We start from the raw sequence: 57,671 nt of genomic DNA on the forward strand, positions 1-57,671 counted from the left end.
GCCGAGCAGGCCCACGCCACCACGGCGACCACCAGCAGCACACCGATCAGCGCGGTCATCCGGCGCCGCCAGTAGATGTCGGCTCCGATGTCGTCACGGAACGTGTCGGGGTCCATGCTCATAGTATGGGCAGCTCAGGCGGGCCGAGGGAGCCGACCCGCCGCTCCCGCGGCGTTTCGGCGGCCGGTTGGCCCAGGGCCTCCCGGAGAAAGGCGGACGAAGGAGAAGAAGGCGGATCGCGGACGCCGGGGCGGCACTATCGTCGGAGGGTGCCCGAGTCGAACCGCCTGCTCGAACCCGTTCTCGACTGGTACGCCGGCAACGCCCGCGACCTTCCCTGGCGGGCGCCCGGCGCCTCACCGTGGTCGATCCTGGTCAGCGAGATCATGCTTCAGCAGACCCCGGTCGTGCGGGTGCTGCCGGTGTGGAACGAGTGGATGGAGCGCTGGCCCACCCCCGCCGACCTCGCCCGCGAGTCGCCCGGCGAGGCCGTACGCCACTGGGGCCGGCTCGGTTACCCGCGCCGGGCGCTGAACCTGCACGCGTGCGCCCGCGCGATCACCGACCGGCACGGCGGCGAGGTCCCCTCCGACCACGACACCCTGCTGGCGCTGCCCGGCGTCGGCGAGTACACGGCCGCCGCGGTCGCCAGCTTCGCCTTCCGGGGACGGCACCCGGTCCTCGACACCAACGTGCGGCGGGTCCTGGCGCGGGCCGTCGGCGGCGAGGAGTACCCGCCGAAGGCCACCACCCCCGCCGAGCGCAGGCTCGCCGCCTCGTTGCTCCCCGACGCCGGCCGCGCCCCCGTCTGGGCGGTCGCCGTGATGGAGCTGGGCGCCCTGGTCTGCACCGCCCGCGCGCCCCGCTGCGCCGACTGCCCGATCGGCGACCTGTGCGCGTGGCGGCTGGCGGGCAAGCCCGCCTACGACGGCCCGGCCCGCAAGGGCCAGGCGTACGCGGGCACGGACCGTCAGTGCCGCGGCCGTCTCCTGGCGGTGCTGCGCCGGTCCCACGGCGCCGTTCCCAAGGACGCCCTCGACGCGGTCTGGCAGGACGCCCCGCAGCGCGAGCGCGCCCTGGACGGCCTGATCGCGGACGGGCTGGCCGAGGTCCTCGGCGACGGCACCTACCGCCTGCCCGGCTGAGGGCGGCGGGACGGCCAGGAGCCGCCCCCTGAGGGCACGGGACGGCCGGGAGCACCTCGCGGGCACGGAACGCCTCGGGCGGCCCGCTCCGGCAAGCGGCGCCAGGGTCGTTCCCCGGTCTGGCGCCGGGTGCGCCGCCCCGCCCCTCTCACCGGGGCGCGTCCCTGTCAGGCGGCCAGGCGCAGGCCCAGGGCGGTGAGGTTGCCGCGGGCCCAGTCGAGCTCCTCGGCGATCATGTTGACCAGCGCGCCCGGCCCCCTGGCGCGCAGCGGCACGGCCAGGTCGTGGGTCTCCACCTCGATGTGCGCGGTGCCGTTCACCGCGCCGGAGAGCATCGCGGTGAGGGTGTCCTCCAGGATCGGGCGGGTGCTGGGCAGCTCCTGGCAGGCGGCGGTCAGATGGTTGTGCACGTGACCGAGCTTGACCACGGGGGCCCCGGCGGCCGCCAGGCCGCGCAGGGCGGCTCCGGGCTCCTCGGCGCCTCCCGACAGGTGGCAGGCGTCCAGGCAGACGCCCAGGTGCTCGGAGTCGATGCCGCCGACCCGGTCCAGGGCCTGCTCGGTGGTCTCAAGCACGCAGCCGGGCCACGGCTCGAAACCCACCCTGACCGTCTTGCCGGTGACGCTGTAGAGCCCGCGCAGCTCCCGGGCCAGCCGCTCCAGGCGGCGCGAGGCGATGGCGTTCAGGTCGGCCGGCCAGTCCCGGCGCCAGCCGATGGGGATGGTGGAGATGCTTCCGAAGCGGACGTCGTCCGGGAGCAGGAAGGCCAGGATCCTGGCCAGCGCCATCGTGTAGCGGTAGCGCTCGGGCTTGGCCCAGTCGGGGCCGGGCGACTCCTGGTTCCTGCCGCCGGTGCCGTTGAGGCTGACGACCTCCAGGCCGCGCTCCTCCAGGGAGCGGCGCAGGCGCACCAGCTCGATCCTGTCGGCGCTGAGATGGTCGGCGACGCTCGGGGAGAGCCACAGGCCCACGCCCAGACGCTCCACGCCCAGGCGCTTGCGCACCGGCACCGCGTACCGGGTCAGGTGCGCGATCAGGTTCTCCAGGTCCTCGGCGGGGTGAACGCCCGCGTTGTAGGCCAGGTGAACGAGCGTCCCGTCCTCGTGCCGTAAACGCATGCGATGCCTCCAAGGCGTGCTTCTCGTAAGGTCCCCGATCACCCCGCGCCGGCCGTTCGCGGCGCTGTGAGCCGGAGGCTCTCTCCCAGCCGGGAGCCCGGCCCGGCTCCATGCAGCATCCCGCGCGGGCGGCGACCTCCGCGTCACTCCCGGAGCTGATGTGCCGCTACCTCACGAGGCTGACCTCGCCGGTGGTCCACGGGGGCCGGCGTGGTCCGAGGATCACGCGGTGAGACCCCGCCGAGCTCACTCTACAGAGTGTAGTACTACCTGTCGTGGCGGACACACCTTCTTTGGTAACAAATAGGCAGGCCCCGCCGTGAGTCTCCTCACGGCGGGGCCTGCCGGTGGCCCCTGGGGGCCTGTCGTGCCTAGTTCTGGATGGGCTCCGCGATGGCGGCGGCCGAGTCGGGGACCCGGTCGACCGGCGCGTTCTCACCGACGAAGGTGAACTTCGCGTTCTCGCCCTCGCCCTCGACCGCGATCTTCACGATCTGGCCGGGACGGAGCTCGCCGTACAGAATCTTCTCGGACAGCGTGTCCTCCAGCTCGCGCTGGATCGTGCGCCGGAGCGGGCGGGCGCCCATCACCGGGTCGTAGCCACGGTCGGCCAGGAGCTGCTTGGCCTCCTGGGTGAGCTCCATCCCCATGTCGCGGTCCTTCAGGCGCAGGCCCACCTGGGCCAGCATCAGGTCCACGATGCGGATGATCTCCTTCGGCGTGAGCTGGTGGAAGACCACGATGTCGTCGACACGGTTGAGGAACTCGGGCCGGAAGTGCTGCTTGAGCTCCTCCTGGACCTTGGACTTCATCCGGTCGTAGTTGGACTCGGCGTCGTTGTTCTTGGCGAAGCCGACCCCCTGGCCCTTGGAGATGTCCCGGGTGCCGAGGTTCGTGGTCATGATGATCACGGTGTTCTTGAAGTCGACCACCCGGCCCTGGGCGTCGGTCAGGCGACCGTCCTCCAGGATCTGCAGCAGCGAGTTGAAGATGTCGGGGTGGGCCTTCTCGATCTCGTCGAACAGGACGACCGAGAACGGCTTGCGCCGCACCTTCTCCGTGAGCTGACCGCCCTCCTCGTATCCGACGTAGCCCGGAGGCGAGCCGAACAGGCGGGAGACGGTGTGCTTCTCCATGAACTCCGACATGTCCAGCATGATCAGCGCGTCCTCGTCCCCGAACAGGAACTCGGCCAGCGCCTTGGACAGCTCGGTCTTACCGACACCGGACGGGCCGGCGAAGATGAACGAACCACCCGGGCGGCGCGGGTCCTTCAGGCCGGCGCGGGTACGGCGGATCGAGCGGGACAGACCCTTGATGGCGTCGTCCTGACCGATGATCCGCTTGTGCAGCTCGTCCTCCATGCGGAGCAGCCGCTGGGACTCCTCCTCGGTGAGCTTGAAGACCGGGATGCCGGTGGCGGTGGCGAGGACCTCGGCGATGAGCTCCTCGGTGACCTCGGCCACGACGTCCATGTCGCCGGCCTTCCACTCCTTCTCGCGGCGTTCGCGCTTGAGCTGGAGCTGCTTCTCCTGGTCACGCAGGGCCGCGGCCTTCTCGAAGTCCTGCGCGTCGATCGCGGACTCCTTGTCGCGCCGCACGCCCGCGATCTTCTCGTCGTACTCGCGCAGGTCCGGCGGCGCGGTCATGCGGCGGATGCGCATGCGCGAGCCGGCCTCGTCGATGAGGTCGATCGCCTTGTCCGGCAGGAACCGGTCGCTGATGTAGCGGTCGGCGAGCTGCGCGGCGGCCACCAGGGCGCCGTCGGTGATGGAGACGCGGTGGTGGGCCTCGTAGCGGTCGCGCAGGCCCTTGAGGATCTCGATCGTGTGGCTGAGGCTGGGCTCGGCCACCTGGATCGGCTGGAAACGACGCTCCAGCGCCGCGTCCTTCTCCAGGTGCTTGCGGTACTCGTCGAGCGTGGTGGCACCGATGGTCTGCAGCTCACCACGGGCCAGCATCGGCTTCAGGATGCTGGCGGCGTCGATCGCGCCCTCGGCGGCGCCCGCTCCGACGAGCGTGTGCAGCTCGTCGATGAACAGGATGATGTCGCCGCGGGTGCGGATCTCCTTGAGGACCTTCTTCAGCCGCTCCTCGAAGTCACCGCGGTAGCGCGAACCCGCCACCAGGGCGCCCAGGTCGAGGGTGTAGAGCTGCTTGTCCTTGAGCGTCTCGGGCACCTCGCCCTTGACGATCTTCTGGGACAGGCCCTCGACGACGGCGGTCTTGCCGACGCCGGGCTCGCCCACCAGGACCGGGTTGTTCTTGGTCCTGCGGGACAGGACCTGCATGACCCGCTCGATCTCCTTCTCCCGGCCGATGACCGGGTCGAGCTTGCCCTCCCGGGCGGCCTGGGTCAGGTTGCGGCCGAACTGGTCCAGCACGAGGGAGGTCGACGGGGCGGCCTCGGTCGGGCCTCCCGCGGCGGCCGGCTCCTTGCCCTGGTAGCCGTGGAGCAACTGGATGACCTGCTGCCGGACCCGGTTGAGGTCGGCCCCCAGCTTCACCAGCACCTGGGCGGCGACGCCCTCGCCCTCACGGATGAGGCCGAGCAGGATGTGCTCGGTGCCGATGTAGTTGTGTCCCAGCTGCAGGGCCTCGCGGAGCGACAGCTCAAGGACCTTCTTGGCACGCGGGGTGAACGGAATGTGCCCCGACGGCGCAGACTGACCCTGGCCGATGATCTCCTCGACCTGCTGACGCACACCCTCAAGACTGATGCCGAGGCTCTCCAGAGCCTTGGCGGCAACGCCTTCACCTTCATGGATCAAGCCAAGAAGAATGTGCTCCGTACCGATGTAGTTGTGGTTGAGCATCCGGGCCTCTTCTTGGGCCAGGACGACAACCCGCCGTGCGCGGTCGGTGAACCTCTCGAACATCTCGTCGCTCCTCACAGAGCGGTCAGGCAGGTCCGGGATATCCGGGCCCTGTCATCCCGCATGGTAGCCCCGACCCGGCGACCGCTCTATGCAGAAGACGTTCCCCGAGAGCAGGGCGTTCACCCTCCATCCAACTACTTACGGGGGGTGGGATGTTCCCGCTACGCCGCAAGCGAACGACGTTTCTCGGCCCGCGAAACGCATCATGCGGTCATGGCCGCCACCGGACCCCACCGTGACCGCCATAACCGCATGATTCACTCGATCGTACGGACCGATCTAGTGAGCCCGCTCGTAGTCTTCGACGATCTTGGACGCGATCCGTCCGCGCTCGCTGACGTTCATCCCGTGAGCCTTCGCCCACGCGCGGATGTCGGCGCTCTTCTCGCGGGTGAGTGCCCGCGCTCCACCCGCGCGACGGCGGCGGGTGGCCAGGGCACCGGAACGGCGGGCGCTCTGCACGAAAGGCGAGAGGGAGTCACGGAGCTTCTTGGCGTTAACGTCACTCAGGTCAATCTCGTAGCTGGTGCCGTCAATCGAGAAGGTGACGGTCTCGTCGGCCTCCCCCCCATCGAGGTCGTCGATGAGAATCTCCTGGATCTGCTTGGCCATCTACACAATCCTTTCGCGGAGTATTGTTTCATTCGCAAGCTAAACATATACCCGCGACCGAAGAGCGGCAATTCCAGAAGTTCGGCGATTCTCACAGGGAACCGAGACTCCCGGCCGGTGTCCGGCGGGGATCAGCTCTTCTGCGTGTCGGCGGGATCGGCCTGTTTTGCCGTGCGCCGGCCGGCGGCCTCACTCCGGACCAACTTGACGACTCCGTAGATGAAGGCTCCGCCGACGACCGCCGGGGGTATCAACGCGGACAATACAGCTTCCATTCGTCCTCGCTCCGCACCGTGGATGGCTTTCTAGGACCAGGGAAATGTGGCGGCTCCCGGGCGCGGGCGCGCGTCCAGCGGCCCGGAACCGCTCACGGATGACCATAGCGCCACCGACCGGCGGCATGCGTCGGAGGGGCACCACGCCCGTCACTCTCCAGCCTAATGCTTCTCTCCAGCCGCCTTACCGGTTGCGACCGTAAAGCCGGGAAGAAAAACAGGCGGGACGAACAGATGATCGTCCTCGCCTCGGGAATACCCGGCTCCACGGGCTTCCCGGTCGCCGAGCCGTCGCCCTCCTTACGACGTAACCCCTGCTCAGAGGGGGCGCGCGACAAGAACGCCGTCCCGCGGGGAAGGCGGGACCGTGGCGGGCCGGTTCATCACGGGAATGCCCGGTGCCGATGGAACGACGGGCCCCACAGCCCATCGCCTCATCACCCCTGCCCGGACCGGCGCGGCGCAGTCGCGTAACAAGACGGATCTTCAACGCTTTCTTGCCAAGAGTACGACCCACCACGGTAGGTGACACATAGTCGTAGACCGTATAACCACCAAAGGCGCGCCCCCCTCACACAAGCCCGGCACGGTCCCGTCCGTCCGGCCGGGACCTCCAAGAAGGTCTTCACCGGTCGCCCCGAACGCGCCGTGGAAGGCGAAGGGAGGAAAACCCGGGAGCGTCACGCGGGATGTCCGGGGCGAGTGGGATCGGCCATTCGGTGAGTGGTGGGCGGACCACCGACGGCGGACGATCCACCATTGAGGGGGCATAGCGGCATCGAGGACACCGCCGAGTGTCAAGGGCGAATATTTTCACCGGGCAGGGGCCAAGGGCGGGTCATAAGTCGCCCCGCGCTCCCGGGGGCAAATGGTTTTGCGGCGCCGTGGCGGTCCGGCCGGCCGGACCGTTACCGCGGGCCCCGGCGCCTCGTTTTCCGGCCGGCGCGTGAAGCCGCGCCCATGAAGAAGCCGCGTGCGCGAAGGCGTCGGCGTAAGGCGCGTGCGCGAGGGTCCGTGCGTGAAGGCACGGGGGATGAGGACAGGGACGTGAAAAGGCGCGGAAGGCGCGCGAAGGGCGCCGGGGAACGCGTATGTGAAGGTCCGCGGACGAGGGCCGGCGCGTGGGGCCGTGCGTGGGGCCGTGCGTGGGGCCGTGCGTGGGGCCGTGCGTGGGGCCGTGCGCGCGGAGGGTCGAGCGTGAGGGACGGCGCGCGGGAACGGGTCGGGGAGGGACCGGGAACGGGTCGGGGAGGGGGCGAAGAGCCGCGCGGGCTCCGTGCCGGAGGGTCCGGGTACGAAAAACGGGACCGGCGGCCGAGCCGCCGGTCCCGTCGTCCGGGGAATTACTTGATCTTCACGACGACCGTGTCGGCCACCTTGTCGTGCAGCGCCTGGTGCAGGGGCTGGTCCCACAGCTGCCACAGGACGTTCACGAGGGTGAAGAGTCCGACGATCAGGTCCAGGAAGGTCGGCCCCCAGGTCAGGAACTGCGGGCCGATGAACACAGCGGTACGCTTGAGCGCGGCCTCGGTGCCGAGCCCGCCGGGCGGCAGGACGGAGCCGACGGGGACGACCTTGATGCCCATGACCATCTTGCCGACGGTCTGCCCGCCCCGCTTGAGCATGAAGAACTCGTAGGCGAAGTAGAGCCCCGCGCTGATCAGCGTGCTGATCACGGTGATGGCGGAGGTGGCCCCGGAGTCGATACCACCGGTGCCACCGGTGCCGACGATGATCGCGCCGAGCACGAGGCCCAGGATGAGGCCGATGACCAGGCCCACCACGAGCATGATGGCTATGTCGACGATGCGCGCCACCAGGCGCTGCCACCACTCGGCGAGCGGCGCGGGAGCGCCGGGCACGCCGCTGTACGGCTGCCCGTAGCCCTGCTGGCCGTAGCCCTGCTGCCCGTAGGCCGGCTGCTGGCCGTAGCCCTGCTGCCCGTAGTCCGGCTGCTGGCCGTAGCCCTGCTGGCCGTACGTCGGCTGCTGCCCGTAGGAGGGCTGGCCGTAGTCCGGCTGCTGGCCGTAGGAGGGCTGGGAGGCCTGCTGCCCGTAGGGCTGCTGGCCGTAGCCCTGCTGCCCGTAGTCCGGCTGCTGGCCGTAGCCACCGGCCCCGCCCTGCTGACCGTAGGAGGGCTGCTGACCGTAGCCGCCCGTGCCGCCCTGCTGGCCGTAACCGCCCGTGCCGCCTGTGCCGCCCTGCTGACCGTAGCCGGGCTGCTCGTGCGAGGACTGGCCGTAACCGCCCGTCCCGCCCTGCTGGCCGTAGCCGCCCGTGCCGCCCGTGCCGCCCTGCTGACCGTAGCCGGGCTGGCCGTAGGAGGGCTGCTCGTGCGAGGACTGACCGTAGCCGCCCTGCTGACCGTAGCCGCCCGCTCCGCCCTGCTGGCCGTAGCCCTGCTGCCCGTAGTCGGGCTGCTGGCCGTAACCCTGCTGGCCGTAGCCCTGGGCCTGTCCGGGACCGGTGTTCGGCTGTGAGGCCTCCGACCGATATCCCACGACCGTTACGTCGGGGTCGAGCCCGCCAGCGCCTCGACCCGCGTTGTGCTGTCCGTATTCCGGCTGCCCCGACGGTGTGCGATCGCGGTCGGGATCATCCTGTGGATACGGCGGCTGTCCGGTGCTCACCGCGTCACCTCACTTAGAATGCGCATGTGGCAGATGTCAGACGCACATGCTTGCTGCAGCACAAGGTATCGACATAGGAAAGAACAGTCACCTTTCCCCCTTGTCAGGTCCCAAGTCACTCGCGTCGGGCTCACGTGTCAGATGCAGCAGCATCCGGGTGTTGCCCAGGGTGTTGGGCTTGACGTGCTCCAGATCCAGGAACTCCGCGACGCCCTCGTCGTAGGAGGCGAGGAGCTCGGCGTAGACCTCCGGGGCGACGGGCGTGCCCTGGATCTCCCTGAAACCGTGCCGGGCGAAGAACTCGACCTCGAACGTCAGGCAGAAGACCCGGCGCAGGCCGAGCTCGACGGCGGTGCGCAGCAGCGCGGAGACGATCCGGTGCCCGATTCCCGCCCCCCTGCGGGCCGGATCGACCGCGACGGTGCGGATCTCGGCCAGATCCTCCCAGAGGACGTGCAGCGCCCCGCAGCCGACCACCTCCCCCTGCTCGTCGGTGGCGACCCAGAACTCCTGGACGTCCTCGTACAGCGTGACCGTGGCCTTCTCCAGCAGGCGCGGCCCCGCGCCGCCGTAGGTGTCGACCAGGCGCCGGACGGCGCGGACGTCCGGGGTGCGGGCTCGCCGGACGGTGATCCCGGCGGCCTCCGCGACCGCGACGGCGACCGGGCCGTCCCGCTCCACGCCCTCCCCGGAGCCGTGCCCCGGCCTGGCCTCGCGCCCGTTCCCGGCCCCGTTCCCGGGTCCCGCCTCGCGTTCGGCACCCGGCCCCGCCTCGCGTCCGGCACCGGCGGGGGCGTGCGTGACCGGCGTCGGAGACTGTTCCGCAACCTGCTCCATGACCGATCAGCGTACGTGCTCGCCGACCTTCGATTACGGCTCACCCCTAACTCCCGCACCACCCCTCCCATGTGACCCTTGGTAGCGGCATTACCACGCTGAGCACGGGAGGCCTCGGTGTGTCGCATTTCATCTTCGGTACGGTTCCGGAGCTGGGCCGACCGTCACGGGACCCGCGAAGCAGCAGGCAAAGGCCGCGCAAAGGCAACAATGATCATTATGAGATGTGATCCGTCCGTGACATTTCAGTTGCGAAACCTCTACTGAATTCAGGGTTCTGGTTGAGCAGGAACCACGCTTCGACTAATCTCCGTGCTCGATGTCAGAGACGTGAAAAAGCCTGACCCGCCGAATCTTCCGCAGGGAGAACCGGGGACCCACCGTGTCCTTGGGGGTGAATCCGAGTGCCACCGGCGCACCCGGTAGGGCTGCCTCCGGCCCGAACCCGTCAGCTAACCCGGTAGGCGGCCGAGGAGAGGAGTCCATTGGTGAAGCGCACGCGCGACCGCGGAGACGGGGCAGGCGGCGACGCCCGCCGTCCACGACGCGCACCGCGAGGGCTCCGCCGCCGCATGGCGGTCATCGGCCTGGCGTTCGCCACCCTCACCCTGGGCACCCCGCTGCTCCCGGCCACGGCCGACCCGGAGCCCAGCCTCAAGCAACTGGCCGAGCAGGCCGAGAAACTGCACAACGAGATCGAGACGCTCGCCGAGCAGTACAACGGCGAGCGGGTCAAGCTCAAGCAGGCCCAGCGGGCCGCGGACAGCGCCGAGAAGACCCTCGCCACCAGCGAGTCCGAGCTGGAGTCGCGGCGGGCCAAGGCCGCGCTGCTGGCACAGAGCAGCTACATGTCGGGCGGCCTGCACTCCGGTCTCGTCCTCACCCAGACCTCGGACCCCGACGCCTTCCTCGACCAGGCCACCACCACCTACGCCCTGCAGCAGCGCCAGAGCGAGGAGGTCGCCCAGGTGGGCCGGGCGATCGAGGCCGCCGAGCGGGCCCAGGCCGGCGCCAAGGCCAGGACCTCCGAGGTCAAGAAGCTGCTGTCGCAGATCGACGCCAAGCGCACCAAGATCGAGCGCCTGGTCTCGCGGGTGGAGAGCGACCTGTTCAAGGAGGTGCGCTCGCAGGCCGTCGGCAACCGGGGCGCCCGGGTGAAGGTCGACGCCCCCATCGTGGGCAGCGGCAAGGGGGCGGAGGCCGCCCGCTGGGCGCTGACCCAGCAGCTCAAGCCGTACGTGTGGGGCGCCGAGGGGCCCAACTCCTTCGACTGCTCCGGACTGGTCATGTGGGCCTACCAGAAGGTCGGGATCAGCCTGCCCCACTACACCGGCGACCAGTGGACGGCGGGCACGCGCGTCTCCAGAAGCCAGTTGCGCCCGGGCGACCTGGTCTTCTTCTACTCCGACCTGCACCATGTCGGGATCTACATCGGCGCGGGCCTGATGGTCCACGCGCCCCGGACCGGTGACGTCATCCACATCACCACGATCGACAACCGGCCCTTCGTGGGAGGCGTGCGCGTCGCCGGGTGACCGGGTGACCGGGTTGTCGGTGACCGGGTTGTCGGCGACCGGGTTGTCGGCGACCGGCGAGCCGGGTGGCCGCCGGAGCGGACGGGGGCGGGACGGCCGGGGGCCGAGGCGGCCGGGACGGGCGGCCAGATCAGGCGGCCAGATCAGGCGGCTAGATCAGGCGGCTAGATCAGGCGGCGGCGAGCCGCCCAGGCCACGGCCTCGATCGCGGTGGCGACTCCGATGCGGTCACAGATGCCCCTGAGCCTGCGCCTGACGGTCCGGCCGCTGATGTCGAGCCTGCGGCCCACCCGATCCACGGTGACGCCCTTGGCGAGCTCTGCCAGCAGCACGAGGTCGTCCTCACTGAGACCGATATCCCCCGTGCCCAGGGGGCTGTCGCCATGGCGTGAATCCACTTCGGGATATGCCATCAAGAGTCACTCCCCCCACTCTGGAAACCGGGCCTAAGGCGTCAGGAATGATTACCACCCGCCAGGAACGGTAAACGCCTTGTTCAAAGGTCGTCAAGTTCAACCCTTCACGGCGCATCCACACTATTGACATAGCAGGCTATACGTGAAGTACTCAGGATATGTCAGCGCCTTTGCGCTTAAGTCACACCCAGAGGTGGGCGCGGACCCCCGACCGTCCCCTGCCTGCGACGACGGGCCTGCCCACAGAACAAGATTTCGTCGGCACGACCGGTCCCGCCGCACCCCGGAGGCCGGATCCGCGAGGGGCGTGCCCTCCCGCATTTTCCGGGATACCCGCCCTCGCGCCCGCGGCGGGGTGGCGATCACAAGCCCCGTCCCCTTGACTACGTCGCGCAAAAAACCATGAAATGGTAGGACTGTGGCCGCCTTTGCGAAATTTGCGAGGTGTCATGCGCGATCACTCCTGCATCGGGATATTGGCCCTACTAGAAAGGGTTTCTGCACTCTGCAGAAACTCGCCCACATTGCACGGAGGATCGTGAGCACCGCCGTTTCCGACCTGCTGGGATTCGACCCCTTCGCCCCGGGGTTCACCCGGGCGCCGTACGAGCACTATCGCCGGTTGCGGAAGCACGGGCCGCTGACGCGTACGGCGTCCGGCATGTGGCTGGCCACCGGGTACGCCGCCTGTGCCACGCTGCTCCGCGACCCGCGGTTCGGTCACGGCGCGGGTCCTCACGGGCGCGGCCGGGTCGCGCGCTCGTTCCTGACCATGGACCCGCCGGACCACACCCGGCTGCGCTCCCTGGTGAGCGGGGCCTTCACGGCACGGATGATCGAGCGGCTGCGGCCCCGTATCGAGGCCGTCGCCGGCGAGCTGGCCGGTTCGGTGGCGGCGTCGGTGGCGCCGGATGGACGTGCGGACACAGACGCGGACGGGGGCGGGGACGGGGGCGGGGACGGGCGCGGGGACACAGGCGGGAGGGGGAGCGGGGAGAGCGATCTGATCTCCGCCCTGGCCTACCCGCTGCCGGTCCTGGTCATCAGCGAGATGCTGGGCGTGCCGCCCGAGGACCGGGTGCGCTTCCAGGGGTGGAGCGAGGCCCTGGCGCGCGGGCTGGACCCGGACTTCGTGCTCCCGGAGCGGGTGGTGGCCGAGCGGGAGGCGGCCAGGGCGGAGTTCCACGCCTACTTCGCGGAGCTCGCCGCCGGACGGCGCGCCGAGCCCGGCCCCGACCTGCTGAGCGACCTCGTCCGCACCGGCGCGCTCACCCTCGACGAGCTGCTGGCCACCTGCGTGCTGCTGCTGGTGGCCGGGCACGAGACCACGGTCAACCTGATCGGCAACGGCGCCCTGGCCCTGCTCCGGCACGGCGCCCTGGACCGCTTCCGCGCCGGCGACGGGCCGCGGATGGTCGAGGAACTGCTCCGCTACGACCCGCCCGTGCAGCTCACGTTCAGGGTGGCGCTCGCCGACACGGACCTGTGCGGGACGCCGATCCGTGCGGGCGAGGCCGTGCTGGCGCTGCTCGGCGCGGCCAACCGCGATCCGGAGGTGTTCGCCGAGCCCGACCGGCTCGACCTGGGGCGCCGCCCCGGACGCCACCTGGCCTTCGGACTGGGCGCGCACTTCTGCCTGGGCGCGCCCCTGGCCCGCCTGGAGGGCACGATCGCGCTCTCCGCGCTCGCGGCGGCGGCACCGGGCCTGGTCCTGGCCGACCCGGCGCCGCCGTACAAGGAGAACCTCGTCCTGCGCGGCCTGGCCGCGCTCCCCGTCAGGCTCGGCCGGACGGCTTGACCAGCGGGAACAGGATGGTCTCGCGGATGTTCTTGCCGGTGAAGGCCATGATGAGGCGGTCGATGCCCAGCCCCATGCCGCCGGTGGGCGGCATCGCATATTCCAGGGCGGTGAGGAAGTCCTCGTCAAGCTGCATGGCCTCGTGGTCGCCGCCCGCCGCGAGCAGGGACTGCTCGGTGAGGCGGCGGCGCTGCTCGACCGGGTCGACCAGCTCCGAATAGGCGGTGCCCAGCTCGGTGCCGAACCCGATCAGGTCCCACTTCTCGGTCAGGAGCGGGTTGTCCCGGTGCTGGCGGGTCAGCGGGGAGGTCTCCACCGGGTAGTCCATGACGAACGTGGGCTGGACGAGCGTGTGCTCGACGAGCGCCTCGAAGATCTCCTGGACGAGCTTGCCCTGCCCCCAGGCGGCGTCCCAGTGGATCTCCCGCGCGTCGGCGAGGGCGCGGAGGCGCTCCAGCGGCGTCGCGGTCGTGACCTCCTCGCCCAATGCCTCCGAGACCGACCCGTAGAGGGTGATCCGGGGCCACTTGGCCAGGCCGAGGTCGATCTCCTGACCCTCGTGGACGACCACCGAGTGACCCAGCGCGGCCACCACCGCCTTCTGGATCATCCGCTGGGTCAGGTCGGCCATGTCGTTGTAGTCGAGATAGGTCCCGTACGCCTCGAGCATGGTGAACTCGGGGTTGTGGGTGGAGTCCGCTCCCTCGTTGCGGAAGTTGCGGTTGATCTCGAAGACCTTCTCGATCCCGCCGACCACGAGCCGCTTGAGGTAGAGCTCGATCGCGATGCGGAGGTAGAGCTCCATGTCGTAGGCGTTGATGTGGGTCTTGAAGGGCCGGGCCGTGGCTCCGCCGTGGATCGGCTGGAGCATCGGCGTCTCCACCTCCAGGTAGCCCTCCTCGTGCCAGAAGTCGCGGATCGACCGCACCACGGCACTGCGGGTGTACGCCAGCTTCCTGGCCTCGTCGTTGACGATGAGGTCCACGTAGCGCTGGCGGACCCGCGCCTCGGGGTCGGTCAGCCCGGCGTGCTTCTCCGGCAGCGGGCGCAGGCACTTGGAGGTGATCGCCCAGCGGTCGGCGAGGATGGACAGCTCGCCCCGGCGGGAGGTGATGACCTCGCCCTCGACGCCCACGTGGTCGCCGAGGTCGACGTCGCGCTTCCACGCGGCCAGCGACTCCTCGCCCACCCGGTCCAGCGAGATCATGACCTGGAGGTCGCCGGAGCCGTCCCGCAGGGTGGCGAAGCAGAGCTTGCCGCCGGTCCGGGACAGCATCACCCGGCCGGTGACGCCCACCCTGTCGCCGGTCGCGGTGTCAGCGGAGAGATCGGCGTATTTCCCGCGGATCTCGGCGTTGGTCGCGGTACGCGGGAAGTTCACCGGGTAGGGGTCGACGCCCTCGGAGCGGAGGCGGTCGAGCTTCTCCCGGCGCACGCGCATCTGCTCGGGCAGGTCCTCGGCGGGGTTGGTCACGTCATCGGTCACAGTTCCAAAGCGTACCGATGCGACGAACCCCGCGAGGTCACCCGCCGCCCGCCCGCGAGGGTCCCCGCGGGACGCGTGAGCGGCTCGGGCGGGGTCGCCGGGGGCGGGCGAGGGCGGCGAGGGCAGGGTCCCCGGGACCCGGACGGTGTCGGGCCGGGCCGGGCCGGGCCGTGTCGCGGGGAGGGGCGGGACCGCGCGGGTCAGGCGGTGTTGCGGTGGTAGATCAGGCGCAGGCCGATCAGCGTGAGCCACGGCTCGTGCATGTCGATCGAGCGCGCCTCGCTCACCACCAGCGGCGCCGCGCTGCCCGTGGCCACCACCGTGACCTCGTCGGGGTCGTCGGCGAGCTCGGCCGCCATCCGCTCGACGATCCCGTCCACCTGGCCGGCGAAGCCGTAGATGATGCCCGCCTGGAGCGCCTCCACGGTGTTCTTGGCGATCACCGACCGGGGCCGGATCAGCTCCACCTTGTGCAGCTGCGCCCCGGCCGCGGCCAGCGCGTCCACCGAGATCTCGATGCCGGGGGCGGTCACCGCTCCGACGTACTCCCCCTTGGCCGAGACCGCGTCGAAGGAGGTCGCGGTCCCGAAGTCGACGATGACGCACGGCCCGCCGTAGAGCTGGATGGCCGCCAGCGCGTTGACGATGCGGTCGCTGCCGACCTCCTTGGGGTTGTCCATCCGGACCGGGACGCCGGTGCGGACGCCGGGCTCCACGATGACCGCGGTCACGTCCCCGTAGTAGCGGCGGCACATCTCGCGCATCTCGTTCAGCACCGAGGGGACGGTCGAGCAGATCGCGATGCCGTTGACGTCGGCGCCCTTGAGCAGCGGCGACTGCCCGAGCAACCCCTGGAGCACGACGGCGATCTCGTCCGCCGTGCGCCGGGGGTCGGTGGAGATCCGCCAGTGCTCGATGACGTCCTCACCCTCGAAGAGGCCGAGAACGGTGTGCGTGTTGCCGACGTCGATGGCGAGCAGCATCAATTCCCCCGAAGGTCCAAGGCGATGTCCAGTGCCGGCGCCGAGTGAGTGAGCGCGCCCACGGCAAGGTAGTCAACACCCGTCTCGGCCACATCACGAGCGGTTCGCAGGGTCAGCCCTCCGCTGGACTCCAGCCGCGCCCTGCCGTCCACCAGCCGTACGGCGCGCGCCAGCTCCTCGACGGTGAAGTTGTCCAACAGGATCTCCTCGGCTCCCTCGGCCAGCACAGGCTCGATCTGGTCGATCCGGTCGACCTCGACCTCGATCGGCAGGCCGGGGCAGGCGTCACGGACCGCCCGGAACGCCTCGGCGACCCCGCCGGCGGCCACCACGTGATTGTCCTTGATCAGCGCCGCGTCCGAAAGCGACATGCGGTGATTGACCCCTCCGCCGCAGCGCACCGCGTACTTCTCCAGGGCGCGCAGTCCCGGCAGCGTCTTGCGGCTGTCCCTGATCGCGGCCCCGGTCCCGGCGACGGCGTCGACCCAGCGGCCGGTCAGGGTCGCGATGCCGGACAGGTGGGTGAGCAGGTTCAGCGCGGTGCGCTCGGCGGTCAGCAGGTCCCTGGTGGGGCCGGTGACGGTCATCAGCACGTCCCCGGCGGCGACGCGCTCGCCGTCCTTGACCCTGCGCTCGGCCGTCAGGCGGCCCCGGCCGACGTGGGAGAAGGCTGCCTCGGCCACGGGCAGGCCGGCCACCACGCCGTCCGCGCGGGCCACCACGTCGGCGGTGTCGGCCCGGTCCGCGGGGATGGTCGCGAGGCTGGTGACGTCGCCCCCCTGCCACACGTCCTCGGCCTCGGCGGTCTCCAGGAGCGCGATCAGCGCCGACGGGTCGAGCCCGGCCTCGACGAGGTCGGTCTCCAGCCGGTGCGGCAGCGCCGTCTCGCGCCGCCCGTGGGGTACGTACGTCATGGTCGGTCCCTCCGCTGTCAGGGTCACGTCGAGGTGGCCGAGCCACCGCTCGTCGTTCCGTTCGGGAAAATCCTCGCGCCAGTGCGAGCCCCGGGTCTCCTGGCGCCGTCCGGCCGCCGCCACCAGTACGGAGGCGACCGTCAGCAGGTTGGTGGTCTCCCAGGACTCGGTGCACGGCTCGACCGCCACCGGGGTCCAGCGGAGGTTCACCAGGGCCCTGGAGACCTCGGCCAGGGACTCCCGGCCGCGCAGCACGCTCGCCCCCCGGCTCATGTGCCCCTGGATCCTGGTGCGGGCCCTGGGGTCGATCAGGCCGGTGGGACGGTCGTCACCGGCCGGCCCTCCCGCCGGGACGCCCGCGGCGTCCACGGCGTCCACGGCGTCCACGGCGGACGGGCCGCGCGCGGCCCGTCCGGCGTGGATGTCGGCGGCGATCCGCGCCGCGAAGACCAGCCCCTCCAGCAGGGAGTTGGAGGCCAGCCGGTTGGCGCCGTGCACGCCGGTGCACGCGACCTCGCCGCACGCGTACAGGCCGGGGACGCTGGTGCGGCCGTGCGGGTCGGTGCGGACACCGCCGCTGGCGTAGTGGGCGGCGGGGGCCACCGGGACGAGGTCGGCGACCGGGTCGATGCCGTGCTCCCGGCAGATCGCGTGGATCGTCGGGAAGCGGGTGCGCCACTTCTCCTCGCCGAAGTGGCGGGCGTCGAGGTAGACGTGGTCGGCCCCTGTGGCGCGCATCCGCCGCATGATCGCCTTGGCCACCACGTCGCGGGGGGCGAGATCGGCCAGCTCGTGCGCGTCCCGCATGAACCGGACGCCGTCGGCGTCGACCAGCACCGCGCCCTCGCCCCTGACCGCCTCGGAGATCAGCGGCTGCTGTCCGGTGGAGTCCTCACCGAGCCAGAGCACGGTGGGGTGGAACTGGACGAACTCCAGGTCCCTGACCACGGCGCCGGCGCGCAGCGCGAGCGCCACCCCGTCGCCGGTGGAGACGACCGGGTTGGTGGTGGCGGCGTAGACCTGCCCCATGCCGCCGGTGGCCAGCACCACGGCCCCGGCCGTGACCGCGCCCACCCCGTCGCGCTCGCCCTCGCCCATGACGTGCAGGGTCACTCCCGCCGCGTGGCCGCGCGCGTCCTTGAGCAGGTCGAGGACGAGCGCGTGCTCGATCACCTCGATCCCCGCCTCGCCGACGGCCTGCACCAGAGCCCTCTGCACCTCGGCACCGGTGGCGTCGCCGCCCGCGTGCACGATGCGGTCACGCCGGTGGCCGCCCTCCCTGGTGAGCTGGAGCTCTCCGGAGGCGTCGGTGTCGAATTCGGCGCCCGCCGCGATCAGGTCGCGCAACGCGCCCGGCCCCTCGGTCACCAGGATCCGGACGGCCTCCTCGTCACAGAGGCCCACCCCGGCGACGAGCGTGTCGGACAGGTGCTCGACGGGGGTGTCGGCCGGGTCGAGCACGGCGGCGATGCCGCCCTGGGCCCAGCGGGTGGAACCGGACGACAGCACGTCCTTGGTGACCACCAGGACCTTCGAGGCGGGGTCGAGGCCCGCGTACCGGAGTGCCAGGGTGAGGCCCGCGATTCCGGAGCCCACCACGACCACGTCCGCCTGGACCGTCCAGCCCGGTGCGGGCGCGGTCAACCTCTGGGGGATGGCCGGGATGCTCATTGCCGCCTCCTCGCGGGGATTCATAGAGGCCGTTCATTTCGTCAATGTGACGATAACGCGGGGACCGGATCGGCCTCACCCCGGGGTGGGTCTCGCGCGGCCCGTCCCGGTCCCGGGCGTCACGCGGCCCGCCCCGATCAGCCGAGGGTGAGCGTGACGTTGTCGATCAGCCTGGTGGTCCCCACCCGCGCCGCCACGGCGAGGATCGCCTCTCCCGTGTGATCGTCGCCGACCTCCGCGAACGTCGCCGGATCGACCAGCACCAGGTAGTCCAGGACCAGCGACGGCTCGGCGTCCAGCACCGCGCGGGCTGCCCTGCGGACCAGGGGCGCCCTATGCTCCCGCACCCCCTCGTCCAGCGCGCGGGACAGGGCCAGCGCCACCGGCCGGTCCTCCGGCGACAGGTAGCGGTTGCGGCTGGACAGCGCCAGCCCGTCCGGCTCGCGGATCGTGGGCGCCCCGACGACGGTGACCGGCAGGTTCAGGTCGGCGACCATCCGGCGGATCACCGCGAGCTGCTGGGCGTCCTTCTGCCCGAACACCGCCACGTCCGGCTGGACCAGGTTGAACAGCTTCAGCACCACGGTCAGGACGCCGTCGAGGTGGCCGGGGCGGAACTCCCCCTCGACGACCGAGCCCATCGCCCCGGCGGAGACGCCGACCTGCCTGCCGGGCGGGTACATCTCCTCGGCGGACGGGGCGAAGACGATCCCCACCCCCTCGGCCCTGCAGATCTCCAGGTCGGCCTCGAACGTACGGGGATAGCGGGAGAAGTCCTCGGAGGGACCGAACTGGAGCGGGTTGACGAAGATGCTCACCGCCACCTGGTCCGCCCGCTCCCGGGCCAGCCGGATGAGGGAGCGGTGCCCCTCGTGCAGCGCGCCCATGGTCGGCACGAGAGCCAGCGCGGTCCCGCCGGAGAGGGCGCCGGCGCCGACCCCCAGGGCCTCACGCGCCTTGATCAGTCCTGCGCGGTCGTCCGCCACGATCACTGTGACCTCCGGGAGGTGTTCCGGCTTTCCGGCCGGGAGGGGGTGCTCCGGCCTTCGGGCCGGAGGGCGGCGCTCCGGCCGCCGGGTCGGAGAGGGACGGACCGGCCGCCGGGCCGGGAGGAGGCGTTCCGGCCACCGGGCCGGTGGCGGACGACGTTCCCGGGGAGACCGGGCACCGGCCCCGGGGTCCGGGTCAGGTCCACGTGTTGCCCCCCAGGGCGTCCAGCAGGCGCTCGGCGGCCTCCGGCTTGAGGAGCCCGGCCGCCAGTGCCCTGTCGGCGGTGAGCCTGGCCAGGGCCACGTAGGCGTCCGCCGCCTCGGGGGCGGCGAGGATCAGCGCGTCCACGTGCTTGCGGACGGTCCCGGCGTCGCCGCGTACCACCGGCCCGGTCAGCCCGGCGATCCCCAGCCTCAGCACGTTCTCCAGGGCCGCGCCGAGCAACGGGCCCAGCATCCGGCCCGGCTGCTCCACACCGATCCGCTCCAGCAGCTCCGAGGACTCCGCGATGAGCGTCACCATGTGGTTGGCGGCCCCCGCCAGGGCCGCGTGGTAGAGCGGCCGGTCCTCGTCGGCGATCCAGACCGGCTCGCCCTCCATCTCGATGACCAGGGCCTCGGCCACCGCGCGGAGCGCGTCAGGCGCGGTCACCCCGTAGGAGATGCCGGTCAGGCGGCGCATGTCGTCGTCTCGGCCGGTGAAGGTCATCACCGGGTGCAGCGCCAGGGGCAGCGCCCCGGCCTTGATCGCCGGATTCAGCACCGCCAGCCCGTACGCGCCGCTGGTGTGGGCCACCAGCTTGCCCCGCAGATCGGCGCCGGTCCCCACCAGGCCGGAGACGAGACCGGGCAGTACGTCGTCGGGGACCGTCAGCAGGACGAGGTCGGCGTCGGCCACCACGTCCTCGGGACGGACCGGGACGAGCCCGAGCCGTTCGACCGCCCGATCCCTGGAGGCGTCCGAGACGCCGCTCGCCGCGACGACCCGGTGCCCCGCCCTGACCAGCGCGGCGCCGAGCGCCGAACCGACCTTGCCCGCTCCGACCACTCCGACGGCCAGTCGTGCCGGGCGATCGACTGCGTCCATGACGTCCCGTCCTTCGACCATGTGGGGGCTCCGTGCCCGATTGACCAGCGTAACGGGCCGTGCCGCGCTGACCGTGTGAAGGCACGTTTCCGGTCCGGGCGGCGAGGTTCCCCCACAAGGGTGTCAAACCGGATCTCCGACGGGACACCGGGACCCGCTGAACGACCCGCGAGGACGGGAGAACCGGTGAGCGGATGACCCGCGCGGACGGGAGAGCCGGCGGGGGAAGAACGCGCGAGGACGGGAGAACCCTTGAGGAGGAACGCGCGGGGGCGGGGGCCGGCGGAGGGAGGACGCGCCGACGTGGCCTTGGTCGCCGCCGCGCGCGCCGGTGACAGAATGCGGTCATGCGTTCACTCCAATCGTCGGCACGAGTCGATCTCGTCCCCCCGCCCCGCCGGGTAGCGTCTGAGGACGTGTGGCTCACCTGGCGCGCCGCGATGGAGCATGCGCTCTACGGCGAGAGCGGTTTCTACCTCCGGGAGCGTCCCTCGGGTCACTTCCGCACCTCCGTCGGCGCCTCCCCCATGTTCGCCGAGGCCGTGCTGCGCGAACTCGTCGCCGTCGACGAGGCGCTCGGCGGCCCCGACGTGCTCGACCTGGTCGACATCGGCGCCGGTGAGGGCGGCCTGGCGGCCGGAGTGCTCGCCGCGGCCCCGCCCGCGCTGCGGCGGAGGCTGAGGGTGACCGCGGTCGAGCTCGCCCCACGGCCCCCGGCCCTGCCCGAGGAGATCGTCTGGACCAGGACCGCCCCGGACGGGATCTGCGGCCTGGTGATCGCCAACGAGTGGCTGGACAACATCCCGGTCGACATCGTCGAGCAGACGGCCACCGGGCCACGGCTGGTCCTGGTCAACATCATCGACGGTGAGGAGCGGCTCGGCGGCAGGCCCGGCGAGGCCGATCTGGCCTGGCTGGACCGCTGGTGGCCGATGCGGCTCACCGGGGAGCGGGCCGAGATCGGCCGCCCCCGGGACCGGGCGTGGGCGTCGGTGATCGTGCGCCTGGCCCGTGGCCGGGCGATCGCGATCGACTACACCCACTCGGTGGACGACCGGCCGCCCTACGGGACGCTGGCCGGGTACCGCGACGGGTCGACGGTGGCGCCGGTGCCCGACGGGTCGTGCGACATCACCGCCCACGTGGCGCTCGACGCCTGCGCCGCCGCCGGGGAGAGCGCCGGGGCGGTCACGACGGCGCTGACCACGCAGCGCGAGGCACTGCGCGCCCTCGGCGTCACCGGACGGCGCCCACCTGCCGAGCAGGCCGCCAGCGACCCGCGCGGCTACCTGCGCGCCCTGGCCCGGGCCTCGGAGGAGGCGGAGCTCATCGCGCCGGGAGGACTCGGCGGGTTCGGCTGGCTCTCCCAGAGCCGTCCCTGAGATCGGAGCCCCGCCGGGCGACGCCACCGGCGATGTCGCCGGGCACGTCACCGGGCGATGTCGCCGGGCACGTCACCGGCCGCCGTCAGCGGTCGCGGTCGTCTGGCGGGGTCGCGTGGTACAGCTCGGTGATGGTCGTGGCGACGCCGAAGCCGAGGACCGGGTCGGGACGATCGGACAGCAGGCTGTCGTACAGCGGCCGATAGTGGGCGATCTTCCTGGGGGTACGGCCGTCGTCCCCGTGCGTGGCGAGGAGCTCGCCGCCCCCGGCCACGAAGCCCGTCATGGCCGTGTGGTCGATCCAGATCTCCACGTCGGAGTCGCCGAGGGTCAGGACGGTCTCCTTGCTGCTGGAGCCGGCGAGCCAGCTTGTGCGCAGCCTGGCCGTGCCCACCCGGCCCCGGGAGCGGTACTCGCAGACGCACCAGGCACTCGCGCCCCCGTCCATCCGCCGGACGGACACGAGCGCCGTGAGGTCGACGAGGCGGGAGAGCATGCTGAGCTGGTTCACCCCGGAGTCGGTCCAGCTGGAGACGTACGAGGTGAAGGCGTCCTCGCCCCGTAGGACGTAGGGGTCGTAGAACGCCGAGGTGATGCCCGTGACGGGTCCCCACTCCTCGTGCGCGGCGATCTGCTCCGCGGCCCAGAGGACCTCGGGCGAGAAGGCGAAGTGATGCGCGGTGAAGACGCGGTCCCGCGCGTCGGCCGCCCCGCCCGGGGACTCCACCAGCCGGGCGAGGGAGGCGAGATCGTGGACGAGGGGCTTCTCGACCAGCACCCGCGCGGTGGAGCGGGTGAGGGCCTGGACGACCAGGTCCGCGTGCGTGGCGGTGGGCGTGGCGAGCACGATCAGGTCGGGCCGATGCTCTTCGAGCGCTTCGGCGAGAGAGCCGTGGTGAGGCGGCCTGGCGCCGCGGAACTCGGGTGGTTCCGCGAGCCGGGGGTCGGCGGTGAACTCCAGGGAGACCTCGGGTCGTTCGGCGAGGACCGCCAGGTGGGTCTCCGCGATGATCCCGACCCCGACCAGCCCGACCCGGACAGGATCACTCATCTGACTCTCCTTCTCCTTCGCGCTTCGGGAAGCCGGCCACGCCCGGAGGCCTTCTCCCCACCTCGGCTGACCGTTTCGGCTCTCCACCCCGACCCGTCACTCCGGCTCACCGCTCCGATCGGGCCGGTTCAGATCCGCACCCGGAGGGATTCCAGACCTCGGATGACGTAGCCGGGTTTCCAGGCGGGTTCGGTGACGAGCTCCATCGCCGGTGCTCTGCGCAGCAGTGCGCCGAACGACTCGATCAGCTCGATCCTGGCCAGGGGCGCCCCCAGGCAGAAGTGGATTCCCGCACCGAAGGAGATGTGCGGGTTGTCGGCCCGGGCCACGTCCAGGCGGGTGGGGTCGGCGAAGGCCTCGGGGTCGCGGTTGGCCGAGCCGAACAGCAGGGCCACCTCGGTGCCCCTGGGGATGTCGACCCCGCCCACCGAGACGTCCTCCAGCACCCAGCGCTCGAACATCTGCAGCGGCGTGTCCCAGCGCATCAGCTCCTCGACCGCGGTGGGCAGCAGGCCGGGGTCGGCGCGGAGCCGCTCCAGCTCGGCCGGGTTGCGGAAGAGCGCCCACCAGCCGTTGCCGGTGACGTTGACCGTGGCCTCGTGCCCGGCGTTGAGCAGCAGCACGCAGGTGCCGACGAGCTCCTCCTCGGTGAGCCGATCCCCCTCGTCGGCCACCAGGGCGAGCGCGCTGATCAGGTCGTCGCCCGGGTCGGCCCGCCGGGCGCGGGCCAGATCGACGAGGTAGGCGGAGAACTCCTCGGCCGCGCGTACGGCCGTGTGCTGGGCCTCGGCCGACGGCCGCAGCTCGTACATCCCGCAGATCTGGGCCGACCAGGGCCGCAGCAGGTGCCGGTCCGCCTCGGGTACGCCGAGCATCTCGGCGATCACCGCGACCGGGAGAGGCTCGGCCACCTCGGCGATCAGGTCCCCGCCACCGCGCTCGACGAAGTCGTCGGCCAGCCTCCCGGCCATCCGGGCCACCTTGGGCCGGAGCGCCTCGACCATGCGCGGCGTGAACGCCCTCGACACCAGCCTTCGGAGCCGGGTGTGCACCGGCGGCTCGACGTCGAGCATTCCCGCCCTGATCACCCGCCAGAACGGGTCCTGGAACTCCGGGTCGTCCGGCCTGCCGAACTCGGCGTGGGTGGCGACGTGCAGGTAGGAGCGGCCGAGCCTGCGGTCGCGCAGCAACGCGTTGACGTCGGCGTGCCGGGCGACGAGCCACTGGCCGGTCGGCTCGAAGAAGCTGACCGGCCGCTCCCGTCTCAGTTCGTCGTAGGCGTCGTACGGGTGGGCGACGAATTCCGGATTCCAGGGATCAAAGCGCACATGAGCATCGTAATCCGGCCTGAAAGGCGGGCCGGTCACCCGACCTCACACGGGGCGATCCTTCTCGTCCGGCCGGGTCTCCGCCCGGAGGGGGCCACGCGGCCCGGTTCCCGCCTGCTCCCCCTCACCCGGCCCCGAGGATCCGCTCGCGCCGGGGGACCCGGCCGGCCCTGCATCCGGTCCGGAAGACCCCGCCGTCCCGGAAGAACCGGCCGTCCCGGAAGGGCCTGCGGGCTCGGAAGGCCCGGCCTCGTAGCGGGTGTGCAGCTCGACCGGCTTCTGGCCCGTCTTGCGGCGCATCCGGATGTTCAGCAGTTCCACCAGCAGCGAGAAGGCCATCGCGAAGTAGATGTAGCCCTTGGGGATGTGCTGCTCGAAGCCCTCGGCGATGAGGACGACGCCGATCAGCACCAGGAAGGACAGCGCGAGCATCTTGATGCTCGGGTGCTGGTCCACGAAGCGGCTGATCGGGCCGGAGGCGAACAGCATCACCAGGACCGCGACGATGACGGCCGCGATCATGACGCCCAGCTCGTCCACCATGCCGACCGCGGTGATCACCGAGTCGAGCGAGAAGACGATGTCGAGGATCATGATCTGGACGATCACGGAGGCGTAGGAGGAGGCCGTCCTGCCCCCGGCGTGGCCGGAGTCGCCCTCCAGGCTGCCGTGCATCTCGTGGACGCTCTTGGCCAGCAGGAACAGGCCGCCGAGTATCAGGATCAGATCTCGCCCGGATATCCCGTGCCCGAACACCTCGAAGAAGGGTTCGGTGAGTCTCACCACCCACGCGAGCGCCACCAGCAGGGCGAGGCGGCTGAGCAGGGCCACGAGGAGACCCAGCCTGCGCGCCTTGTCCCGCTGCTCGGGGGGGAGCCTGCTCACCAGGATCGAGATGAAGATGATGTTGTCGATCCCCAGGACGATCTCCAGGGCGACAAGGGTGAAGAACCCTATCCATATCTCCGGGTTGGTCACCCAGTCCATTGCTTTCTCCTTTGTCGGCCCGGGGGGAACAGAGCCGGCCGGCGGCCGGAACGGTTCTTCGGCTGACTGCCTGGACGACCGGGAGCCCTCAGGAGTTCCTCACGCGCCCTTCCGTGTCGAAAGTCACCGCCCGTGCCGTCCCGTGGCGCGTGTCCGGACTTGCGAAAGGGCGGCGGCCGTCGGTTATAGTTCCCCCGTAGGTCATGAGTGCCAGTGACAAGCCCCGGCTCGCTGGCCGGCAACCCTCGCGTCCGCGGCGGGGTGCCCCGGGTGAGGACCTGGTCCGGCACGAGGTGTGCCGGGCAAGCGCGGGCTTCGGGTGCCTATGTCTCATGGGTCGAGGTCCGATGACCTCGAAGGAGCCCCGACATGTCCGCCCTGACGATCTTCGACTCTTCCACCCCCGTCGCCGACGTCCTCGCGACCCCGGCCCCCGCGACCGCGGTGACCGGCGGGGCCGGGGCGGGCGGCGACCGGCCGATCCCCGCCGTGCTCGGCTCGGACCTGGAGGTCCCGGTCAGGGGCGGCAGGCTCGTCCGCTACGCCAACCTCGACTACGCCGCCAGCGCCCCCTGTCTGGAGCCGGTCGGCGCCGCCGTCGCCGCCGCGCTCCCGGCCTACTCCAGCGTCCACCGGGGCGCCGGGTACGCGTCCCAGCTCACCACGGCCCGCTACGAGCAGGCCCGGCACACGGTGCGCGCCTTCGCCGGTGCGCGCCCGGACGACTCGGTGATCTTCACCCGCAACACCACCGACGCGACCAACCTGCTGGCCCGCAGCCTGCCGGAGGGCACCGTCGCGGTCGTGTTCGACACCGAGCACCACGCCTCGCTGCTGCCCTGGAAGCGCGCGGTGCGGCTGCCGGTGCCCGCGTTCCCCGGCGAGGCCGTCCGCGCCGCCGACGAGGCCCTGGACTCGATCGAGGGCCCGGCGTTGCTGGTGGTGACCGCCGCCTCCAACGTCACCGGCGAGCTCTGGCCGATCGCCGCGCTGGCCCACATCGCGCACCGCCACGGCGCCCGCGTCCTGGTCGACGCCGCGCAGCTCGTCCCGCACCGCCGCCTGAACCTGACCGCGCTCGACCTGGACTACGTGGTCTTCTCCGGCCACAAGCTCTACGCCCCGTTCGGCACGGGCGCGCTGATCGGCCGCTCCGACTGGCTGGCCGACGCCGAGCCGTACCTGCGGGGCGGCGGCGCGGTGAGGGCCGTCGGCGACGACGGGGCCGAGTGGCACGACGACCCCGAGGCCCGGCACGAGGCCGGCACCCCGAACGTGCTGGGCGCCGTCGCGCTGGCCGCGGCCTGCGACGCCCTGTCCGCCACCGGCTGGACCCCCCTGATCCGGGAGGAGGAGCGCCTGCTGGCGCGGCTGCGCGCGGGCCTGGCCTCCGTCCCCGGCGTGCACGAGCTCTCCCTGTGGGGGGCCGACCACCCGCGCGTCGGCATCGTCTCCTTCGTGGTGGACGGCCACACCGCCCGCGAGGTCGCCGAGACCCTCTCCGCCGACCACGGCATCGGCGTCCGCGACGGCAAGTTCTGCGCCCACCCCTTCGTCCGCCACCTGCTGGGCGCCAAGGACGGCGGCTGCGACGACGTCACCGCCTCGGCGGTGCGCGCCTCCATCGGCATCGGCACGACCGAGGAGCACGTGGACCGGCTGATCGGCGCCCTGCGGGATCTTGCCTCGCGCGCCTGACGTGACAGCATGGGACCCATGACCGAACCTCACGCCCAAGGCGCCGCGCCCCGCGAGCTGAGCGTGGGCATGGGCGCGGGGGCCGCCGCCGTGGGCGGCGCGCACGGCAAGGAGCTCGCGACCGAGGACATGGTCCTCAACATCGGGCCGCAGCACCCGTCCACGCACGGCGTGCTGCGGCTGCGGCTCACCCTGGACGGGGAGCGGATCTCCTCGGCCGAGCCCATCGTGGGCTACATGCACCGGGGCGCCGAGAAGCTGTTCGAGGTGCGCGACTACCGGCAGATCATCGTGCTGGCCAACCGGCACGACTGGCTGTCGGCGTTCGCCAACGAGCTGGGCGTCGTGCTCGCGGTGGAGCGGATGCTCGGCATGGAGGTGCCGGTCAGGGCGGTGTGGACGCGGACGCTGCTGGCCGAGCTCAACCGGGTGCTCAGCCACCTGATGTTCCTCGGCTCCTACCCGCTGGAACTCGGCGCGATCACGCCGGTCTTCTACGCCTTCCGGGAGCGCGAGACCCTCCAGGCGGTGATGGAGGAGATCTCCGGCGGGCGCATGCACTACATGTTCAACCGGGTCGGCGGCCTCAAGGAGGAGCTGCCCGAGGGGTGGACCGGCCGGGTCTCGGCGGCCGTGGCCGACGTGCGGCGCCGGCTGCCCGACATCGAGAACCTGATCTCCGGGAACGAGATCTTCCTCGCCCGTACCCGCGGGGTGGGCGTCCTGGATCGGGAGACCATCATGCAGTACGGCGTGAGCGGCCCGATCGCCCGCGCCTCCGGCGTCGACGTGGACCTGCGCAGGGACGAGCCCTACCTCGCCTACGGAGAGCTGCCGGTGAAGGTCGTCACCCGCTCCGCCGGGGACTGCCACGCCCGCTTCGAGGTGCTGCTGGAGCAGGTGAAGGTCTCCCTGGACCTGGCCGACGCCTGTGTGGAGCGGCTCCTCGACCTGCCCCCCGGGCCGGTCAACCAGCGTCTGCCCAAGGTGCTCAAGGTCCCCGAGGGCCACACCTACGCGTGGACGGAGAACCCGCTCGGGATCAACGGCTACTACCTGGTGTCGCGCGGGGAGAAGACGCCGTGGCGGATGAAGCTCCGCTCGGCCTCCTTCAACAACGTCCAGGTGCTCCGCGAGCTGCTGCCGGGGCACCTGGTCCCCGACATGGTCGCCATCCTGGGCTCGCTGTTCTTCGTCGTCGGCGACATCGACAAGTGAGAGACGGCCCGCCCCCATGACCGATTCCCCCCCGGACGCGGAGCGGACGAGCTCCCCCGCGGCCGTCCCCGATCCCCCGCCGTCCGGCCGGGCGCCGTCCCGGCGGGACAGGTACGTCGACTGGCTGCGCGCGATCAGCCTGGTCGTCGTGGTGATCTGGCACTGGGCGTTCACCATCCTGGAGTGGGGACCGGACGGCCCCTCGCCGACCAGCCCGCTGGGCTTCACCTCGGGGCTGTGGATCCTGACCTGGCTGCTCCAGGTGCTGCCGCTCTTCTTCTACGTGGGCGGGCACGTCCACCTGCTGTCGTGGAACCGTGCCTACGAGCGCGGGGTCGGCATCGGCGCCTTCGTGTGGCGGCGCATCCGCGGCCTCGCGATCCCGGCGCTGGCGCTGGCCGGGACCTGGGTCGTGCTGGGCGTGTTCGTGACGCGGGCGTTCGGCGTCGGCTGGATGGACCGGGTGGTCCTGCTCGTCATCAGCCCGCTGTGGTTCATCGGCGTGTACCTCGTGCTGATCGCCCTGCTCCCGGTCGCGCTCTGGTTGCACCGGCGCTACGACGTGCTGGCGCTGATCTGGCTGGCGGGGGCGGCGCTCGTCGTCGACGTGCTGCGGCTGCGCTACGGGTACGAGGCCGCGGGCTGGCTCAACATGATCATCGTCTGGGGGCTGGCCCACCAGGCCGGGTTCTTCTACGACAGGGTGGTGGCGCTGCCCCGCCGCTTCGACATGGCGATCCTGTGGACCGGCCTGTTCGCCCTCTTCGGCCTGGTCTACTCGGGCATCTACCCGGGGTCGATGGTGGGCGTGCCCGGCGACAGGCTCTCCAACATGGCGCCCCCCACCTTTGTCATCGTGGCACTGCTGATCTTCCAGATCGGCCTGGTGGAGGTGATCAGGCCCTCCATGGAGCGTCTCCTCGACCGCCCCCGGTGGCAGGGCGTGAACGAGACCGTCAACCGGTTCGCGCTCCCGCTGTTCCTGTTCCACACCACCGGCATGGCGATCTGGGTGGCCCTGACCTGGTGGGTGGCGGGCAGCGGGCCCGCCCCCCTGGTCCGGCCCGACCTGTCGTGGTGGCTGGAGCGCCCCCTGGCCGTGGGCGGGGCGCTGATGTGCACGCTCCCGGTGATCATGCTCTTCGGGCGCAGGTGGGCGGGGCGGCGGTAGCGCCCCCCGCTCCGGCGGCCCGCGCCGTCACCCGCCCCGGACGGCCGCCCGTACCGGCGCCCGTCGTCCGCGGTGTCCTCGGGAAACCCCGCGCCCGTGTCAGCGCTCGTCGTCCGCGGTGTCCTTGGGGACCTTGCAGCAGTACTCCAGGTACAGGGCGGCGCAGACCAGCAGCACGCAGGCCAGCGTCGATCCGCCGGCGACGAAGAAGTCGCGGCGGGGCACCTCCTGCCCCAGCAGTTCGACGGTGTAGAGGGCGAACCCGGCGAAGATCCCGCCGAAGACCGCCCCGCCGTACGCGGAGGCCTTGGCCAGCGCCGCCAGGCGGGCCACGGCCAGGGGTTCGACGGGCTCGGTGCCGGGCCTGCGCTCGATCCTGGCCTTCGTCATCCACCCGCTGTAGAACTCGCCGACCGCCAGCAGCAGCACCGTCGGGATCGCCGTCCACGGCACGGCCTGCAGGTCCGAGTAGAACGGCCGCAGGAGCGACCAGGTGAGGACGGCGAACACGACGAGGAGCCCGACGAGGACGCCGGGACGGGTGGGCCTCACGCGGGCCCGCCCAGGGTCAGATCGGTGCGCGGCCGCACGTAGGCCTGGTCGAGGCCGGCCAGCAGGTCGGCAACCCGCCTCCCGGACAGGACGGCGCCGGGGTCGGCCCGTACCCACGGGACCAGCACGAAGGCGCGCTCGTGCGCGCGGGGATGAGGCAGCGTGAGGTCGGGGTCGTCCATCACGACGTCCCCCACGGTGATCAGATCGACGTCCAGGGTGCGCGCTCCCCAGCGCTCCACCCGGACCCGGCCGAAGGCGTTCTCCACACTCTGAGCACGATCGAGCAGGCTCCGGGGTTCCAGCGCGCTCTCGGCGATCACCACCGCGTTGAGGTAGGCGCCCTGTTCCGGACCGCCGACCGGGTCGGTCTCGTAGACCGGGGAAGCCGCGACGAAGGTGAGGTCCGGCCCGGCGAAGAGCGCCTCGACCGCTCCGCGCAGGGTGGCGTGCCGGTCGCCCAGGTTGCTGCCGAGCGCCAGGACCACCCTCATGCCCGGCTCCGGGTGATCGTCACGATCACGTCGTCGAACGGCAGCGGGATCGGCGCGGACGGCTTGTGCACGCTCACCTCGGCCGCCAGGACGGGTTCGCGGTCCAGGCAGACGTCGGCCAGGCGCTGGGCCAGGGTCTCGATCAGGTCGACCGGCTCGCCCTCCACGACCCGTACGAGGTCCTCGGCGAGCTCGCCGTAGTGGACGGTCCTGGAGAGGTCGTCGCCGGCCGCCGCGGGTGCCGTGTCGAGGAAGAGCGTCACGTCCACGACGAACTCCTGGCCGAGCTCGCGTTCCGCCGCCAGCACGCCGTGCCGCCCACGGGCCCGCAGGCCCGTGACGCTGATCCGGTCGGCCGCCCGCCGGGCTCCGGCCGGACCGTGGGGCGTCTCCCGTACCGGATCGCGGAACGTACCGCCCGGCGGATCGCGCAGGAGGTCGAGGGCGGGGTCGTGGAGGGGGTCTCGGAGGGGGTCGCCGAACGCCCCGCGGCCGGGGTCGGCGGGCCGGCCCGGATCGGCGGGCGGGCCGGGGAGCAGGCCGTCGACCGGGTCGCCGATCAGCTCGCTGACCCCGTCGTGGATCCGCAGCGGCGCCGGATCGTGAGGTCCGCCACCGGTCCCCTCACCGATGTCGCCGTCACCGGGCCCTGCGCCGGCGCGCTCGCTCACGCGGCCTCCTCGTCCTCGTCCTCGTCGTCGCCCTGCAGCACGGGGGAGCCGTGGTGCAGCCAGAGCCGCCACCCCGCCGACGTCCGCACGAAGGTGTTGCTCGCCACCACCTTGCCCGCGGCGAAGCTGGAATCACCTTCGTCGCCCGCGGTGAGGATGTTCTCCTCACAGGTGAGGACGGCGACGTCGCCGAGGACCATGACGCGGACGTCGGTCAGCACGAACTGGATGTAGGGCGTGTTGGCCATGATCAGCGCCCAGGAGCGCAGCACCTCCTGGCGGCCGTTCACGATCGGCCATCCGGGGTGCACGCAACTGATCTGCTCGCCCTCGATGTCCTCGGCCCAGATCTCGGTCATCCGGTCCAGGTCGGCGTTCTCGATGGCGGTGTAGAACTCCTGGTTGACCGTCTCGACGGCGGTGGTGTCGACGCTCATGATCTCGCTCCCTGAACTGCGGCAGCCACACGGACGGCGTCCGCGTTCGGGCGGACATCGTGCACGCGCACGCACCAGGCCCCCGACAGCGCGGTGAGCGCGGTCACGGCGAGGGTGGCGTCGTCACTGTGGATGAAAGGACGTGGCGTGCCGTCCGGTCCCGCCAGCAGGCGGCCCAGGAACCGCTTCCGCGACGCCCCGACGATGAGCGGGTACCCCAGTTCGGCGAGGCGGTCGAGGCCCGCGATCAGCGCCCAGTTGTGCTCGGGGTTCTTGGAGAAGCCCAGCCCCGGATCGAGCACGATCTGCCGCTCGGACACCCCCTCGGCGAGCACGGAGGCGACCCGCTTGGCCAGTTCCTCGCGGACCTCACCCACCACGTCGCCGTAGACCGCCCGGCGGTCCATGGCGTGACTGTGCCCCCGCCAGTGCATCACCACGTACGCGACGCCCGAGGCGGCGACCACCCTGGGCATCTCCGGATCGGCCAGCCCGCCGCTGACGTCGTTGACCATCCTCGCCCCGGCCTCGACGGCCATCTGGGCCACCTCGGCCCTCATCGTGTCGACGCTGACGGTGACGCCCTCGCGGCTCAGGCCGCGGACGACCGGCTCGACCCTGGCCAGTTCCTCCTCCAGGGACACCCGGGCGGCACCGGGCCTGGTGGACTCGCCGCCCACGTCGACGATGTCGGCGCCCTGCTCGACCAGCTCCAGGCCGTGGCGCACGGCCTCGACGGGGTCGAACCACCGGCCGCCGTCGGAGAACGAGTCGGGAGTCACGTTGACCACGCCCATCACGAGGCACCGGCCCGCGTCCGGCAGCCCGGGCACACTCCACGTAGTCATGCGGACAAGCCTAGGCGTTGTCCGCGGTTCGCCTGTGTCGTGGGTCCGGCTTGCGCCATAACGAATCCGCACACGCGCCGCTCCCGGCCGCCTTCCCGGGGTCGCGGGAAGGCGGCCGGGAGCGGCCGGAGGACGGGGCGGTCAGCGGCGGATGATGAGGGCCATCGCCTCGGCGCGGGTCTTGTCGCTGCTGCGGAAGTCGCCGCGGACGGCCGAGGTGATCGTCTTGGCCCCGGGCTTGCGGACGCCGCGCATGGTCATGCAGAGGTGCTCGCACTCGATCACGACGATCACCCCCCGCGGCTGGAGCACGTTCATCAGCGCGTCGGCGATCTGCGAGGTCATCCGCTCCTGCACCTGGGGACGCCTGGCGTAGACGTCGACCAGGCGGGCCAGCTTGGACAGGCCGGTGACCTGTCCCCTGGCGTTCGGGATGTAGCCGACGTGGGCGACGCCGTGGAACGGCACGAGGTGGTGCTCGCAGGTCGAGTAGACCTCGATGTCGCGCACCAGCACCATCTCGTCGTGGTCGACGTCGAAGACCGTGGTCAGCACGTCCTCGGGCGTCTGTCCCAGCCCGGCGAACTGCTCGGCGTAGGCACGGGCCACCCGGGCCGGGGTCTGCTGGAGGCCGTCCCGGTCGGGGTCCTCACCGATGGCGATGAGGATCTCCCGGACGGCGTTCTCCAGCCGGACCGCGTCGACCTTGAGCGGCTGCACGCCCCCCACGCTCAGTTCCCGTCCCTGGGCACCGAGTCGGGGTGACCCGTCCCGGCGGGAAGGGCGCCGTTGCCGCCGGGTGCCTGCTCGCCCGGCGGGAGCGAGCCGTTGCCGGACTGCTCCTTGCGGGTCAGGATCGGCGGGCGGTTGGAGGGCAGCCGCTTGCCGTAGCCGGAGTAGGAGGGACGCTTCTCCCTCACCACGACGGGTGCGAAGATCTGCAGCACCTGGTCGCGCGAGAGGGTCTCCTTCTCCATCAGCTCCAGCACCAGGTTGTCGAGCACGTCACGGTACTCGACGAGGATCTCCCAGGCCTGGTCGTGCCCGGCCTCGATGAGGCGGCGGACCTCCTCGTCGATCGTGGAGGCGATCTTCTCGGAGTAGTCGCGCTCGTGACCCATCTCGCGGCCGAGGAAGACCTCGCTGTTGCCGCTGCCGAACTTGCGGGCGCCGAGCTGCTCGCTCATGCCGTACTCGGTGACCATGCGGCGGGCGATGGAGGTGGCCTTCTCGATGTCGTTCGAGGCGCCGGTGGTGGGCTCGTGGAAGACGAGCTCCTCCGCCGTACGGCCGCCGAGCAGCATCGCGAGCTGGTCCAGCATCTCCGAGCGGGTCGCGAGGAACTTGTCCTCCATCGGCAGCGTCATCGTGTAACCGAGGGCGCGTCCACGGGACAGGATCGTGATCTTGTGGACCGGGTCAGAGTTGGGCAGCGCGTGCGCGACCAGGGCGTGACCGCCCTCGTGGTAGGCGATGATCTTCTTTTCCTGGTCCGACATGAGGCGCGACTTGCGCTCGGGACCGGCCATCACCCGGTCGATGGACTCCTCCAGGAGCTCCATCGTGATCAGCTTCTGGTCGGCCCGCGCGGTGAGCAGCGCGGCCTCGTTGATCACGTTGGCCAGGTCGGCACCGGTGAACCCGGGCGTCCGGCGGGCGATGATGTCGAGGTCGACGCCCTCGGCGAACGGCTTGCCGCGCCCGTGCACCTTGAGGATGCCCTTGCGGCCCTCCAGGTCGGGGCGGTCGACGGTGACCTGCCGGTCGAAACGGCCCGGGCGCAGCAGCGCGGGGTCGAGGATGTCGGGCCGGTTGGTCGCGGCGATCAGGATCACGCCGCCCTTGACGTCGAAGCCGTCCATCTCGACGAGGAGCTGGTTCAGCGTCTGCTCGCGCTCGTCGTGCCCGCCGCCGAGGCCGGCGCCGCGGTGGCGGCCCACCGCGTCGATCTCGTCGATGAAGATGATGGCCGGGGCGTTCGCCTTGGCCTGCTCGAACAGGTCGCGCACCCGGGAGGCGCCGACACCGACGAACATCTCCACGAAGTCGGAACCGGAGATGGAGTAGAACGGCACCCCGGCCTCACCGGCGACGGCCCTGGCGAGCAGGGTCTTGCCGGTTCCGGGCGGGCCGTAGAGCAGCACACCCTTGGGGATCTTGGCGCCGATCGCCTGGAACTTGGCCGGGGCCTGGAGGAACTCCTTGATCTCCTGGAGCTCCTCGATGGCCTCGTCGGCGCCCGCGACGTCGGCGAAGGTGGTCTTGGGGGTGTCCTTGGTGATGAGCTTCGCCTTCGACTTCCCGAAGTTCATCACCCGGGAGCCGCCGCCCTGCATCTGGTTCATGACGAACAGGAAGATCAGCACGATGAAGACGATCGGCAGGAAGCTCACCAGCAGCCCGACGAGGAAGCTCTGCTGGGGCACCTCGACGTTGTAGCCGTTGGGAAGCTTGCCCGCGGCCCTGGCGGCCTGGAGCTTCTCGGCGAGCTGGACGCCCTGACCGGTCACCCACATGGAGTAGTAGCGCTTCTTGTCGGTCAGCGTGACCTCGATGCGCTGATCCTTGTCGATGATCTTGGCGTTGGAGACCTTGCCCTCGTCGATCCAGCTGATGATCTGGGAGGTGTCCTTCTTCTCGTAGTTGCCGTCCCCACCGAGCATGGTGGAGGCGAGAAGAAGCACGACGACGATGCCCAGGATCCACAGCAGTGGCCCACGTGTAAATCGCTTGAGATCCATCCGATGCGGAACCCCGGCGGGCCCGTCCCTTCCTGACCAGAGCCTGGCAACCCCGGGCGAACCCGGGGTTCGCGGTATCCCTAACCGCTCCAACTGACTACCCCGGGGGCGGCCTCGGCCACCCCCTCGGTCGTCCGAAGGTACACCGGCGCGACGCGCGGGGTTACCCGCGCGGTGCACACCGGCTTTGCCCTACCAACGTACGTCAGGTAGGTCCGTGTTCCCCGCCGCTATGGGCAATGTCGCGTTTGTGAATGACACACTTCGCGCAGGGCGTACTTTTCGGTTCGCCCATACCTCTTCCCGCCCCGGCCCGCCCTGCTCCGGCCGGTGTCGGCCCGGCCTCAGCCCGCCCCGTACACGTGCGGGGCGAGGGTGCCGATGAACGGGAGGTTGCGGTAGCGCTCGGCGTAGTCGAGGCCGTAGCCGATCACGAACTCGCCGGGGATGTCGAAACCGATGTACTTCACGTCGATCGGCACCTTCACCGCCTCCGGCTTGCGCAGCGCCGCGCAGATCTCCACCGAGGCGGGATTGCGCGAGCGCAGGTTCTGCACCAGCCACGACAGCGTCAGGCCGGAGTCGATGATGTCCTCCACGACCAGCACGTGACGTCCGGCGATGTCGGTGTCGAGGTCCTTCAGCACCCGTACGACACCCGAGGACCTGGTGCCCGCCCCGTAGGACGACACGGCCATCCAGTCCATCTGCACGGGCAGGTGCAGGGCCCTGGCCAGGTCCGCCATGACCATGACCGCGCCCTTGAGCACGCCCACGAGCAGCAGGTCCTTGCCCGCGTAGTCCTCGTCGATCCGGCTCGCGAGCTCCTTGATCTTGGCCTGGAGCTCTTCCTCGGGAATGAGGACCTTCGCGAGGTCCCTGCCCATGTCGGCTGCGTCCACCTGGGAATTTCCTTACGAGAAGGGGCTGTCTACCTGTCTGGCGAATATCAGGGTGTCATACCGCCGGACCACCGCCACCCCCCCGGGCACCTCTATGCGCCGCTGACCCCGCCAGGCCGTCACCAGACGGTCGATCTGCAGCACGTGCGAGGCCGCGAGCGTGCCCGGCGAGGCCCCGGCGCCGATCACAGCCCGCCGCAGCACCCGGCGGCGCACCGCCGCCGGCAGGTCCTCCAGCTCCGGTACGGCCACCCTCACCGCGACGATATCGCTAAGAGCGCAATCGATGACGGCCGCGCGGTCGTAGACCTCACCCGCCCAGGCGTCGAGCGCGTCGGCGTCGTCCCGGCACAGGGCGGCGGTCCTGGCGAGCGCCTCGGCCATTCCCGGGCCGAGCTCGTCCTCCAGGACGGGCAGCAGCCGCCTCCTGACCCTGACGCGGGTGAAGCGCGCGTCGAGGTTGTGCGGGTCCTGCCACGGCGTCAGGCCGAGCGCCGCGCAGGCCGCCACGGTCGTGGCGCGGCCGAGCCCCAGCAGGGGCCGGCGGTAGAGGCCGGCCAGGGCGGGCATGCCGGCCAGCGAACGGGTGCCGCTCCCCCTGGCCAGGCCGAGCAGGACGGTCTCGGCCTGGTCGTCCCTGGTGTGCGCCAGCAGCACGGCGGCGGCGCCGAGCCGCTCCGCCGCCCGCGACAGGGCCGCGTACCGCGCCTGCCGGGCCGCGGCCTCCGGCCCCCCCTCGGTGCCCACCGAGACCGGCAGCGCCTCGGCGGGGTCCAGCCCCAGGCCGGGCGCGAGGGCGACCACGTCGTCCGCGCGCGCGGACGAACCCGGTTGCAGTCCGTGGTCGACGGTCAGCAGGCCGGCGCGGAGCCCGGCGCGCGGCGCGACGAACCCCAGCGCGGCCGCCAGGGCCAGGGAGTCCGCGCCGCCGCTGCACGCGGCCAGCACCAGCCGGCCCGGCTCCAGGTCGCCCAGCGCGAGTCGTACGGCACGGCGGACGTCGGCGACGGCGGGATGCGGACCCATGACGGCCATTGTCCGGCCTCCGGCGGGCGGTGCCGCCCTCCGGCCGTCGATCGGCCGCCGACCGGCCGACGGTCAGCCGACGGAGCCGCCGGCCGGGATGGCCGGGGTGTCGACGACCCGGGAGATCCAGCGTTCCGGGGCGGCGATCTCGGCCTGGGTGGGGAGGGTCTCCGACGAGGTCCACACCTTGTTGAAGCCGTCGATGCCCACCCGGCCCACGACCGTGCGGACGAAGGCCGAGCCCTCGGCGTACTGCTTCATCTTGAGGTCGAGGCCGAGCAGCCTGCGGACCGTGCGGTCCAGGCGGGAGCCGCCCTCGCGGCGGTGGTGGAACTTGGCGCGGATGTCGGCGACCGAGGGCACCACCGAGGGGCCGACCGCGTCCATCACGTAGTCGCCGTGCCCCTCGACCAGGGTCATCACCGCGGTGAGCCGGTCGAGGATCACCTTCTGCTCGGGCGTCTGGATGGCGTCGATGAGGTTGCCCTCGCCGCCCCTGACCACGTCGGTGAACGTGCCGGCGGCCGAGCGGAGCCGCTCCAGCAGGACGGGCAGGTCGATGTCGGAGGCCAGCAGGAAGTCGGTCGTCTGCGACCTGACGTACTCGCGCAGCCAGGGGACGCCGGTGAACTGCACCCGGTGGGTCTCCTCGTGCAGGCAGACCCAGAGCCGGAAGTCACGCGGGTTCACGTTGAGCTCCTGCTCGGCGTGAACGATGTTCGGCGCGACCAGCGTGAGCCGGCCGGTGGGCGCCTGCCCGGTCGGGTCCGGCGGCAGGAACAGCTCGTACTGCCCCAGCACCCGGGAGGCCAGAAAGGCCAGCACCGCGCCCACCTCGACCCCGGTGACGCGCGAGCCCACCGCGCTCACGATCGCCGGCGTCTGGTCCCTGCGGGCGGCCATCCGCTCGGTGAACGGCTCCAGCACCACCCGGAAGCCCTCGACGTTGGCCTTGATCCAGCCGGGCCGGTCCACGACGGTGGCGGTCTGCGGCGCGGTCTCGGTGTCGATCCGGGTGAACTCGCGGACGTGCCCCTCGGCCTCGCGCGAGAGCCGTCGGAGATCGGCGACGGCCTGGCGGGCCTCCTCTCGGCTCACTTGCGGCCCGGGGCGCACCAGGCGCGTTCCGGTCGCTACGGCAAGGTCCCAATCGATCACCTGCATACCGTCCACCGTACGTGCTCCCTCGCCCGGCCGCGCACCCGGAACCCGTGATCAGCCGGAGGCGACCACCGCGGCGAGCCGGTCCAAGGCCGCCTCCGCCTTTCCCCAGCCGGGCGGGACGTCGTCGGCCATGAACGCGAAGGTCACCAGGCGTCCGGCCCGCGTGACGGTCATCCCCGCCAGGGTGTTGACCCCGTCGAGGGTGCCCGTCTTGGCGCGGATCAGCCCGTGGGCCGAGCGCAGCCGGTCGAAGCGGTGCCCCAGGGTGCCGCTGAAGCCGGAGATCGGCATGCCGCCGGAGATCGCGTGCAGGCCGGGGTTGCCCGGGGCCGTCGCCGCCGCGACCAGGCGGGCCAGCGCCTCGGGGGTGATGCGGTTCCGCGGCGAGAGCCCGCTGCCGTCGAAGACCCGCACCCCCCGGGCCACGCCGAGCCTGGCCAGCACCGCGCCCACGGCCGCGGCGCCGCCGTCGAAGGAGGCGGGCTTGCCCTCCTTGATCGCCACGTGCCGGGCCAGCGCCTCCGACAGGTCGTTGTCGCTGAGCGTGAGAGCCCGCTCGACCAGCGCGTAGACCGGGGCGGAGTCGACGCGGGCGATCTCCTCGGCGCCCGCCGGGGCCCTGGAGCGGCCGGCCGAGGACGAGACCTTCACCCCGTACCTCGACAGCAGCGACACGAACGCGGCGTGCGTCGCGCGGGAGGGGTCGGCGACCCGGCCGCTGTTCCCGGGCGAGGCCCTGCCCTCGTCGAGCATGAGCGCCGTGACCGGGGCGACGCTGCCCTCGGGCACGTACCCGGGCTTCCACGTCGCGGCGGTGCGCGGCCCGCTGTAGAGGAAGTCGTCGTAGGCCACCGTCACCCTGGCCGTCCCGGCCGCCTTGAGCGCCTTGGCGGTACGCGAGGCGAGCGTGGCGAGCGCGGCGGGCCTGGGATAGACCTGGCGGGACGCCGCCCGGGGACTCGCCAGCGTGGGGTCGCCCCCGCCGACGAGGACGATCGTGCCGGGCGAGGCCCCCCGCACCACGCGGGTGCTCAGCCGGGCGTCGGCCCCCAGGGAGGCGAGCGCGGCGACCGAGGTGACCACCTTGGTGGTGGAGGCGGGGGTGAGGCCCTCGGCGGCGCCGCTGCCGAACAGCACGGTGCCGGTCTCGGCGTCGAGCACCGCGGCGCCGACGCTCCCGCCCAGCGCCGGGTCACCCAACGCCTTGGTCAACCGCTCCGCCAAAGTACCCTTGGCAGGGAGAGGCCCGTTCCCCCCCGCGGCCAGCACCGGACCCGCGGTGATGACCGGGACGGGGGGCGGCTTCGCCGACGCCACCGGCTCGGGTTCCCCCCGGACCAGCGCATCGCCGGTGAGCAGGTGCGCGCCGGCCGCGACGACGAAGATCTGCAGCAGGACGAGAGTGATCACGGCCACCCACCGATCACGCCGCATCACGCCGCCGACCTCTCATCGTCATAACCATCAGGCATAAAACGCTTACGAGACATTAACGCCCAACCGGGGGTGCCCGGAGGGTTGAGTGGAGGAACCGCGGTGGAGTTCGACGTTCTCGTTGAGATTCCCAAGGGGCAACGGAACAAGTACGAGGTGGACCACGAGTCGGGCCGCATCAGGCTCGACCGCATGCTGTTCACCTCCACGCAGTACCCCGCCGACTACGGCTTCATCGAGGACACCCTCGGCGAGGACGGCGACCCGCTCGACGCCCTGGTGCTCCTGCAGGAACCGACCTTCCCCGGCTGTCTGATCAAGTGCCGGGCGGTCGGCATGTTCCGGATGACCGACGAGAAGGGCGGCGACGACAAGGTCCTGTGCGTCCCCGCCACCGACCCCCGGATGGAGCACATCCGCGACATCCACCACGTGCCGGAGTTCGACCGGCTGGAGATCCAGCACTTCTTCGAGGTCTACAAGGACCTGGAGCCCGGGAAGTCCGTCGAGGGCGCCAACTGGGTCGGCAGGGTGGAGGCCGAGGAGGAGATCGTGCGTTCCATCCAGCGGGCCAAGGACGATCCGCACGGCAAGCACTAGACCGCCCCCGGCCGGGCACCCGGTCCGGCGCCCGCACCGGGTGCCGGTCGGGGCGCCGGGACGTCAGGCGGGACGTCAGGCGGGACGGGTGGCGCCGACCAGGTCGCTGCGCCACATCGGCGCGACCCGGACCACGTCGCCCGTCTGCGGGGCGTGCACCATCAGCCCCTGGCCGATGTAGATCCCGACGTGGTGGATGTCCCCGGGGTTCCGGGTGATCTGACCGTAGAAGAGCAGGTCACCGCGGCGGAGCTCGCTGAGCGGGACGTGCGGCCCCGAGGTCCACTGGGTGCCGGTCCAGTGGTCGATCGCGACCCCGACCCGCTCCCAGGCCCGCATGGTCAGCCCCGAGCAGTCGTAGGCGGCCGGTCCCGCCGCCGCCCAGACGTACGGCTTGTCGAGCTGGGTGAGCGCCCAGTCGGCGGCGATGTCACCCCTGGCCGATCCCTCCGCCACGTTCTGCGCCCAGCGGGAGGCGGGCTGTCCCGCCGCCACCCGCGCCCGCGCGGCCTCACGGCGGAGCGCCTCCTGCTGGAACCGGGCACGCTCGGCGTTCTCCCGGGCGATCCTCGCCCGTTCCAGGGCGGCCGCGCGTTCCCTGGCGAGCAGTTCGGCGGCGCTTCGCGCCTCGTCGGCCTGCCTCTCCAGGCGCGCCTGCTCCCGCTCGATCCGCCGGGTCTCCTCGACCTGCTCGGCCACGGCCTCCTGGGCGGCCCGTTTGGCCTCCTCGGCCGCGACGGCCGCCTCCCGCTGCCGGGTGTAGGCGTCCTCGGCCTGTTCCCCGAGGATCGCGAAGACCTCCTGGGCCTCGCGCAGCTGTTTCAGCCTCTCGGCCTGGCCGCCGCCCATGTGGGCCAGGATGCTGGCCCGGCGCAGGTAGCCGTCGTCGGTGCCGCCACCGCCGCCGCCCAGCACGGTCGTCATCGGATCACTCAGGTCGAGACCGCCGTAGCTCTGGGCGGTGATCGCGGCCACCATCCCGCGTGCCTCGTCGACCTCGGAGCCGGCGAGCCGGACCCGTTCGGCGGCCCGTTCGGCGACCTCACGGGCGCGGGCGGTCCTGACCAGTTCCCCGTTGTAGGACTCGACGAGCCGCTCCGCGCGGATCGTCAGCTCCTCCAGCCTGGCCTGTGCCTCGGCGACCAGGGCCGTGGCGGTGCCGAGACGCTCACCGCGCTCGCGGGCCCTGGCCCGCGCCTCGGCGACCTCGGTGGCCGACGGGCCTCGCACGCCGCCGGGCGCGACGTCGTCGGGCGGGGAGAGGCGGCCGGGCACGGCGCCGGCGGGGAGCCCCGGCCCGGTGATCAGGCAGCAGGCCAGGCCCGCCACCGCGGCGACATGGCGGCGCCGTCCGATTGAACGCATGCGTCTCCCCCCGGAGTCCCCCGTGAATGCCGCGTATGACACGGAATACCGCGTGACGCGGTGCCGCCCCCAGAGCGGCGCGTACCGCCCCCCAGGCGGCATCCCTCACCATTCCCGCCGATCACTCGGCGCACACCTGCCGCTCACGCCCCGTGACGACCGCCCGCCACCCTACTCCCGCCCACGAGGTCTCCGGCCCCGTCCACTCCACGACGGGATCTCTCGTCCGCGAGCCCCTCCCGCCGGCGTGGGGCTCTCTTCCGCGGGTCCCGTCCCTTCATCGTGGGATCCGGTCCTTCGCCCGCGGGCCCGGTCCCCTCAGCGGCCAGGACCGGCGCCGTCCCAGGTCCGCCGCCGGCCTCGGTCCTGGCCGGACGCGGGCGGGCCGGCGCCCTCCCGCCCCTCGGAGGCGGTGTCCGGGGAGCCCTCCGCCTCCCATCGGGACCGGTGACCGCCGGACGCGGGCCGGGAGCCGTCGTGCGAGTCGCCCCGCTCCCGGCGCCACCGTCGGGTGCCGTCCGCGGAGGACGTCCGTTCCGCCCGCGAGGAACCCGGATCGTCGCGCGAGACGCCCGGATCCGTCCGCGAGGGGGCCCGGTCCGTACGCGAGGAGCCCCGGTCCGGCCGGGAGGCCGTCGACCGGCCGGCCGGACCGTCGCCGGGACCGCAGAGGCGTGACGATCGGTTCCCGTGGTGGTGCCCGTGGTGGCGGCGGTGCGGCAGGCGGTCCGCGTGACGGCCGTCCGGCGCACCGACCTCCTGGGACGACGGCGCGGGCGGGGAGTGCGGGGGACGCGGGGAAGGGGCGTCCACCGGAGGGCGCCGGGACGGGCTCCCCGGCCGGTCGGCCGGTTCGTCGCCGGGTGAGCGCCGGGTCCGGCGGCCGTCGGCCGGGGACTCGGCCGGTCCTCTGGGGGCACGCTCGGACGGCGCCTCAGCCGGCCCCTCGGCCCCTTCCTCCCCGTCGGCTTCCTCCTCTGCTCCTTCGGCGGCCCGGTCACGGCCCGGAGGCCGCGAACCGTCCTGCGGCCCGGACCCGGTGGTGTCCGGCGACCGCGCCGACCCGAGGAGTTCGACGGCCAGCCCCTCCCCGGCGCGCTCCGGCGCCGGGGTCTCCTGCCGGCCGGGCCCCCAGGGCCGGTGTCCGGACGGAGGCTCCACCACCGCCGGGAACCCTCCCGAGGCGACGCCGGAGCGGGTGCCCGACGGATCCGCCACGACCTGGACGGCGACCAGGGCGATCGCGGCCGCGGCGGCGATCGCCGCCGCGGCCCCGGCCACCACCCGGGAACCGCGGCGGCTCCGGGGGGTCCGGCCCTCGGGGAACCCGCCGCCGTCCAGGGGGCCGGCCCGGTGGGCGACCTCGCGCCGGTAGGGGACCCGGCCGGGGTCGCTGAAGCAGTCCATCACCCGCGCGCGCAGCGCGGGCGGCAGCGGGGCCACCGGGAGCAGGTCGAAGACCTTGGCCGCCGAGACCTGCCTGACCCGGTGCGGCGCGCAGGTGTCGCACCGTTTCACGTGGCGGATCACCCGCTCCCGCGCCTCCGGGGTGAGCTCGCCGCCGAAACCGGCCAGCAGGCGGGACCTGCTCGCGCAGTCGTAGGGGCCCTTGCGGACGAGGACCTCGGCGGTGACGACGTCGCGCAGGCGCTCCCTGGCCGACTCGTACAGCGCGCCGGCGGCCTTGGTGCCCACCCCCAGGACCGCGCCCAGGTCGAGGGGCCCGAAGCCGTGCCGGCAGCTCAGGTCGAGGACCTCCCGGTCGCCATGGGACAGGCTCCGCGTGGCGTTCCAGGCCATCACCCGCAGGTCGGCGTCGCCGCCGGCGGTCCCGGGGGCGGGCGCCGGCGTCTCGGGCGCCCCGGCGGGGACGCGCCGCAGGCACTCCTGCCTGGCGAGCGCGTACAGCCACGCCTCCAGCCGCCGGGGGTCGGCGAGGGCGTGGACATGGGCCTCGGCGGCGACGAAGGTGTCGAGGAAGGCCGCCTGCGCGTCCTCGGAGGTCGCGAGCATCGAACGGCAGTAGCGGTAGACGCCTTCGACGTAGGCGTCGTAGAGGGCGACGAGAGCCCCGGGCTCCCTCGCACGCAGGGCTTCGACCAGGACGCTGTCAATCATGTCACCGACGGTAAAGGATTCGTCACACCACGTTCCAGTGGTTCGCGGACAATGACGAGAACTGTCTTTGCCGGGTCAATCGAACCGGTAAAAAAAGCGCCCCAGAATTGCAGTAATAAATATATATGAATGGTTGTTTGACCGGATTGTTCATCCCGGTCGAGGATCACCGGGACCGGGACCGGGACGGGGCCGCGGGCCGCCGGGGAAGGGCCGCGGTCACGGGCCCATCACCCCGGCCAGGGGCGCCTGCCTGCCGCGATCCTTGGCGAACGGGGGCATCTTCGGCTTGACCGTGTGCACCGGCAGCGCGCCGCCCAGGGCGAGCTGTTCGAAGGGGCGGCTGCTCGACCCCCAGGCCCGCGCGGTCACCTCGGCCGAGGCGATGTCGCGGGGATTCTCGACGCTCTTGATCTGCAGGACGAAACGGCGCCTCTCGCCCGCCTGGACGTTGTCCACGAAGGTGCTCCCGCCGCCCAGCAGCTTCCCCTTGCCGTCGCGCAGCAGAGCGGTGACGGCCAGACTGCGGGCCGGTGTCACGTACGGGGTGCCGACGTAGCCGGTGACCAGGTAGTCGCCGTCGCTCGTGCGGTCGGTCAGCACGTCGTACACGGGAAAGGGCTGGAAGGCCGAGACGATCCGGCCGGCCAGGTGCCAGCGGGCCGGGCGGTAGGAGATGTTCACCGCGACGGGCCTGTCCTGGGTCACCACCTGGCCGGTGAAGGGAAGGACCCCGGCGGGCGGCACCGCGTCCAGCGGCTGGTCCAGCCGGACGACCTCCTTGCCCTGGGAGTCGCTGGCGACGACGGTGGCCACCACGTGCTCGCCGAAGTGCCACGGGTTGGTGTTTGCGAGGACCCCGGCCCAGTTCACCATGTACCCGTCGTCGCCCTTCACGATGGACGACGCCTGCTCCCTGACCGCGAGCGGCTGGAGCGGCGCGGCCGGCGGCTTCTCCTCGCCGGCGCAGCCGGAGCCCGCGGCGAGCAGCGACAGTGCCAGGACTGCGACGATTCGGGTGCTGTGCTTCACCTAGCCGTGATAACCGGCACAGCCCCCTCACCCACCCCGACACGCCGACGGCGGCCCGACTCTTTACCTCTGCCGGACCACCCTGGTCTCGTCCCATACCGGTTCAGAGGATTCGTAGACCTTTCCATCGGAACCGAAGACCAGATACCGGTCGAAGTCATCGGCGAACCAGCGGTCGTGGGTGACCGCGACCACGGTCCCGTCGAAGGCGTCCAGGCCCTCCTGAAGGGCCTCGGCGCTGGCCAGGTCCAGGTTGTCGGTGGGCTCGTCCAGCAGCAGCAGCGTGGTGCCCGACAGCTCCAGCAGCAGGATCTGCAGCCGCGCCTGCTGCCCTCCGGAGAGGGTCTCGAAGCGCTGCTCGGCGATGCTCCCGGCCAGCTCGTAGCGGGACAGGATCTTCATCGCCTCGTTCTTCAGCCGGGCGTGCTCGGTCATCACGATCTCGCACGGCGTGCGGCCGAGGAGCTCGGGGCGGGCGTGCGTCTGCGCGAAGTGGCCCGGCACGACCCGGGAGCCGAGCCTGGCCACGCCGGTGTGCCGGACCTCCTCGCCGGCGATCAGGCGCAGGAAGTGGGACTTGCCCGAGCCGTTGGAGCCCAGCACCGCCACCCGCTCGCCGTACCAGATCTCCAGGTCGAACGGCTTCATCAGGCCGGTCAGCTCCAGGCCCTCGCAGATCACCGCCCGCTTGGCGGTCCGGCCCCCCTTGAGCCGCATGCTGATGAACTGCTCCCTGGGCGCGGCCTCGGGCGGCCCGGCCTCCTCGAACCGGCGCAGCCGGGTCTGGGCCGCGTGGTAGGCGGCGGCCATGGAGTCCATGTACTTGGCCTTCTGCTTGAGCATCAGGACCAATCGTTTGATCTTGGCGTGCTCCTCGTCCCAGCGCTTCTTCAGCTCGTCGAGACGCTCGTTGCGCTCCCGGCGCGCCTGCGCGTACGAGCGGAAGCCACCGCCGTGGACCCAGACGTTGCCGGACTCGACGGTGATGATCCGGTCGGCCGCGTTGGCCAGGAGCTGCCGGTCGTGGCTGACCAGCAGAACGGTCTTGGGGGTCTCGCGGAGCGCCCCCTCCAGCCAGAGCTTGCCCGGCACGTCCAGGTAGTTGTCCGGCTCGTCGAGCAGCAGCGTCTGGTCGGGGCCGCGCAGCAGCGCCTCCAGCACCAGCCGCTTCTGCTCGCCGCCCGACAGGGTGTTGACCTCGCGGTACTTGCAGGCGTCGTAGGCCATGCCGAGCGCGGCCATCGTGCAGGTGTCCCAGAGCACCTCGATGTCGTAGCCGCCCGCGTCGGTGTAGTCGGTGATGGCCTGCGCGTAGCGCATCTGCGCCTTCTCGTCCTCGCGCTCCATCATCACCAGCTCGGCCGCCTCCAGCTTCCCGGCCGCCTCCCGTACGCGCGTCGGGGCCACGCTGACCAGCAGGTCGTGCACGGTCCGGCCGTCGCGGATGCTGCCGATGAACTGCCGCATGATCCCCAGGCCGCCCGAGCCGGCGACGCTGCCGTCGACCGGTTTCAGATCGCCCGCGATCAACCGCATCAGCGTGGTCTTGCCCGCCCCGTTGGGGCCGACGAGCGCCGCCTTCACCCCCTCGCCGACCCTGAAGGAGATGTCCTCCAGCAGCGGCCGCCCGTCCGGCAGAACATATGTCAGATGGCCGACCTCAACGTGTCCCACGACTCTTCCCTCTTTCCAGGTCCCCGCGCAGGCTACATGCCGGTTTCAGGTCCGGCATCCCAATTCCGACCGGTACGGCCCGGCGATCCGGCCGTCACGCCCACGGCGAGCCGATCGCCCCGGTGCTCGTGGACCGGCGTGGGCGGCAAGCAGACAGCCCGATACCGGCCCAGCGGCGAACTACTCATTTGGCCTTCTAGTGGACATAAGATATTAAATCTATACAAAATTCCTTGCCGGGATTTTTATCAGAAAAAGACGGTCAACCGAAATCATTATCGGTAGTGCATTTTCAGTTACGGCAGATCCGATATCAGAACAGGACTGCACGTTTATTCGCCAGTCTGAAAAAAGTTGAAATGAGGTATTTGTTTCGTCGACGGCGCTGATTACTCTCCCGATCATGGGTTCTCAACGGGAGGAACACCTTTGTCACTGAAACTGCGTCGCATCATGTCGGCGATCGCCGCGGGGGGACTCGTCGTCCTGGCGATGGCGAGTCCGGTGGCCGCGTTCGCGCCGCCGTATCTCGACGAACCCACCGGTCCGTACACACTGCCGGTGGACGCCGACGTGCCCAAGCGTGGCTGCACCACGACGCTGTCCGACCCCAAGAACGCGAGCGGGAGCACCCCGGCCATCCAGGTGATCTACGCCTGGCACGACGGCGGCGGGAACAACTACGAGACCCACGTCGAGCAGATCGCCAAGCTGGTCGACCGGATGGACCTGGAACTGGACGAGTCCACCAACTACGACCAGCACCTGAAGCTGAGCTGCCGCACCGGCTACGACACCAGCACCTACTCCGGTTACGCCCGCGCGCTGGTGGTACCGGAGAAGATCGAGGCCGGCGTGATCGGCGGCGAGACCCCGTACTACACGGTCCCCGATGATCTCGGCGCGGCGGGATACGACAACGCCAACCGCAAGTACGTGGTGTTCGAGGACTTCAACGGGACGGCGACCGCCTGGTGCTCGACGACGTGCGCGGCGACCGCCGACGAATGGTCCAGCGCCACCCTGCTGCACGAACTGATCCACCTCGGCGCGGACGGTTTCTACGTGGACCATCCCAAGGTCACCGAGGCCGTCAACCACCTCAGCTACCCCGACGTCATGTCCAACCCGAGATACGACTGGCAACTGGACCACGACTTCAACAACTACTACGACCCGAGCGAGACCACGGCGACCTTCTACACCGGCAACGAGGCCACCGACACCCGCAAGGTGAACGTCGCGGCCTGGCCCTACCTCACCAGCCCCACCTGCTGCGACATCGGCTACAGCAACGACCTGCTGACCGCGCAGGAACGCACCGTCGAGGCCGACGCGCCGTACGCCACCCCGACCGGGTTCAGTGTCTCGGGCGGCGGCTGGATCCATGTGACCCCGCCCGGCCCGACGTCCCAGATCTCGGCCAAGCACTACGACGGACGCCGGTCGCTCACCATGAACGTGCAGTCGCACGCCACCGGCGCCGTATCGGTCACCCGCAAACCCGCGGTGACCGCCGGCCAGCCCTACAAGTTCTTCGCCAAGATGACCACCGCCACCTCCGGCAACGTGAAACTGCGCCTGTCGTGGTACAACTCGTCCAATACGCTGATCTCCACCAGTGAGAGCCCGACCATCGCGCTGACCGGCACCTGGACGGAATACCGCCACAGGGCGACCGCCCCGGCCGGAGCGACCGCCGTCCAGCTCTCGGTGGTCAGCCCCGCCGGCCAGACCTTCGCCTACCAGCTCGACGCCCTCCAGCTCAACCACTGCAACAACGGCAAGACCACCGACGGCTGCCGCCTGGACACCTGGCAGTGACCTCCGGGTGACGAACTGACCCGGCGCCTCCCGGCGGTGACCCGGTACGCCGGAACCCGCCGGGAGGCGCCACGCGGTCCGGCATCCCGGTTCCCAGCCGGTACGGCCCGGTGATCCGGCCGTCACACGCGGGCGAGCAGGTCTTTCCGCCGCCCGCGAGCCGGTCACTCCGTCCGAGGCGCGCCGCCGCCAAGCGGAACGGGATCCCGAGCGGGTCCTCGCCGCGTTCACGGACGAGCATCACGTCTCCCCGCGGCGAGAACCCGTTCCGGCTCTCCGGGAGACAGACGGGTATGGAATCACAAGGACCGAGATGACCGCGCAGCCGGTGGACACGGATCAGACGGACGACGCCGAATTGATCCGCCGCTCGCGTGACGATCCCGAGCAGTTCGCGGCGCTGTTCGACCGCTACGCCCCCCAGATCCACCACTACGTCGCCCGGCGGCTGAGCACCCAGGCGGCCGACGACGTCACGGCGGAGACCTTCCTGACGGCTTTCCGCCGTCGCGACTCCTACGACCTGGCCCGGCCGCTGGCCAGACCCTGGTTGTACGGCATCGCGACCACCCTGGTCGCCAGGCACCGGCGCGACGAGGAGCGGTTCCTGCGGGCGCTGAGCCGTACGGGAGCGGACCCGCCGCCGGAACCGATGGCCGACACGGTGATCAGCCGCGTCGCCGCCCAGGAGGAGGAGCGACTGATCGCGAAGGCGCTGGCGGGACTGTCACGCGGCGACCGTGACGTGCTGCTGCTGGTCGCGTGGGGCGACCTGTCCTACGAGGAGGTCGCGCAGGCGCTCGGCGTCCCGTTGGGGACCGTGCGTTCTCGACTGCACCGCGCGCGCAAGAAGGCCAGGGCCGTCATCGGCGGCGACCCGACCCGGGAGGAGAGGCAGTGAGGGAGATCCAGCGGTTCCGCGCGTCCGTTCCGACGATCACACGCGAGGCGGAGGAGTCGGCCCGCGCCCGCCTGCTGCACGAGATCCACACCCCGCCCGCGCCCGCGCGGCGGCGCCTGCCCCGGCTGGCCTGGAGGATCGCGGTGGCCGGTGCGTTGTCGGTGGTGATCGGCATCGGTGTGGTCCGATCGCAGGTGCCCCAGGTGACACCCGTGGCCGGCGTCCAGGAGCTCAGCGAGCGCGCGGCCGAGGCGGCCGAGGCCCGCGGCGGGCCGAAACCCTCGCCGGGCCAGTGGCTGTACATCAGGGAGAGGCGGGCCGCGCCCGGTGACGGGCTCGGCGTGAACCTCGGCGAGCGCACCACCGACGAGATCTGGACCAGCGTGGACGGCGAGCAGATCGCCTGGTATCAGCCCGGCGGCGAACTGCTCGTCCAGGGCACCCATCCCGGAATCTCCGCGGCCGACCTGGCCGAGCCTCCCGTCACGCCACAGAGGCTGCTCGACCGGATCGACAAGGTCACGGCGGAGGCCATGGCCGGATGGTTCGACAACGACGGCAGCCCTCATGAGGAGCCCAGGGAACAGCGGCTCTTCCAGGCGATCTATCAGCTCATGGGCGAGCAGGCACTCGGCCCCGAGGTGCGCGCCGCCCTGTTCCGCGCCCTGCCCCTGATCGAGGGGGTGGTCGTGCGTCCGGACGCCGTGGACGCCGAGGGTAGGCACGGGGTGGCCTTCAGCCACACCGACGACTGGGCACGCTACGAGCTCATCCTGAGCCCGGACGATTTCCGCTACCTGGGGACGTACGGGGTCACCGTCGCGGACCGCACGATGACGTACCCGGACGCGGACCCGGTCTTCGTGCCGGCGGGCACCCCTCTCGTGCTCAGCGCCCAGCTGGAAACCCACCTGGTCGACAAGGCCGGGCAACGCCCCTAGACACCGTGACCCCCTTCCGAGCGGGAAGGGGGTCACGGTGTGCGGGGAGGCCTGCTTCCGGCCTTCGGTCCGGGGGACGTTTCGATGTCCGCCGTCACGGCATCGCCCCCTCGCGCCCGGCCGGGCCTCGCGGCCGGCGGCACGCCGGAAACCCCCACCTCTCCCTTCCCGGGGAAAAGCCCCTGAGCAGCGGGAACACGTGGTCCGGCAGAACCGCCGGGTGGCCGGGGCGGGGGAAATCCGATGGGAAACCGTCGGGGGCCGGTGATAGAAAGCAGGTTCGACCCCCATCATCGACCCGTCCGGGAGCGAAGCCGTGGCCAGCAACAGCTCGGAGTTCTCCGTCTCCGGCCTGCCCTACGACAGGCGGGGGCCGGTGCGCTGGATCTGGTCCCACGTCCGGCGCCACCCGCTCCAGCTCGTCGGGTTCCTCGGCTCGTCGTTGGTCATGGTCGTCCTCAACGCCATGGTCCCCGGGCTCACCGGCACCGCCTTCGACACCGTGCTGAGGGGCGCCGGCGGTGACGGCGGCGGCGCGGCGCGGGCGCTGGGCCTGATCTCGCTCACCCTGCTGGCGATCGTGGTGGCCCGGGGCGCCTTCGACGTGGTCGCGCGCCTGTCCGGGGACGTCCTGGCCAAGCGGCTGGAGCGCGACGCCCGCGACGAGCTCTACGTCAGCCTGCTCGGCAAGAGCCAGACCTTCCACAACCGGCAGCGGGTCGGCGACCTGATGGCGCGGGCGGCCAACGACATCCGGCAGCTCTCCACCATGGTGAATCCGGGCGTCGACCTGATCGTCGACTCCGGCCTGACCGGTCTGGTGCCGCTGTTCTTCATCGCCGCGATCGACCCGCGCCTGCTGCTGGCACCCGGCGTCTTCGCGGTCGTCTTCGTCTTCGCTCTCCGGCACTACATGGGGCGGCTCAGCCCGGTGGCGACCCGCATGCGGGAGGAGTTCGGCGACCTCAACGCCGGGCTGAGCGAGGCCGTCCGCGGCATCGAGGTCATCAAGGTCACCGCGCAGGAGGAACAGGAGCGGCGGAGGTTCCGGACCCGCGCCCGGCGCTACCGCGACTCCTTCGCCGCAGGCGGCCTGGTCCAGGCCCGCTACCTGCCGACCCTGCTCTTCGCCTTCGCGATGGCCGGGGCCCTGTGGCACGGCCTCCATCTCCAGGCCTCCGGCGCCCTCACCATCGGTGAGCTGGTCGCCTTCATGGGCCTGATGGGCATGCTGGGCTTCCCGACCTCGATGTCGATCTTCAGCTTCTCGCTGGTGCAGATCGGCATCGTGTCCTCCCGCCGGATCCTCGGCATCATGAACACCGAGACCGAGCTCGGGCAGCGCGCCGACGGTCACGCCGCGCCGATCGGCGGATCGATCGTCTTCGAGAACGTGACGTTCGGCTACGGCGACGGCGACCCGGTGCTGCGGGACGTGACGTTCGCCGTGCGGCCGGGCGAGACCGTGGCGATCGTCGGCGAGACCGGTTCGGGCAAGAGCACCCTGGCGAAGCTGGTCCCGCGGATCTACGACGTCACCGCGGGCCGGATCCTGGTGGACGGGGTGGACGTGCGCGAGTGGGACCTCGACTCGCTGCGCTCCCAGATCTCCACCATCGAGCAGGACATCGTGCTGTTCTCCCGGTCCGTGGCCGAGAACATCGCCTTCGGGCTGGGCCAGCGGGCGGATCGCGAGGCCGTGGTCCACGCCGCGGAGGAGGCGCAGGCCGCCGAGTTCATCGGCGAGCTCGACGACGGCTACGACACGGTCATCGGGGAGCGCGGCATCACCCTCTCCGGCGGCCAGCGCCAGCGCCTGGCCATCGCGCGCGCCCTGCTGACGAATCCGGCGATCCTCGTGCTCGACGACTCGACGAGCGCGATCGACTCCGCCACCGAGGACAGGATCCAGCAGGCCATCGACCGCGTTCAGGAGGGGCGCACCACGCTCCTGATCACGCATCGGCTCTCCCAGATCCGCTGGGCGGACAAGGTCCTGCTGCTCCGCCGGGGCCGGCTGGACGATTTCGGCACGCACGACGAGCTGCTCGCCCGCAACCGCCTCTACCGGCGGATCTTCGCCCACTACGACGAGGTGGACCTGCCGGGCGCCGAGGCGGCCCCCGCCGGGTCCTCCGGTCCGGCCGTGCTCCTCGCGAGCGAGCAGGGAGGGCACGCCTGATGGGCTTCATCATGGACGGTCTCGAGGCCGAGGACTACGACCGCGCCTACAGCGACCGTGACCTCCTGCGCCGGATCCTGTCCTACTTCCGGCCGAAGCTGGGCGCGATGGTCCTGGTCGCGGTCATGATCGTGTTGTTCTCGCTGACCCAGGCCGCCATGCCGCTGCTGATCAGCGAGGGCGTGGACGGCATCGAGGACGGCACGATCGCCGACGTCGGCCTGCGGCTCAGCGCCGGCCTGCTGCTCGCCGGGGTGCTCGGCTGGCTGTTCAACTTCGTCCGCCAGTGGTACAGCGCGAAGGTCACCGGCGACGTCGTGCTGCGCCTGCGCGAGGACGCGTTCGACGCCGTGCTGGAGCGCGACCTGTCGTTCTACGACGAGACCCCCTCGGGCAGGATCGTCAGCCGGGTCACCTCCGACACCGACGACTTCGCCACCGTCGTCACCCTCACGATGGACCTGATCAGCCAGGTGCTGATGGTGGGCTTCATCGCGGTCCTGCTCTTCGTGCGCAGCGTCGAACTCGCCCTGCTGACCCTTCTCGTGGTGCCCGTCGTGGTCGGCATCGCCCTGCTGTTCCGGCGGATCGCCCGCACCAGCACCCGCAGGGCACAGCGCTCGCTGAGCCGCGTGAACGCCACCCTGCAGGAGACCATGGGCGGGATCACCGTCGCCAAGAACTTCCGCCAGGAGCGGCGGGTCTACGACGAGTTCCTCCCCATCAACCGGCAGAGCTACAGGGTGACGCTCCGGCAGGGCTTCGTCTTCTCCAGCATCTTCCCCGTGCTCTTCCTCGTCGCCGGGCTGGCCACGGTCGCGCTCGTACAGATAGGCGGCACCAGGGCGCTCGGCGGAGGCCTGAGCGCCGGCGACTGGTACCTGTTCCTGCAGGGTGTCGCGCTCTTCTGGTTCCCGCTGACCTCGATCGCCGCGTTCTGGTCCCAGTTCCAGCAGGGCCTGTCCGCGTCCGAGCGGGTCTTCGCCCTGATCGACGCGCCGCCCCGGGTCGTGCAGACCGACGCGCGGCCGGCCGGCGAGATCGCGGGCCGCATCGAGTTCCGCGGCGTCACGTTCGGCTACGAGGCCGGCAACACCGTGCTGCGTGACTTCGACCTCGTCATCGAGGCGGGTGAGAGCGTCGCGCTGGTCGGCCACACCGGTGCGGGCAAGTCCACGCTCAGCAAGCTGATCACCCGGTTCTACGAGTTCCAGGAGGGCCTGCTGACGATCGACGGGCGTGACATCCGCACGCTGGACCTGCCCGGGTACCGGCGGCGGATCGGCGCGGTCCCGCAGGTGCCGTTCCTGTTCAGCGGGACCGTCGCCGACAACATCCGCTACCCGCGGCCGGAGGCGGGCGACGACGAGGTGCTCGCCGCCGCCACGGCGGTCGGCGGCGGTGACTGGATCGACGCACTCGCCGACGGCCTGCGCACCGATGTCGGCGAGTACGGCCGCGCCCTGTCCATGGGGCAGCGCCAGCTCGTCGCGCTGGCCCGCCTGCTCATCCAGGATCCGGCCATCGTGGTGCTGGACGAGGCCACCGCCAGCGTCGATCCGCTGACCGAGGCCCAGATCCAGGAGGGCCTGGACCGGGTGCTGACCGACCGTACCTCCATCGTCATCGCCCATCGGCTGTCCACGATCGAGCACGTGGACCGGATCATCGTGCTGGATCACGGCCGGATCGTCGAGGAGGGCGACCACGCCACGCTGCTGGCCAGGGGCGGGCACTACTGCCAGGTCTACAACACCTACTTCCGGCACCAGTCCCCCGACTACCGTCCCGGCTCCGGGTTCGTCTCCGTCACCGGCTCCGCCTCCGGTTCCGGCTCCGGTTCCGGCTCCGCGTGAACGAGGGCCCGTGAGCCCGGCCGGGCATCCGCGAACAACGAAATAGCATGTAAATGCTATTAAGAAAGTCCTAAATCAGGGTAAGGCGTTTTCCGGGATACATATTATTCATTCAGCCCTTACGTGCCCTTCATTTAGGGTGATGATGTTGCGATGAGCGGCGATGAGAGCGGCGGCCGGGTCCGGCGGGGGTCGCGTCCGATCACCCGTCCGCGGATCCTCCCGGGACCGCTGCGCGAGCTCAAGGAACTGCTCTACGAGCTGTACCTGAAGGCCGGAGCCCCATCCGCCGGTGCCGTGGCCGCCATGATCGTCGCCGACGACGGCCTCCCCGCCGCTCCCGGGCCCGACGCCGTGCACCACATGCTGGCCTCGGTCCGGCCGCCCCCCTGCCTGCCCGACCTGATCACCGTCGTCGCCGTGCTGGCCCGCCTGGCCGGGGAGGATCCCGACACGGCGGCCGGGCGGGCTCGCGAGCTGTGGGCACGGAGCCGCCTGGCCGTCGCGGCGGGGCTGCCGATCCGCTCGCTGACCGACCCGTTCGCGCTCGGACTGCACCCGTCGATCGACCCGGCGACCTGGACGACCGACCCGGCGACCGGCCCGACCGGCCCGACCGGCCCGGGAGTCGGCCCGGGGGTCGGCGCGGCCGGGCAGGGATCCGGCACGACCGGCGCGACCGGCTCGCCGGGACCACCCGTCTACGTGCCGCGCCGTCACGACGAGGAGCTGGGCGCCCTGGTACGGAGGGCGGCGGCCGGGCACAGCGGCATCGCGATGCTGGTCGGCGACTCCTGCACCGGCAAGACCCGGACCTGCTGGGAGGCCGTGCGGCTGCTTCCCGGCGGATGGCGGCTGTGGCGGCCGGACGATCCGTGCGGTCCCGAGGAGACCGCCGACGCCCTCGCCTTCATCACGCCGAGGACCGTCGTATGGCTCGACCGGTCGCAGCTCCACCTGCTCACCCCGGACGACCGGGGTGAACGGGTCGCCGCCGGGCTGCGGGCCCTGGTGCGCGACCCGGAGCGCGGCCCCGTGCTGGTCCTGGGCACCATCTGGCCGGAGTACTGGGCCGCCCTGACCGCGTCCCCCACCGGTTCCGCCGCGAACGGCACCGCCGGCGGTCCCGCTCGTGGCCCCACCGACCTCCACCCCCGGGCGCGGGCGCTGCTGGCCGGAACCGCGCTGCACGTACCCGACCGTTTCAGCGGACCGGCCCTGGAGGCGGTGCGCGCGGCGGCGGCCCATGACCCGCGGATGGCACGCGCGTACTCCGAGGCCCGTGACGGCCGGATCGCCCAGTACCTCGCCGGCGCCCCCGTCCAGGAGAAGCGCTACCGCGACGCGCCCGCGCCGGTCAGGGCCCTGATCGAGGCGGCCATGGACGCCAGGCGCGCGGGCCACGGCCCCCTCCTGCCCGGCGTCCTGCTGCGGGCCGCCGCTCCCGGTTACCTGACCGGTCCGCAGGGTGAGGACCTGCCCCGGGACTGGTTCGACCGGGCCGTGGCCCACGCCTGCGCGTCCCATCGGGGGGTCGGCGGGCCTCTCGCCCCGGCCCGTCCCCTTCCCGGCGTACCTGCCCGTTACCGGCTGGCGGACCACCTGGAGCAGCTCGGCCGCGCCGGTCGCCGCACGCTGCCCGTCCCGGCGGCCGTGTGGGACGCGCTGGTCCTGCACACCGCCCCCGGGGACCACCTGTCCGTCGCCGTGCAGGCTCACGCCCGCGGTCTGCACCGCCACGCCCTCCGGTTGTACGGGACCGCCACCGTCGCGGGCGATCCGGAGGCGCCCGGACAGGCCATCGCCCTGCTCAGGGCGGCGGGACGGGCCGGCGAGGTGCTCGCCTGGCTGAGGGCCCACGACGGGCTGGACGACGCCCGGACCCTTCGCCGCATCACCCCCCTGCTGCACGACGTCAGGCACCACCGGGAGGTGATCGCCGCCTACCGGCGCGCCGCCGAGGCCGGGAACACCGACGCGCTGAGGGAGGTGATCGCGCTGCTGGTGGAGACCGGACGGGTCGGCGAGGCCGACGCCCTGACGCGGGACCTCGCCCGGGACGGCGACGCCGGTCTGCTCGGCTGGGCCGCGGCCCTGCTGGACCGGGCGGGACACCCCGGACGGGCCCTCGCCGTCTACCGGCGGGCCGCCGGGACCGGGAACCTCGACGATCCGGGGTGGCTGGCCTCCCTGCTGTTCAGGACGGGCCGCGAGCAGGAGGCGATCACCGCCTACCTGCGCGCCGCCGAGGCGGGCGACCGGCACGCGCTCGAACGAGCCGTCACCCTGCTGACGGAGGCGGGACGGGCCGGGGAGGCGATCGCCCGGACACGGGACCTCGCCGAGCGCGGCGACCGCCGCGCCCTGCGGCAGGCGGTCCGGCTGCTGGTGGAGGCGGACCGCGCCGACGAGGCCGTCACCTGGCTGCGCGACCGCGCCGAGCGCGGCGACCACCGCGCCACCGCCGAGCTGGTCGAGCTGCTCCGGCGGCGGGACCGTACCGAGGAGGCGGTGGGCTGGCTGACCGGGCGGGCGAGGAACGGAGACACCTACGCCTTCTGGCGGGCGGTCGGGCTCCTGCGGCAGACCGGGCAGACGGGCCGGGCTGTCGCCCGGCTCCGGGCCCGGGCGCGGACCGGCGACGCCCTCGCGCTCGAACAGGCGGCCCGGCTGCTGCGGCACACCGGGCGGACCGAGGAGGCCCTGACCTGGCTGGTCGCCCGCGCCCGGGACGGCGACCGGCACGCCGTCGAGCTGATGCCCTCCTTCCTGGGCGCGGCGGGACGGACCACGGAGGCGATCGCCGCCTACAGGCGTGCCGCCGAGGCGGGCAACGCCGGGGCCCACTGGCCGATGGCCGTCCTGCTGCACGAACAGGGCCGGTGGGAGGAGGCGCTGGACGCCTACCGCCGCGCCGCCGGGACCGGTCACGTCGGCGAGGGCTGGCGGATGGTCGAGCTGCTGGAACGGACGGGCCGGACCGGCGAGGCCCTGGACGCCTACCGCCGCGCCGCGGAGTCCGGGAACACCGACGCCGCCTGGCGGATGGTCGAGCTGCTCCAGCGAACCGGCCGTACCGGGGAGGCCGTCACCTGGCTGCGCGGCCGCGCCGGGAACGGCGACGCCGACGCCCTGTGGAAGGCCGTCGAGCTGCTGCAGGAGTCCGGGCGGACCGAGGAGGCCGTCACCTGGCTGCGCGACCGTGCCCGCGACGGGGACCGCGACGCCCTCGAACGGCTCATCGCGCTGCTGCACCAGACGGGACGGTCCGGGGAGGCCGTCACCTGGTTGCGGGCCCGCGCCGAGCACGGCGACGGAGCCGCCCTCGGGTACGCGGTGGACCTGATGCGCGAGACGGGCCGTGCCGAGGAGGCGGTCTCCTGGCTGGACGCGCGTACCGAGGCGGGCGACCTGGAGGCCCTGGTCTGGTCGGCGGCCCTGCTGCGCGAGCTCGACCGTCCGGACGAGGCGGTCCTCGCCTACCTCCGCGCCGCCGAGCTGGGGGTTCCCGGCGCCCTGCGGCAGGTGACGGACCTGCTGAGACGACTCGGCCGGACCGGTGAGGCCGAGCGGCTCCGCAGGTACGGGATCACCCCCGGCGGCACATGACACCGGGCGGCTCCGCGAAAGCCGAACCCGGCCACCCGGGGGACGGTCGTACGGGCTCCGGAGGCCGGCGCGTGCCGCTGCGCCCGCTCG

At 71.8% G+C, this 57,671-nt stretch carries 44 protein-coding genes and 2 riboswitches (1 of these 46 running past the window's edge); of the genes, 14 read left to right on the plus strand and 30 right to left on the minus strand.

Features of this window, described 5'->3' with window-relative positions:
• Positions 1 to 116 carry the 5' portion of a hypothetical protein gene (locus AB0G16_RS06230; protein WP_362799425.1) on the minus strand. The gene continues 580 nt to the left of window position 1, outside the view, so the window shows 116 of its 696 coding nt (coding positions 1–116); the start codon lies at positions 114 to 116; its stop codon lies off the left edge, out of view.
• Between the two features lie 153 nt (positions 117 to 269).
• Between AB0G16_RS06230 and AB0G16_RS06235 the strand changes: the two genes are divergently transcribed.
• Positions 270 to 1,145, plus strand: a complete 876-nt coding sequence (locus AB0G16_RS06235; protein ID WP_362799428.1) for an A/G-specific adenine glycosylase — start codon at positions 270 to 272, stop codon at positions 1,143 to 1,145.
• Positions 1,146 to 1,312: 167 nt separating this feature from the next.
• On the opposite strand, the gene AB0G16_RS06240 is transcribed toward AB0G16_RS06235, so the two are convergent.
• The 5 genes from AB0G16_RS06240 to AB0G16_RS06260 form a co-directional block, all read right to left on the minus strand.
• Complete coding sequence (locus AB0G16_RS06240) at positions 1,313 to 2,263, minus strand: TIM barrel protein (protein ID WP_362799431.1); 951 nt, start codon at positions 2,261 to 2,263, stop codon at positions 1,313 to 1,315.
• Positions 2,264 to 2,634: 371 nt separating this feature from the next.
• Complete coding sequence (locus tag AB0G16_RS06245; RefSeq protein WP_362799434.1) at positions 2,635 to 5,142, minus strand: ATP-dependent Clp protease ATP-binding subunit; 2,508 nt, start codon at positions 5,140 to 5,142, stop codon at positions 2,635 to 2,637.
• A 279-nt stretch (positions 5,143 to 5,421) separates the two neighbouring features.
• Entirely contained in the window at positions 5,422 to 5,754 is a 333-nt protein-coding gene (locus AB0G16_RS06250) for an Lsr2 family protein (RefSeq protein ID WP_362799437.1), read from the minus strand.
• 1,618 nt (positions 5,755 to 7,372) lie between these two features.
• Positions 7,373 to 8,530: an RDD family protein gene (locus AB0G16_RS06255; protein ID WP_362799440.1), complete on the minus strand. Its 1,158-nt coding sequence runs from the start codon at positions 8,528 to 8,530 to the stop codon at positions 7,373 to 7,375.
• 216 nt (positions 8,531 to 8,746) lie between these two features.
• The gene (locus tag AB0G16_RS06260; protein WP_362799621.1) at positions 8,747 to 9,340 is read right to left on the minus strand and encodes an amino-acid N-acetyltransferase; all 594 of its coding nucleotides are present in this window, start codon (positions 9,338 to 9,340) and stop codon (positions 8,747 to 8,749) included.
• 492 nt (positions 9,341 to 9,832) lie between these two features.
• A riboswitch (cyclic di-AMP (ydaO/yuaA leader) is annotated at positions 9,833 to 9,979 on the plus strand.
• Between the two features lie 89 nt (positions 9,980 to 10,068).
• On the opposite strand from AB0G16_RS06260, the gene AB0G16_RS06265 reads away from it, so the two are divergent.
• Positions 10,069 to 11,031, plus strand: a complete 963-nt coding sequence (locus AB0G16_RS06265) for an NlpC/P60 family protein (protein ID WP_362799444.1) — start codon at positions 10,069 to 10,071, stop codon at positions 11,029 to 11,031.
• Between the two features lie 164 nt (positions 11,032 to 11,195).
• On the opposite strand, the gene AB0G16_RS06270 is transcribed toward AB0G16_RS06265, so the two are convergent.
• Complete coding sequence (locus AB0G16_RS06270; protein ID WP_362799447.1) at positions 11,196 to 11,363, minus strand: LuxR C-terminal-related transcriptional regulator; 168 nt, start codon at positions 11,361 to 11,363, stop codon at positions 11,196 to 11,198.
• A gap of 622 nt (positions 11,364 to 11,985) precedes the next feature.
• Between AB0G16_RS06270 and AB0G16_RS06275 the strand changes: the two genes are divergently transcribed.
• Entirely contained in the window at positions 11,986 to 13,245 is a 1,260-nt protein-coding gene (locus AB0G16_RS06275) for a cytochrome P450 (RefSeq protein WP_362799450.1), read from the plus strand.
• On the opposite strand, the gene lysX is transcribed toward AB0G16_RS06275, so the two are convergent.
• The 5 genes from lysX to AB0G16_RS06300 form a co-directional block, all read right to left on the minus strand.
• On the minus strand, positions 13,223 to 14,686 hold the full coding sequence (gene lysX / locus AB0G16_RS06280) for a bifunctional lysylphosphatidylglycerol synthetase/lysine--tRNA ligase LysX (protein WP_362799624.1): 1,464 nt from the start codon (positions 14,684 to 14,686) through the stop codon (positions 13,223 to 13,225). The genes AB0G16_RS06275 and lysX overlap by 23 nt on opposite strands.
• Positions 14,687 to 14,931: 245 nt before the next feature.
• Positions 14,932 to 15,714: a type III pantothenate kinase gene (locus tag AB0G16_RS06285; RefSeq protein WP_362799453.1), complete on the minus strand. Its 783-nt coding sequence runs from the start codon at positions 15,712 to 15,714 to the stop codon at positions 14,932 to 14,934.
• Positions 15,714 to 18,299: an L-aspartate oxidase gene (locus tag AB0G16_RS06290; protein ID WP_362799456.1), complete on the minus strand. Its 2,586-nt coding sequence runs from the start codon at positions 18,297 to 18,299 to the stop codon at positions 15,714 to 15,716. The genes AB0G16_RS06285 and AB0G16_RS06290 overlap by 1 nt, the downstream gene beginning before the upstream one ends.
• A gap of 137 nt (positions 18,300 to 18,436) precedes the next feature.
• Positions 18,437 to 19,243, minus strand: a complete 807-nt coding sequence (gene panC / locus AB0G16_RS06295; protein WP_362799627.1) for a pantoate--beta-alanine ligase — start codon at positions 19,241 to 19,243, stop codon at positions 18,437 to 18,439.
• Positions 19,244 to 19,484: 241 nt separating this feature from the next.
• Positions 19,485 to 20,375 (minus strand): DUF2520 domain-containing protein, encoded by an 891-nt coding sequence (locus AB0G16_RS06300; RefSeq protein ID WP_362799459.1) that lies wholly within the window; start codon positions 20,373 to 20,375, stop codon positions 19,485 to 19,487.
• A 416-nt stretch (positions 20,376 to 20,791) separates the two neighbouring features.
• Here AB0G16_RS06300 and AB0G16_RS06305 point away from each other — a divergent pair, with 416 nt between their 5' ends.
• Positions 20,792 to 21,757, plus strand: a complete 966-nt coding sequence (locus AB0G16_RS06305; RefSeq protein WP_362799462.1) for an SAM-dependent methyltransferase — start codon at positions 20,792 to 20,794, stop codon at positions 21,755 to 21,757.
• Between the two features lie 85 nt (positions 21,758 to 21,842).
• Here AB0G16_RS06305 and AB0G16_RS06310 read toward each other — a convergent pair whose 3' ends face one another.
• The 3 genes from AB0G16_RS06310 to AB0G16_RS06320 all read right to left on the minus strand — a co-directional run bounded on the left by AB0G16_RS06310 (position 21,843) and on the right by AB0G16_RS06320 (position 25,123).
• A complete protein-coding gene (locus AB0G16_RS06310; RefSeq protein WP_362799465.1) occupies positions 21,843 to 22,808 on the minus strand; it encodes a Gfo/Idh/MocA family oxidoreductase in 966 nt (321 codons plus the stop codon).
• Between the two features lie 128 nt (positions 22,809 to 22,936).
• Entirely contained in the window at positions 22,937 to 24,136 is a 1,200-nt protein-coding gene (locus AB0G16_RS06315; RefSeq protein WP_362799468.1) for a cytochrome P450, read from the minus strand.
• A gap of 45 nt (positions 24,137 to 24,181) precedes the next feature.
• Positions 24,182 to 25,123, minus strand: a complete 942-nt coding sequence (locus tag AB0G16_RS06320; protein WP_362799470.1) for a TerC family protein — start codon at positions 25,121 to 25,123, stop codon at positions 24,182 to 24,184.
• Positions 25,124 to 25,322: 199 nt separating this feature from the next.
• Positions 25,323 to 25,438: riboswitch (SAM riboswitch) on the plus strand.
• A gap of 54 nt (positions 25,439 to 25,492) precedes the next feature.
• Between AB0G16_RS06320 and AB0G16_RS06325 the strand changes: the two genes are divergently transcribed.
• The 3 genes from AB0G16_RS06325 to AB0G16_RS06335 are packed head-to-tail and all read left to right on the plus strand — an operon-like array spanning position 25,493 to position 29,210.
• On the plus strand, positions 25,493 to 26,821 hold the full coding sequence (locus tag AB0G16_RS06325) for an aminotransferase class V-fold PLP-dependent enzyme (RefSeq protein WP_362799473.1): 1,329 nt from the start codon (positions 25,493 to 25,495) through the stop codon (positions 26,819 to 26,821).
• Between the two features lie 18 nt (positions 26,822 to 26,839).
• Positions 26,840 to 28,039, plus strand: coding sequence for an NADH-quinone oxidoreductase subunit D (locus AB0G16_RS06330; RefSeq protein WP_362799476.1), 1,200 nt, complete (start codon positions 26,840 to 26,842; stop codon positions 28,037 to 28,039).
• Positions 28,040 to 28,055: 16 nt separating this feature from the next.
• Positions 28,056 to 29,210 carry an acyltransferase gene (locus AB0G16_RS06335; protein ID WP_362799479.1) on the plus strand — a complete coding sequence of 385 codons (1,155 nt, stop codon included), beginning with the start codon at positions 28,056 to 28,058 and terminating at the stop codon, positions 29,208 to 29,210.
• Positions 29,211 to 29,309: 99 nt separating this feature from the next.
• Here AB0G16_RS06335 and AB0G16_RS06340 read toward each other — a convergent pair whose 3' ends face one another.
• The 11 genes from AB0G16_RS06340 to dacB form a co-directional block, all read right to left on the minus strand.
• On the minus strand, positions 29,310 to 29,762 hold the full coding sequence (locus tag AB0G16_RS06340) for a DUF3180 domain-containing protein (RefSeq protein WP_362799482.1): 453 nt from the start codon (positions 29,760 to 29,762) through the stop codon (positions 29,310 to 29,312).
• The gene (gene folK, locus AB0G16_RS06345) at positions 29,759 to 30,256 is read right to left on the minus strand and encodes a 2-amino-4-hydroxy-6-hydroxymethyldihydropteridine diphosphokinase (protein WP_362799485.1); all 498 of its coding nucleotides are present in this window, start codon (positions 30,254 to 30,256) and stop codon (positions 29,759 to 29,761) included. The genes AB0G16_RS06340 and folK overlap by 4 nt, the downstream gene beginning before the upstream one ends.
• The gene (gene folB / locus AB0G16_RS06350) at positions 30,253 to 30,603 is read right to left on the minus strand and encodes a dihydroneopterin aldolase (RefSeq protein WP_362799630.1); all 351 of its coding nucleotides are present in this window, start codon (positions 30,601 to 30,603) and stop codon (positions 30,253 to 30,255) included. Before folB ends, folK begins: the two co-directional genes overlap by 4 nt.
• Positions 30,604 to 30,923: 320 nt before the next feature.
• Positions 30,924 to 31,364, minus strand: a complete 441-nt coding sequence (locus tag AB0G16_RS06355) for a nuclear transport factor 2 family protein (protein WP_362799487.1) — start codon at positions 31,362 to 31,364, stop codon at positions 30,924 to 30,926.
• Entirely contained in the window at positions 31,361 to 32,212 is an 852-nt protein-coding gene (folP, locus tag AB0G16_RS06360) for a dihydropteroate synthase (protein ID WP_362799490.1), read from the minus strand. Before folP ends, AB0G16_RS06355 begins: the two co-directional genes overlap by 4 nt.
• Before the next feature lie 141 nt (positions 32,213 to 32,353).
• Entirely contained in the window at positions 32,354 to 32,932 is a 579-nt protein-coding gene (gene folE / locus AB0G16_RS06365; RefSeq protein WP_362799493.1) for a GTP cyclohydrolase I FolE, read from the minus strand.
• An 11-nt stretch (positions 32,933 to 32,943) separates the two neighbouring features.
• On the minus strand, positions 32,944 to 34,953 hold the full coding sequence (gene ftsH, locus AB0G16_RS06370; RefSeq protein WP_362799496.1) for an ATP-dependent zinc metalloprotease FtsH: 2,010 nt from the start codon (positions 34,951 to 34,953) through the stop codon (positions 32,944 to 32,946).
• Between the two features lie 344 nt (positions 34,954 to 35,297).
• The gene (gene hpt / locus AB0G16_RS06375) at positions 35,298 to 35,855 is read right to left on the minus strand and encodes a hypoxanthine phosphoribosyltransferase (protein WP_362799498.1); all 558 of its coding nucleotides are present in this window, start codon (positions 35,853 to 35,855) and stop codon (positions 35,298 to 35,300) included.
• A 12-nt stretch (positions 35,856 to 35,867) separates the two neighbouring features.
• Positions 35,868 to 36,890, minus strand: a complete 1,023-nt coding sequence (gene tilS, locus AB0G16_RS06380; protein ID WP_362799501.1) for a tRNA lysidine(34) synthetase TilS — start codon at positions 36,888 to 36,890, stop codon at positions 35,868 to 35,870.
• Positions 36,891 to 36,953: 63 nt separating this feature from the next.
• Positions 36,954 to 38,045: a zinc-dependent metalloprotease gene (locus AB0G16_RS06385; RefSeq protein ID WP_362799503.1), complete on the minus strand. Its 1,092-nt coding sequence runs from the start codon at positions 38,043 to 38,045 to the stop codon at positions 36,954 to 36,956.
• A 51-nt stretch (positions 38,046 to 38,096) separates the two neighbouring features.
• Positions 38,097 to 39,455 (minus strand): D-alanyl-D-alanine carboxypeptidase/D-alanyl-D-alanine-endopeptidase, encoded by a 1,359-nt coding sequence (gene dacB / locus AB0G16_RS06390; RefSeq protein ID WP_362799505.1) that lies wholly within the window; start codon positions 39,453 to 39,455, stop codon positions 38,097 to 38,099.
• A 126-nt stretch (positions 39,456 to 39,581) separates the two neighbouring features.
• Here dacB and AB0G16_RS06395 point away from each other — a divergent pair, with 126 nt between their 5' ends.
• Positions 39,582 to 40,079: an inorganic diphosphatase gene (locus tag AB0G16_RS06395; RefSeq protein ID WP_362799507.1), complete on the plus strand. Its 498-nt coding sequence runs from the start codon at positions 39,582 to 39,584 to the stop codon at positions 40,077 to 40,079.
• Between the two features lie 75 nt (positions 40,080 to 40,154).
• Here the strand turns inward: AB0G16_RS06395 and AB0G16_RS06400 are convergent, their stop codons facing one another.
• The 4 genes from AB0G16_RS06400 to AB0G16_RS06415 all read right to left on the minus strand — a co-directional run bounded on the left by AB0G16_RS06400 (position 40,155) and on the right by AB0G16_RS06415 (position 46,268).
• Entirely contained in the window at positions 40,155 to 41,444 is a 1,290-nt protein-coding gene (locus AB0G16_RS06400; RefSeq protein WP_362799510.1) for an NlpC/P60 family protein, read from the minus strand.
• Between the two features lie 318 nt (positions 41,445 to 41,762).
• Positions 41,763 to 43,562 (minus strand): sigma factor, encoded by a 1,800-nt coding sequence (locus AB0G16_RS06405; protein ID WP_362799513.1) that lies wholly within the window; start codon positions 43,560 to 43,562, stop codon positions 41,763 to 41,765.
• Positions 43,563 to 43,781: 219 nt separating this feature from the next.
• Positions 43,782 to 44,594 carry a hypothetical protein gene (locus AB0G16_RS06410; protein ID WP_362799516.1) on the minus strand — a complete coding sequence of 271 codons (813 nt, stop codon included), beginning with the start codon at positions 44,592 to 44,594 and terminating at the stop codon, positions 43,782 to 43,784.
• A gap of 63 nt (positions 44,595 to 44,657) precedes the next feature.
• Positions 44,658 to 46,268 carry an ATP-binding cassette domain-containing protein gene (locus AB0G16_RS06415; RefSeq protein ID WP_362799519.1) on the minus strand — a complete coding sequence of 537 codons (1,611 nt, stop codon included), beginning with the start codon at positions 46,266 to 46,268 and terminating at the stop codon, positions 44,658 to 44,660.
• Between the two features lie 429 nt (positions 46,269 to 46,697).
• Here AB0G16_RS06415 and AB0G16_RS06420 point away from each other — a divergent pair, with 429 nt between their 5' ends.
• From AB0G16_RS06420 to AB0G16_RS06445, 6 genes are all read left to right on the plus strand, one after another.
• The gene (locus tag AB0G16_RS06420) at positions 46,698 to 48,092 is read left to right on the plus strand and encodes a hypothetical protein (protein ID WP_362799522.1); all 1,395 of its coding nucleotides are present in this window, start codon (positions 46,698 to 46,700) and stop codon (positions 48,090 to 48,092) included.
• 313 nt (positions 48,093 to 48,405) lie between these two features.
• Positions 48,406 to 48,993 carry an RNA polymerase sigma factor gene (locus tag AB0G16_RS06425; RefSeq protein ID WP_362799525.1) on the plus strand — a complete coding sequence of 196 codons (588 nt, stop codon included), beginning with the start codon at positions 48,406 to 48,408 and terminating at the stop codon, positions 48,991 to 48,993.
• On the plus strand, positions 48,990 to 49,934 hold the full coding sequence (locus AB0G16_RS06430) for a CU044_5270 family protein (protein WP_362799528.1): 945 nt from the start codon (positions 48,990 to 48,992) through the stop codon (positions 49,932 to 49,934). The genes AB0G16_RS06425 and AB0G16_RS06430 overlap by 4 nt, the downstream gene beginning before the upstream one ends.
• A 316-nt stretch (positions 49,935 to 50,250) precedes the next feature.
• Entirely contained in the window at positions 50,251 to 52,116 is a 1,866-nt protein-coding gene (locus AB0G16_RS06435; protein WP_362799530.1) for an ABC transporter ATP-binding protein, read from the plus strand.
• Positions 52,116 to 53,972 carry an ABC transporter ATP-binding protein gene (locus tag AB0G16_RS06440; RefSeq protein ID WP_362799532.1) on the plus strand — a complete coding sequence of 619 codons (1,857 nt, stop codon included), beginning with the start codon at positions 52,116 to 52,118 and terminating at the stop codon, positions 53,970 to 53,972. The genes AB0G16_RS06435 and AB0G16_RS06440 overlap by 1 nt, the downstream gene beginning before the upstream one ends.
• Before the next feature lie 153 nt (positions 53,973 to 54,125).
• A complete protein-coding gene (locus AB0G16_RS06445; protein WP_362799535.1) occupies positions 54,126 to 57,581 on the plus strand; it encodes a hypothetical protein in 3,456 nt (1,151 codons plus the stop codon).
• Positions 57,582 to 57,671 lie beyond the last annotated feature (90 nt).

Origin of the sequence: Streptosporangium sp. NPDC023615, assembly GCF_040640155.1 — a bacterium.
GTDB lineage: Bacteria > Actinomycetota > Actinomycetes > Streptosporangiales > Streptosporangiaceae > Streptosporangium.

Excerpts from the sequence above, each read along its gene's own strand:
- AB0G16_RS06310 (WP_362799465.1), bottom strand. The coding sequence starts at position 22,808 with ATGAGTGATCCTGTCCGGGTCGGGCTGGTCGGGGTCGGGATCATCGCG.
- AB0G16_RS06440 (WP_362799532.1), top strand. The coding sequence starts at position 52,116 with ATGGGCTTCATCATGGACGGTCTCGAGGCCGAGGACTACGACCGCGCC.
- AB0G16_RS06320 (WP_362799470.1), bottom strand. The coding sequence starts at position 25,123 with ATGGACTGGGTGACCAACCCGGAGATATGGATAGGGTTCTTCACCCTT.
- AB0G16_RS06325 (WP_362799473.1), top strand. The coding sequence starts at position 25,493 with ATGTCCGCCCTGACGATCTTCGACTCTTCCACCCCCGTCGCCGACGTC.
- ftsH (WP_362799496.1), bottom strand. The coding sequence starts at position 34,953 with ATGGATCTCAAGCGATTTACACGTGGGCCACTGCTGTGGATCCTGGGC.
- AB0G16_RS06250 (WP_362799437.1), bottom strand. The coding sequence starts at position 5,754 with ATGGCCAAGCAGATCCAGGAGATTCTCATCGACGACCTCGATGGGGGG.
- AB0G16_RS06445 (WP_362799535.1), top strand. The coding sequence starts at position 54,126 with ATGAGCGGCGATGAGAGCGGCGGCCGGGTCCGGCGGGGGTCGCGTCCG.
- AB0G16_RS06285 (WP_362799453.1), bottom strand. The coding sequence starts at position 15,714 with ATGCTGCTCGCCATCGACGTCGGCAACACGCACACCGTTCTCGGCCTC.
- AB0G16_RS06335 (WP_362799479.1), top strand. The coding sequence starts at position 28,056 with ATGACCGATTCCCCCCCGGACGCGGAGCGGACGAGCTCCCCCGCGGCC.
- AB0G16_RS06385 (WP_362799503.1), bottom strand. The coding sequence starts at position 38,045 with ATGCAGGTGATCGATTGGGACCTTGCCGTAGCGACCGGAACGCGCCTG.
- AB0G16_RS06265 (WP_362799444.1), top strand. The coding sequence starts at position 10,069 with ATGGCGGTCATCGGCCTGGCGTTCGCCACCCTCACCCTGGGCACCCCG.
- folP (WP_362799490.1), bottom strand. The coding sequence starts at position 32,212 with ATGACTACGTGGAGTGTGCCCGGGCTGCCGGACGCGGGCCGGTGCCTC.
- AB0G16_RS06425 (WP_362799525.1), top strand. The coding sequence starts at position 48,406 with ATGACCGCGCAGCCGGTGGACACGGATCAGACGGACGACGCCGAATTG.
- AB0G16_RS06245 (WP_362799434.1), bottom strand. The coding sequence starts at position 5,142 with ATGTTCGAGAGGTTCACCGACCGCGCACGGCGGGTTGTCGTCCTGGCC.
- lysX (WP_362799624.1), bottom strand. The coding sequence starts at position 14,686 with ATGCGCGTGCGCCGGGAGAAGCTCGACCGCCTCCGCTCCGAGGGCGTC.
- AB0G16_RS06405 (WP_362799513.1), bottom strand. The coding sequence starts at position 43,562 with ATGATTGACAGCGTCCTGGTCGAAGCCCTGCGTGCGAGGGAGCCCGGG.
- AB0G16_RS06290 (WP_362799456.1), bottom strand. The coding sequence starts at position 18,299 with ATGAGCATCCCGGCCATCCCCCAGAGGTTGACCGCGCCCGCACCGGGC.
- AB0G16_RS06300 (WP_362799459.1), bottom strand. The coding sequence starts at position 20,375 with ATGGACGCAGTCGATCGCCCGGCACGACTGGCCGTCGGAGTGGTCGGA.
- folK (WP_362799485.1), bottom strand. The coding sequence starts at position 30,256 with ATGAGGGTGGTCCTGGCGCTCGGCAGCAACCTGGGCGACCGGCACGCC.
- AB0G16_RS06355 (WP_362799487.1), bottom strand. The coding sequence starts at position 31,364 with ATGAGCGTCGACACCACCGCCGTCGAGACGGTCAACCAGGAGTTCTAC.
- AB0G16_RS06240 (WP_362799431.1), bottom strand. The coding sequence starts at position 2,263 with ATGCGTTTACGGCACGAGGACGGGACGCTCGTTCACCTGGCCTACAAC.
- tilS (WP_362799501.1), bottom strand. The coding sequence starts at position 36,890 with ATGGCCGTCATGGGTCCGCATCCCGCCGTCGCCGACGTCCGCCGTGCC.
- AB0G16_RS06400 (WP_362799510.1), bottom strand. The coding sequence starts at position 41,444 with ATGCGTTCAATCGGACGGCGCCGCCATGTCGCCGCGGTGGCGGGCCTG.
- AB0G16_RS06330 (WP_362799476.1), top strand. The coding sequence starts at position 26,840 with ATGACCGAACCTCACGCCCAAGGCGCCGCGCCCCGCGAGCTGAGCGTG.